Origin of the sequence: Arthrobacter sp. SIMBA_036 (assembly GCF_046535135.1) — a bacterium.
Taxonomy (GTDB): Bacteria; Actinomycetota; Actinomycetes; order Actinomycetales; family Micrococcaceae; genus Arthrobacter.
This window is the reverse complement of record NZ_JAWRXG010000010.1, coordinates 56,718-113,697: the sequence shown is the minus strand read 5'-3', so window position 1 is coordinate 113,697 and position 56,980 is coordinate 56,718. Positions and strand designations below refer to the sequence as shown.

Below are 56,980 nucleotides of genomic sequence, written 5' to 3'. Positions count from 1 at the left end.
TCCGCAGCCAAACGCACATTTTTAACGACCTGAATCACGAGACACGACCTTCTGGGGCCAGCGCATCCCGGTGGATCAACACCGAGATCGCCTCCATGTAGCGGACTGCCAAGTTGGGATAGTCAGCGTTCTCCCGTACCCATTCTCTTCCACTGGTGCTCGCGGCCAATCGGGACCGGTTTGCGGCCAACTCCCGCCACAAATGCGCGACGGCTTCAGGGTTCGCAGCCACCACATCTCCCCCACCGGCATCTAGGATGATGCGTTGGGCCTCACCCTTGACGATTGCTGTGACATGCCGGCCGATAGCGAGGACCTCGTATGTTTTGGACGGGACTGTCGTTTCGAACGACTTCCAATCGTCGCGCAGAGAAACTATGCAGGTGTCCGCCTCCCGGTATTTCTCAATGACCGCAGGACCTTGCAGAGGGGGAAGGAAGGTCACCGGTGCGTTGAGTTCCCGAGCGAGTTTGACCAACTGGGGGCGGCTTGACCCTTGGCCTACCAGCGTGAGATGGAAGCCGTCGCCCAGCAGGGCGCTAGCGCGGATTAACACATCCAGGCGCTGGCTCTTGCCGTGGTTTCCCAGATACAACGCATGGAAAACCTCCCTGTGTAGCGGCGGGGGTGGCAAGAATGGAATCGACTTCAGATCAAGGCCGTTGCTGATGGTCACGACGTTTTTGACGCCGCGTTCCCGCAAAGTCGTTGCGAAGCCCTCAGTAACGGTGACGACAAGGTCGGCACGGCGTTGCACGAATTCAACAACTCGTTCCACAACGCTTTTAACGCTGCCCTGCACTATCCGGGCGTCCCGCGCCAGGTCGGGCCAAGCGTCCCTCATTTCAACAATTAAGGGCACTCTGCGGATCCTCGACAGGGCAAAGCCTGTGGCGAGGGTAGGAAGGCTTGGGGCTGTTGCCAGTATTGCGTCCGGTCTCCGTCCCCGGAGGCCAACCGGGACAGACATGACAGCCGAAAAGAACTGATCAACGAAACGCGCCAAAGAGGACGTACCCAAGTGTCGCATGTACGGCACGCGGCGAATGGTTTCTCCATACGGGCCGCACTGGATCGAAAAAGCCACACCTGCCTCTCTACGGGGGAGGTTTCTTCGCCCGTTCGGATAGTGCGCCACGGGCGCCACAACATCGACTTCACAGCCTGCGCGGCGGAACTCCCTTGTGAGCGTCATCCACCTCCGTTGGGGTGGACTGTACTCAGGCCAGTAAGAATGCGTGAGAAGCATGACGCGCATGGGTGATGCAGGATTTGTGGCGGAGTTGTCCGTGGCGAGCGAATTGCCCATGCGTTTACTTGCCGTTAAGGCGGGGGCCGCGGACACCCTTGGTGCGCAGGGCTCGGAAGTACGCGACGCCTAACAGAATCAACACCAAGACGGTAATGATCTGCACCAAGGGACTATTCTCTGCTACAGGAGCCAAAGCAGCCTTTAGCGGACCGGTAATCGTCGCGCTCGCCACTGGAGGCTCGGCCGTCTTGGAAGCCTGCGGTGTGGGTGTTGGAGTGGGCTCGGCTGATGGTGTGGTCGAATCTTCCCCACCAGGTTGAGCAGGTTCCACATACGCAGAGCTGTCGTCTTGAGTGGGGACAACGTCCTGAATCGTCGGAAGCGCGGAAGGTACTGAGGGACCAACGGGGGCCGGCGAGTCCTGCCCGGGCGCGGCCGGTTCCGGGCTCGGAACTGTAACCGGAGGTTGAACGGGATCGGGAACGGGTACAGGTGTGGGGGCCGGGTCAACAGGAACCGGGGCGGGTTCGGTGGGAGCAACGACAGGAGTTTCGGAGGGTACGGGCTGCACAGGGAGCGGGTCGATAGGTAGTGGGTCGATTGTCCCCGGATCAGGCGACGCACTTTCGCCAGGCTGCTCGGACGTGGTAGGCGGGTTTGTGTCTGTTGCCAGAGCGGGTTGAACGCCAGAGAAACCTAGGAGGGACAGCAGTAGGACAGCACCTACCGACCCAGCGCGTGTGATCGCGGTTCTCATCAATTTATTCCCCCGTAGTACATCCGTGATTCCCCCACATCCGGATCCAGCGGCGCTCCTTGAACAGGAGGCCTCGGGACGTCCATCCGCAGAGGGCAACCCGAGTTAGTTTATCGTATGGACTAGAGTCAATTCTGCTGCCCCCGACATCAAGGAATAAATGACGCCCCCCAAGTTTTTCGGGCAAGTCGGGACCCGTCTGCGTGACGGCTCCCGAAACAAGCGATGGTTGATAACCCTTTTTGCGGCGCTCATGGTCGCGGCAGCAGTGGGGATCGGTCCAGGGCCGGTGACGAAGACGCTCACAGGCGCAGCCAAAGCCCAGGACCTGCCGCGCTATCCGATCAGCGGATATTTTATTTCTCCACCTGTTGATAGCTCAGATAGCAGAACTAAGTTGGCAGACATCAAAGCAGCCGGCGGTGACACCGTGATTACGTTTGGAACTCTACTAACCCCGGCTTCCGCAAACTCACTGCCGGCCGACTGTAGTGTCAGCGGCGAGAATTGCTCAGCCCCGGCTACCAAAGGCATTGTCGTCAATCGGTATTTCACTTATCTGGACGGCGACAGCTGGGGCCGGTCAGCCCTCAAGTGCCCCAGGGACCAGATTATTTCCAACAACGGCAGGTCCTTCGCGGTTTTTGTCTTGCCCACGACGGGCGACGGCTGCGACTCCCCGGACGGCAGGTACGACGTTGTGGTAGCGGGCGGCGGCCAGGCTCCGGGCACGGATACCACCGGTGGGTTGGCCGCTGCAGCAACGAAGTCAGGAATGCACTACTACGCCGGCCTCCCTGCTCCAGTAAAGCGGACGGACGTCGACTATCTCCCTGACCTTAGCTACATAGGAACGCTGTCCCTGTTCACTGAACGGTTCCTCCAGTATCAAGCCGCCGTCAATAACGTTGACGGGCTCGCAGGTTTCTACCACCACATTGAAATGCCGTTGAGCGATAGTGCGGTGTTCGATCCCATCTTGGAACTCTATAAAAGCCAAAACCAGTTGGTTCACAAATACCTACCTACGCGGTCCGCCATCATCAGTCCTTACCTGGACACGAGGGTTGACGCCGCTAATATCAGTCCTGACACGGTCCGGAGGGGTATCGAAAAAATAGCCGGGACATCCAGTGGGCTTGTTGTGAACATAGCGATTCAAGATGGGATGGGCACAGGTAAAGGCGGAGCTTATCTGCCCAGTGAAGCCAGCGCCCCGGTGGACTCGTACGCAGCAGCCGTGGTTGGAGATGGTTCATGGAAAAGCAAGTACGTGGCCCCGACCGGGGACTACTTCAGGGCTGCTGCATCAGGTATTGAAAGTACTGGCGCGGTCCTCTGGGCCAATCTTGAAGGCATGACGCCCACGGCAACGGGGAACACATGCGGCGCAGGACCCCGTGGGCAGACCTCCCTGCCACGTATGGACAGGCAACTCCAGCAGATGGGCGCGGCAAAGAAGGTTATATCTTTCATGTGGGACCCCTATTTCACGTGCAAGGGGACCGGCACCCCGTTGAAAAATCAGCTCATCTCCGGGTACGCCAAACCTGTGATTACGGAAAGCACCTTTTCTGCGGCCACCGGAGAAATCCATGTGACAGGTTTCAACCTCGAAGGAGGCTCGGCCCAGGTGACATGGGCCGACGTGAACGGGAGCACCCACACGAAAGTTTTCGAATTGACCGATGCCGATACGGCATACGGCCAACAGCAAGGCTTGAATCCGAAGCTGGAAGCGTTGACGCTTAGAGTTGGCGCGGCAGCTATACCCAGCGGAAACCGGTATTCAATAAGCCTGACCAATCGCTGGGGTGCCGCCCAGGAAATTCCGTACGCCGGCATTTCCTGAGCGGGAAGGACTCTCGCGGGACGCCGCATTCGTGATCTTGATCGGTACCCCTTGTTAGAATCGTCATTGCTGCCTACACCAAGGAACTCATGACGCTCCCGACCGATACCGAAAACGCGCCCGTAGGACCCCGTCCCCGGCGTGAAAAGAAGGCCAGGAAGACCACCCGAAACGTTCTCTTGGGTTTCGCGGCGGCTGTTCTCGTCGCAGCTTTGATCGGGGGCGGATACCTCTTCAATCTGGCTCAGACCTTTAACTCCGGCACCACCAAAATCGAGGCAGCTTTTCCGGACGAGTCAACCCGGCCCCAGAAAGCTGAGCCGGTCAATGGCACTGCAGCCGTAAACATTCTGGTCATGGGCAGTGACACCCGCGGCTCCAGCGGGCTTGATGTATCCACCCAAGCACCGACGGACCAGCGGGCGGACACCCTAATGCTGGTACACATTCCGGCAGACCGTAAGAACGTCTACGCCGTTTCCCTCATGCGGGACCTCTGGATCGACATTCCCGGCCATGGCCAAGCAAAAATCAACGCAGCGCTAGCCTTGGGCGGAGTTCCCCTCATGGTTCAAACCGTGGAATCCCTGCTCCAGCAGCGCATCGACCATGTAGCCATGATGGACTTTGAGGGTTTCAAGGGCCTCACAGATGCGCTTGGCGGCGTCGAAGTAGACGTGAAGATTCCGTTCGCTCCGGCGTCGGGCCCAATGAAGGGTCACTACTACGCAGCAGGCAAGCAGACGCTGAACGGCGACGAAGCCTTAGCTTTCGTTCGTGAACGCAAGTCGTTCAGCGACGGGGACTACCAACGCGTCCGCAATCAGCAGGCCTTCATGAAGGCCATCATCAGCAAAACAATTGCCCGCAACACCCTGACCAACCCCGTAACCGTCAGCAGCATGGTCAGCGCTGTCTCACCATTCATCAGCGTGGACAAAGGCTTTGACGCTGCTGCGCTGGGCGGCCTGGCCTTGGGCCTGAAGGACCTAAAAGCCAGCGACACGGTCATGTTCACACTGCCGACCCTTGGTACCGGCACCTCCCAGGACGGGCAGTCGATTGTTGTCGCAGACACAACGGCCATCTCCGACATCAGCTCGGCACTTTCGAAAGATCAATTGGGGACGTACGTCGCGGCACATGCGCTGCAAAAGGGGAACTAACTCAATGTACTTACGTACTGAACCCCTAAACCCCCCGTCGGGGAACGGTACCTGCCAGCAATTATGAGGTTTGGCCTGGTGGCCACTTCGAGTGGGATACGGTGGCACATTTCCTCGCCAGGTTGGCCAAAGGTCAGCGACATTCTGCCGCTCAGCACAGAGCTATATGATCTGACGTGTTCCGATCCGGACCTCGGGACATCCGTTCCCCCGTCATAACGATTGCGCTCGCGTCACCAGAATGAAAGGTTCCTTCTAAAACTCCCTCGGGGCTGTACGATCCCATGATATGCGCTGCTCAGAGCGCACTAATCGAACATGGGGACCCAGATGCCGAAGGCTCTTTCGTGGTTGGCGATTTTATCGCTGACCGCATCGGCGGCTGTCTTTTTGCCGCAATCCGCGAGCGCCTCGAATGAGGCCAGCGTTTCAACACTTTTTTCCACACTCACCATCGCACCCGAAACAAATGCCGGTTACACCCGGGACCAGTTCCAGTTATGGATCGATGCGGACCATAACGGCTGCGACACCCGATCAGAGGTGCTCCAGCGGGAGTCGCTGACCCCGGTCACCTTCGGCTCCGGCTGCACCGTGGCAACCGGTCAGTGGAACTCTTGGTATGACGGAGCAACGTGGACAAACGCGTCCGACGTCGACATCGACCACCTGGTGCCACTTGCCGAAGCATGGGGTTCCGGCGCGAGCGCCTGGACGCCAGATCAGCGGCGGGACTATGCCAACGACCTAGGCCTGGACGTGGCATTGGAAGCTGTTACGGACAATGTCAACCAGGCAAAAGGCGACCGAGACCCAGCGGAGTGGATGCCCCCGCTGGCAGGCACATCCTGCCGGTACGTGACGGACTGGGTACTCGTGAAGTACCGGTGGCATCTCACCGTGGATTCCGCGGAATCCACGGCGCTTTCCTCAGCCCTGCAAGGCAGTTGCGGGAACACTATGGTGGCGGTCCCGACGGTCGCCATCGATGCGCCTGTGGCGCAACCTATTTCCTTCACTGACGTGAACGGATCCACGCAATTCAATGCGGAGATTTCCTGGCTCGCATCGCAAGGAATCTCCACCGGATGGTTGGAGTCAAACGGGACCCGAACCTATCGTCCGCTCAGTGCCGTCAACCGCGATGCCATGGCAGCGTTCTTGTACCGCTTGGCGGGCAAGCCCGTGTTCACGCCCCCGGCCACATCGCCCTTTGCTGACGTCACGCCGTCGAGCCAGTTCTATAAGGAAATCACCTGGCTTGCCGCAAGGGGGATCTCAACCGGTTGGGCAGAATCGAACGGCACGACGACGTTCCGCCCGCTCACGCCGGTGAATCGTGATGCGATGGCCGCTTTCCTCTATCGATACGGAGGCAATCCGACGTTCTCGGCCCCGGGGACGTCGCCGTTCCAGGATGTTCCGGTCAGCAGCCAGTTCTACAAGCAAATCACCTGGCTCGCAGCACATGGTATTTCCACAGGCTGGGACATTGGCTACGGGTGCCGGGCCTACAACCCGCTGCAGCCGGTGGCCCGGGATGCCATGGCCGCCTTCATGTACCGGTCCGTGAACGGGGGCACCGGCGGTATTACGGGCAACAACTGCTCGCCGCCTCCCCCGCCGGTGGTCACGCCGCCGCCGGCGCCGCAGCCGCCCGTCACTCCCCCGCCACCACCCACGCCGCAGCCGCCGGCTAACCCGGGTGACAGTGTGAACTGCACCAGCTTCAGCAGTTGGTCAGCAGCCCAGGCATGGTTCAACAAGTACTACCCCTGGTACGGGGACGTTGCGCATTTGGATTCGGACAAGGACCTCATCGCCTGCGAAAGCCTGCCGGGCCACCCCTAGCGGAACGTACGACGCCGGGCCCTGCCTCGTGCGGCAGGGCCCGGCGGACGCGTGGGCCAGAGGATGCGCGGACCCAACTACCCCTTGAAAACCGGCGCGCGCTTCTCTTGGAACGCCCGGAAACCCTCGGCATAATCGTCGGTTTTGCACAGACGCGCCTGCTCGGTGTTCTCCTCGGCCATGGAGGCCCACAGTCCAAGGCGCTGATCCCGGATGTGGGCCACCAACTCCTTGGACGCAACAAAGGCACCCGTTGCGCCGGAAGCAACGCGAGCAACAATCGCCCTTGTCTCATCGAGCAACACGTCGGCCGGCATTGCGCGGCTGAACATACCCTGAGCCACTGCTTCGGTGCCCGAGATGAGATCGGCTGTGTAAATCAGGTCCAGGGTGCGGTGCATGCCCAGCCGCTCCGTGAAGTACCAGTGCCCACCCGAGTCCAGCGTGGCGCCCAGCTTGGCAAAGGGAGAGCCGAACTTGGCATTTTCCGCCACATAGACAACGTCCGTGGCCAGCAACAGCCCAAGACCAACGCCGAGGCACGCACCATGTGCGGCAGCGAAGGTGGCCGCCGGGAACGCAGCCATCTTTTTCAGCAACGGCTCCACGAGGCCGCCCAGGTAGGCCTGGGCATCATCGGTTTCAGGAGTGACTGCAGCTATGTCGCGGCCGGCGCAGAAAGCCCGGCCTTCCCCTCGGAGCAACAGGGCCCGCACCTCGCCGCGGGAGGCGGCGGCAGCGGCGTCGTCGTACGCTTTATCCAGTTCCCTTAGCGCGTCTTCGTTCAGCGAGTTCAGCTTTTCGGGGATGTTGAGGACTATTTCGGCAATGCCGCTGGCAATGGAGAGCTCGATCATGGGACTCCTTAGACGTCGAAGTTGACGGTCACTTCTTCGCTGGTGGGGTGGGACTGGCAGGTTAGGACGTACCCCTTATCCAGCTCGTCCTGTTCAAGGGCGTAGTTCTCATCCATGGTCACGGTCCCGGTGACCAGTTTGGCCCGGCAGGTCCCGCAGACGCCGCCGGCGCACGCGAATGGGACGTCCGGACGAACGCGCAGGGCAGCGTTGAGAATGGACTCGCGGGCATGGGTTGGGCTGGCGACGTCACCGGTGAGGCCGTCCAAGGTGAAGGTGATCTTGTACGTATCCTGCGACTCGTCGGCAAGAACGGGCCTGCCGGCGTTGCCCTCGGGGCGGTCCGGCCGGCCGGTGGTGAACAGTTCAAAGCGGATGTGCTCCGGCTCCACGCCACGTGCGGCCAGCGTGTCGCGGCACAACTGGACCAACTCGAACGGCCCGCACAGGAACCATTCGTCCACGTCCTCGGCGTGGATGGCACTGCTCAAAAGCGCCTGCAACTTCTCCGAATCGATGCGCCCCGTCATCAAGGGAGCGATGCGCTGTTCACGAGACAGCACATGGTGCAACGCCAAGCGCGTAGGGTACTTGTCCTTCAAGTCCGCGAGCTCCTCAAGGAACATCACGTCCATGGCGGCTTTGTTCGCGTACACCAAGTCAAAAGTGGTCTCGGGATTCGCTGCCAGGAGGGTCCGCGCGATCGCGATCACCGGAGTGATGCCGGACCCTGCGGCGATCGCCACAAAGTTCCCGGGCTCCCCCGCCAGTTCCTCGGGGTGGTTCATGGAATTCATGACGTTGTGCTGAACGGCGGAACCGTCCTTGCCGTGCCGTGAGATGAACGCACCCTGCGGGCTCATCACGTCCAACACGTCTCCGGCCTTGAGCTCAGCGTTGGCCCACGTGGAGAACAGCCCACCCAAGTCCTTCTTGATGGCCACACGAATCTCGCTGCTGCCGTCCGCAAAGCTGCGCGGCTCCGCGCAGATGGAGTAGCTGCGGCGGACCTCGTGAGGTTCGCCGCTCTCGTCAGGCAACGTGGTGCGCAACGCTACGTACTGGCCTGGAAGGTAGTCATACTGGCCAGCCAACTCGGCAGGAACACCGAACGTGACCTCAATGGCATCGTCCGTGAGGCGTCGGACGTCCGTGACGGTCAGGTTGTGGAAAGACGCACGACGGCGGCTGGCCGTCTGTGTTTCGGTGGTCATGGCTGCTTCCTTAGAGGACTTTGAAGTAGTCGAACGGTTCCTTGCAGTCCTGGCAGACAAACAGCGCCTTGCAGGACGTGGAACCAAAACGGGTGAGTTCCTTGGTGTTCAGCGAGTTGCACTGCGGGCATTTGACCGCGAGGCTCAGCCGGACGGGCCCGGAATGTCCGCCAGCGGCAGCCCGGCCGGAGGGCGGCGCGATCCCGTACTCCTGCAGCTTCGCCTTGCCGGACTCGGTCATCCAATCCGTGGTCCACGCCGGCGCGAGCACCAGGTTGATATCCACGCTTGCGTAGCCTTGCTGCTCGAAGGCCTTCCGGAGATCGTCACCAATGGCGTCCATCGCGGGACAGCCGGAATAGGTGGGCGTGATGGTGACCTCGACGGCGGTAGTTGCGGGGCCGCCGTCGTGCGAGTCAGCCTCCCCTACCGCAGGCGTGACGCGGATGCCCCGCAGGATGCCCAGGTCCTCGATGGTCAGGACCGGGATCTCCGGATCGCAGACAGTGGACGCGATGTCCCATGCCTGCTGCTCCACCGTGCTGAGCGCCCGTGCTGCCACGCTGGTCACCAGCTTGCGCCTGGGTGCTCGCGCGCCAGGACCTGCATCTCAGCAAGGACAAAACCAAGGTGCTCAGAGTGCCTACCGCGGCGGCCACCACCGGGTGCCTGCGGAACGGAGGGGATATCAAGTTCGGCTTCGGCCATGATTTCGCCCGTCAGCCGGTCGAATGCCGAGCGGAGGCTCGACGGTTGAACCACGACGCCGGCCTCGGCCAGGCGGGTGGTCAGCTCATCGTCTTCGAACAGTTCGTCCACGTACGGCCACAAGAGCTTGAAACCCTGGGTGATGCGCTTCCTGGATTCGTCAGTGCCGCCCGCTAGGCGCAGCACCCACTGGGCACTGTGATCGCGGTGGTAATCCACTTCCTTCACGGCCTTCGCGGAGATGGCGGCAATGGTGGGATCCGTGGACGCGGTCAACGCGGTGTAGAGCTCGTACTGATAGAAACTCACAATGAACTGGCGCGCGATGGTCACTGCGAAATCACCGTTGGGCTGTTCAAACAGGTGCGCTGAACGGAACTCGTGTTCGCGGCGGAAGTACGCCAAATCATCCTCGGATTTGCCCCAAGCAGCACCGGCATAGGTCAGGAACGAACGGGCGTGGCCCAGCTGATCCAAGGCGATGTTGCCGAGCGCGATGTCTTCCTCGAGCTCAGGAGCACGGGAAATCCAGTGGCCCAAGCGCTGGGCGAGGATCAGGCCGTCGTCGCCCACGCGCAGGGCGAACTCGGCGACGTCCTCGCTGGGCTTGATCTCTCCCCTGGTGATCTCAAGGGCAATGTCTTCCGGACGCAGTGCATTACCTGGCGTGATGCGGGTGGCGCTTGCAGAACCATCTCCGGACGCACCAGCGCCGTGGACTCCTACGGAAATGTCGCCGTGGCCCTCGATAGCGAAGTCGGATTCTTTGTTGCTCACAGGTGCTTCACGCCTTCGCTCTTGGTGTAGTAGGTGGCGTGGCGGTAATCCTTGCCCTGAGGGGACTCGAAAAATGCTCCCTTGGAATCCGGGTCGCTGGAGGAGATGGCCTCTGCCGGAACCACCCAGATGGAGACGCCCTCATTGCGCCGTGTGTACAGATCCCGGGCATTTCGCAAGGCCATAGCTGCATCGGGAGCGTGCAAGGAACCAGCGTGCACATGCGAGAGACCCCGGCTGGAGCGCACGAAGACTTCCCAGAGGGACCATGGCGCTTCACGATGCTGGTCCGCAGTAGTAGCGACCTTAGGTGCTTCGCGGTTAATCTCACTGGCGGCGCTGGCCGGTACTTCGGGGTTGCCGTGGGGATCCATTATGCTACGTTCACTTTCTCTGCTTGCTTGCGGGCGTAAGCCACTGCGGCTTCGCGAACCCAAGCACCGTTTTCGTGTGCCTCACGGCGGCGCTCGATGCGCTGCGAGTTGCACGGCCCGCGGCCCGCCAGGACTTCCTTGAACTCGTTCCAGTCCAGGGGCCCGTGCTCCCACTTCTTGGTTTCTTCGTTGAAACGTACGTCCTTGTCCGGGAGGGTCAAGCCAAGGACGCGGACCTGCTCCACCATCATCCCGACGAACCGGCTGCGGAGTTCATCGTTGCTGAAGCGCTTGATGTTCCATGCCATGGACTGCTTGGAGTTGGGCGAATCGTCATCCGGCGGACCAAACATCATCAACGACGGCGCGTACCAGCGGTTCACGGCGTCTTGGGCCATCTGCTTCTGTGCAGACGTGCCGTTGGAGAGCTCAAGCAGGATCTCGAAACCCTGGCGCTGGTGGAAGGACTCTTCCTTGCAGATGCGCACCATTGCGCGGCCGTAAGGACCGTAGGAGGCGCGGCACAGGGGCACTTGGTTGCAAATGGCGGCACCATCCACAAGCCAACCGATGGCTCCCATGTCCGCCCAGGAAATCGTGGGGTAGTTAAAGATGGACGAGTACCGGGCCTTGCCGGCGATCAAATCTTCCATCATCTGGTCCCTGCTCTGGCCCAGTGTCTCTGCTGCGGAGTACAGGTACAAGCCGTGACCAGCCTCGTCCTGGACTTTGGCCATCAAGATGGACTTCCGCTTCAGGCTCGGTGCCCTGGTAATCCAGTTGGCTTCCGGCTGCATCCCGATGATTTCCGAGTGGGCATGCTGGGAGATCTGCCGTAGCAGGGTCTTGCGGTATGCCGCCGGCATCCAGTCACGCGGTTCGATGCGCGAGTCCTCCGAGATGATGCGATCAAAGTACGCCTTACCCGCTTCCTCCCGCTCCTGCTCCTCCGGGGACAGCTCAGCGGGCACTGACTGCAGATTCTGCGATGCCATGGTTGCTCCTAATAAATTACCGACCGTTCGTTCAGAATATGCGGAGCGGACGATTTCAGTCAAGCTTTTAGGAGCGTCTACACGGACGGCACGTAATAGGTTTCGGGGTGCAAGGGAATCTTGCCGTCGGGGAACAACGCGTCGGCCTGGGTAGCGTATTGCCGGATCCGGCCAGGTTTGGCGTGGAGGCCCTCGGCCCAGGTCCACGGCACAAGTCCCATGCGGTCGATGTGCGTTTGGTCCGGTCCCGCCACCATGTCGTACGGGAAATCCGAGTACATCACCAAGCGATCCCGGTGATCCGCGCCCAGACCGCGGGTGATGAGGTGGTCCACGTGGTTACCCACCCCGGCCGGACAAAACAGCAGCTCAGCCTGCGTTTGGCTCATGAGCGCAGACACAACGTTCCTTAGCTCGCGGATCAGTGCCATGTCGCCTCTGGCAATCCGACCCATGGCGATATCAAACCGATAGCTGGGGTAGCGGTGGGTGAACTCCGGGAGGAGCCTGTCCCAGGCGCTGCTCCCCAGCAGGGGTGGCTTGCGCCGGCGTCGGAACAGCGCATCCACCTCGCCGAGATGGATGGATTGGATGCCCATGTCCGCCAGGACTGCCCGGTCCTCCGCCTTCCGGGCCTCGAATAGCTCTCCGGCGTCTGACATGGTGCATTGCCGCAAAAAGGACCGCGCAGCGCGAGTGTGTGGTGCAGGCGTTGCTTCGCTGAACACCGTGGCCACGATGATCCCGCGTCCCCGGGCTTGTGCGTCCATCAGCGCGCCGCAGGACAATACGGCGTCGTCGAGGTGGGGCGAGAGGAACAACCACGGAGCGTCGCCCGCCAGCGAGTGTTCGATTGTTGATTGACGTGGCATTTACGCCCCTTCCCGGCTGCTGGGGTGCACTGCTTCTGACCCGGCTGGCGCCAAAGCCATCAGCGAGTCCCGGTATGACTTAGCCTGCATGTCGGCGAGCGCGTCCCAGTTGTACCCGGCGGCGAATTCCCGTCCGATCGATGCCGCAGTCCGAAGCCCGGAGTCCATGTAACGCCGCGCCATCTCGTCGGCGAAGGCGTTGACGTCAAAGGCGTCCACCAGCCAACCCGCACCCCGTGGAACCACATCCCTGAGGCAGGGGATGTCGAACGCGATCACCGGGGTCCCCGTGGCCAGGGCGTCGATGGCCACCAACCCAAAGGTTTCATGCCTGGAAGGCACCACCACCAGCCGTGCATCACTGAGCGCTTGGAACTTCCTGTCCCCCGACAGCCAGCCAAGCATTCTGATCCGGCCCTCAAGACCGGACTTGCCGATGGCTTCGCGCAGCTTGGCTTCGTCATGCCCGGTCCCCGCGATTAGCAGGTTGGCGTCTATGCGCTCGCTGCACTGCGCCCACGCTTCCAAGAGCAGATCCAGCCCTTTGTGGCCGAACTCCAGACGGCCGAGGAAGAGGATGTCACGCCCGAGCTTGGGTTCCGGTTTCCACGCGGAGGGGTCGACTCCGTTTCCGATGACATCCACGTGGACGTTCGGGTTATATGCCCACAAGTTGTCAGCAATTCCCTGCGAAACGGAGATGAGCCGGCGATGTTTGCGAACGCCCCACCGTTCAAGCCAGTGCAGGGGCAACTTGTATTGCCGTGCTTTGTCACGGGCGTGGAGCCATTGAACGATTCCGATGGTGGGGCGCCAAGTCCAGAGCGGTGCGGCCATGGTGGCAAAGGGCGCGAAAAAGTCCTCTACAACAAGGTCTGCCGCCGAACGGCGTTTGCGTACTTCCCAGGGCAGGCGCACTACGTATCCGAGCAGCCTGGTCAACCTGCTTTTTCCGGTGCCGATGCCGATGGGGATATAGCGTACCCCGTCCTGGACGCGCGCCTCCCAACCGGGATACCGGGTGGTCAGTACGGTGACGTCAAACCCCTTCGCTGCGAGGCGGCTGTTGATTTCGTGGGTCCTGACTGACCCGCCGCCGGCTCCTGGCATACGGGGATCCTCAAATCCCAAGTGCAAAACTCGCATTATCATTTTTCCGTCCCGTAGTCCTTGGAGGGCACCCCGATGTTGGCCGCTGCCGCGGCTTCAAGATCGGCGGGATCTACGTACCAAACAGTGGTTTCACCGTTAGTAGGGCCTGAGGTGGTGATCATCGGGGTGCCATGGGTTTTCAACCAAACGAGCATGGTGGGGTTGGCATATCCGTAGCCCTGGCTGGTGGGCTTGGACTGGGTGAGGATGTAGCTGACGCCGTTTTGTTTCATCAGGGGCGCGGAAGGCCAAATCCCGAACCGCGGATCCGCCCTGTAGGCGAACTGCGCTGTGCTGTTGGTGACGCTGATCCGGGCGTCGGGTGGAAGTTCGGCTTGTATCCAGCCGTTGGCCCTGACGAAACCGTCATCCACGGCCAGTTCGGTACGGAGCCCCAACACCACGGTGACAACCACGTAGCAAACGCTGAGGACTGCCAGCGGTCGGCGTGCTTTGGGGCGTCTTTCCCGCAGCTCCACCACAACCAGGACCGAACAGATAGCCCCGGCCACCATGACGCCGTACCCGTATTGTTCCTCGAACGTGCCGAACACTGCACTGTAGGCGCCCGCCGCGCCGAGGCCCAAGCCGGCCAACCCGATCAGACGCCGACCGGCGTAATGGCTGAAGCACAGGAGGAGCCCAACCAACGGGCACAAGCCCAACAGCACATAACTTGTACCGAAGCTGCTCCCTTGCTCAATGAGCCGCGAGACCAGGCTCGGGGACCCCTCCGCCGTAAATCCCGAGGTCTTCACCGCCCCGGACATGCGCAATACGCCGTTGCTCTTGGCCCACACCCAACTGGGGAAATATCCATTGGCAGTCACAACCAGCAGGTACACCGCATAGGGGACCAACCCGAAGCCGACCACGGCCAGCCCTTGACGCCACGGGATCGTCTTCTTCCACACAGTGGCAACGAGGACGGGGGCAACGCTGCAAATAAAGAAGAAGTCTTTACACAGCACGGAAATCCCCAGCAGCAGACCGGCGGCAGCAATCCTCAGGAAAGATCGCCTGCTCTTCTGTGCGCGTCTATCCACGAGCAAGAGCAGGCCGATCAGAGCCGGCAGCATCGCCGAAGTTTCCAGGAACGCATGGCTGTTGTTCCTGAGGACGAACGGCTCGAACGCGAGAAGCGCAGCTGTGAGCCATGCCGCCGTCGTGCTTGCCAGCTTCCGCACCAAGAGGAAACCCAGCCCCACGGTCACGGCACCCAACGCGGCGTTGAGCCAGCGCAGGTGCAAAGTGACGTCGATGATGGGTCCGGAAATGTTGAAGAGTTTGATGGCGGCGGCTTCGAGCAGGAAGTAGCCGGGTGGGTGAAGGAAAAATGGCCCATCCGGCAGCGTGGGGAAGCGGCCGGTGCTGACGGATTCACCGAGTTGGACGTACAACAGCTCATCCACCCACAGTTCAAAACCCTGCTGAAGGCCCAAGGCCCGGACACCGAACGCCCCGGCAACCACGGCAATGAAGGCAACCGCTGCGTTCGTAAACACCCAACTGCCCAAGAACGCCACTCGGGCTGTTCGCCGCTCGCCATGCTTGGACGTGCGGCGGCGCCGGGCCCGCCGTCGCCGTCGAATTCTGAGGTCGTTCCAGTACGGCAGCATGCCGCGCTGGTGGGCCAGGACTGCCACCCCGCTGACACCGGACACCAGAAGCCACACCATCGGCTGCAGATGCCCGGCCACAGCGAGGACCACCAGCAAGGCCACGGCAAGGAGCGCAGACCGGCCGACTCTCGTCCCCGGCCCGGCAGCCATCAGGATGGGCCGCGCCAACACCACCAGCACGACGGCGGCCGCTACAGACCCGACGGCACAACCGACGCTCAAGCCGAAAACGCCGTCCACCTGCCATCCGCCCCACAGACCGCCAACAACCAGCAACGACGCGCACACGAGGCCAACCTGGCAACGACGGTAGGCCCGCATGGCCAACAGCACTGTGGAAAGTCCCATCAACACCGCGTAACCCAAGCCGGCTGCGGCAAGCCACGGCAGGAGTTCCAACGAGCCGTGATATTTCTGCGGAACAATCAAGCCGGCCAACGACGCAGGCGCGGTGGCGATGATGGCAAAGGCCACCACGGCGAGTTGCCCGAAAGAAGCGAAGGCATCCCTCAGGACGCCGCCGGCGTCCACCCCTGGGGTGCGCAGCAACGGGAAGGCCACCAGCGCGGTCCCTGCCGGCACGTAAACGGGACCCTTGGCGATCGTCGAGAGGGCCTGGAAACCTGCGGCGGCCACCGATCCGTCGTCCAGAAAGCCCACCAAGACCACATCAATGCCCACCAATACCGACACCACGCACAGAACCGATGCGATGTCGCTGGTTTCAGCCCACCGCCATTTTTGGCGCACCACATGCGGGCGCCAACGGAGGTCGCGATAGAACGAACGCGGCACCAACAGTCCTCCGGCTGCACCCACGGCGAAGCCCAGGACTGCGCCTCCCGCACCCCAAGCCAGGGCAACGACCAACAGGCTGAACATCAGCCTGACCACCACTTCGCCGACGGTCCGCAAGGCGTACCACTTAAAACGCAGTTCGCCTTGAAGCCAACCTTCTTGGGCCGTCGAGGCAAAAATGGCGAAAGAACCCAGTGCCACCGCGCCGGCCATGGACGGTTTGCCCAGCGCCAGCGTCAGACCGCCCGACACGAGGGCAGCCGCAGCGCCAGCCAGGCACGAAACAAAAACCGAGAAAGCAATCCCGTCACGCCTGCCTTCAGAGCCCGCGGGATAAGCAGCCACAACGTGTGAAAGCGGTAGGGGGACCAAAGCCGCAGCCACGATACCCACGATCCCGACCATCATCGCGGCCGAGGCGAACAACGTGTAGTCGGCGGTGCCCAGCGTGTTGGCCATCAAAAGGGTGCAGGCATAACTAACGAGGCCAACCGCTCCCGCGGAGACAGCCAGGACACCGCTGTTGCCGGCTACGTCCACCGTGCTGTCCGGTGTGTTGTCCCTGCCCTGCGCTGTTGCACGCCCACGCACAGCAGTGGTCATGACGTGATCTTTTACCTCCACCAACAAATTGGCGCTACTGACCGTCGACGGCGTCGACAGGAGAGAACGCGCTTCCAGGCCCGGCGAGGAGCGTGTTCGGGCCAGCGGGACGGAGCTGCACCCCTTCGCCGCCGATCCTTGTCACGGCAGCGAAGGCTTCGAATTCGTCGCGCCCCCTCATCAACACCGATACGTAGCTCCCCCCAATCACCGCAACCTCGTCCGTTGGGCGCAGGATGGTATCCAGATCCGCTTCGGCGGGCAGATCGAACTGCGCCAAGGTTGAGAGATCCGAGTGGCTGGCGCGTGGATCTCCACCCTCCCGCAACAATTTTTCTTCCTCGAGGAGCGCCCCCGTGAGCAGCCTTGCACTCCTGTCCCATGTGAAGCATCCGGCCCATTCGCGGCACTCGGCGGCCATCACGCTGGCCGTTCGCGGTGCAGCCAACGCCCACACGGCATCGATCATTGCGTTTGCGAATTCCCTGGGCGCATCGACAAGCCATCCGGTCCTGCCTTCAACAACTGAGTCCCTAATGCCGGGAACTCGCAAGGCCAAGCAAGGTACACCCCACGCGGCCGCCTCGATCACCGAACATCCCCATCCCTCCGAAGCCGAGGTGGACGCGGTCAACCATGCCCTGCCCAACAACGCATCCCGCACCGCGTCGGGTTGATAACCGTGGAACGTCACGGCGTCGTCGAGGCCCAGGTCCATGGCCAGCTGTTGCAGACGGGACCGCTCGGGACCGTCACCAACAAGGTCCAAACGCAGTTTCGGCACGGTCCGCACGGCGACGGCGAACTGCCCCAACAACAGGTCCAGCCGCTTATGCGGCACTAAACGGCTCACGACGGCGATGGTCGGCTCAGCCGCCCGTTCTGCCACCAAAGGAGGAATGTCGATGCTGCCGTTAGGCACCACGTGGATGGGTCCGGAAAATCCGAGCTTCCGCAATTCCAAGCGGGTTGACGGCGAAACGGCGACGATGGAGCGTTGGCCGTACACCGTCTTGGCGCCGGCGCTCTCCAGGAAACGTCCCACCGCAGCCATGGGTGGGGAGAATTTTGTCCGGAACTGTTCTTGGTGGACGTGATGGACCACTTGGACGATGGGCGTAGTGCGCGGCAGGAACAAGGGGGAGAAAAACGGGATCCCGTTTTGGCAGTCAACAACGGCATCGTAATTCGCTCCGCTGCGGAGCATCTTGAGCGCTGCCTGGCCGTAAATCGACAAGGGGCCTCCCCCGCGCAGTATCCGGATCCCGTCGATGACGTCCTCCGCAGCCTGGCCCGAGTCACGCCCGGTAAACCACGTAACTTGAACTCCGTTTTGCACCCATCTACGTGAGATCTGGTGCATGTACTGTTCGGCGCCACCAGCCTGGGAATGTTGGATGTCGCGCCAGTTGAGGACCAGCACATGTTTGCCGGCAAGCTGTGCCGGGGAGTTCATGTCCGTTGTGGCATAGGTCATGCTGATGCTTTCTGAAGTTGAATCACTGAGGCGAAACTGGCCACGCCATCCTGGAAGGGGCGGAAGGTTGACTTAGCTCCGTCAGTCCAGGCAACCGGGAGCTCCACGATGCGTGCCTCATTGTTCTGGAGGCGCAAAAGGAGCTCCACGTCAAAGGCGAAGCCGGTGCTGCGGCACTGCACCATTGCCGCGGTCAAGGCGTCCCGTTCAAAGAATTTGAAGCCACATTGGGTGTCTTGGATGCCCTTGACCTTTGCTTTGGTCAGCACGCGGAACGCCGTTCCGCCCACCCTGCGCCCGAGATGCTGTGGACGCACCACGGTAGAGCCCTCCGCATGGCGGGACGCAATCACCGCTGCCGCCCCGTCCTCGAGGAGGGACATCGTCTGGGTGAGGGTTTCCAAAGGAGTAGCGAGGTCTGCGTCAAAGAAGCCGGTAAACCTGGACGTTCCGCTCAGTAGGCCACGCCGGACAGCAGCTCCCTTTCCCTGCAGGGAGCAGCCCACCAAGGAGATAGGCACCATGGCACCCGCGTCACGGGAGATACGCCGCACAACCGCCGCCGTCTCGTCCACGCTGCCGTTGTCCACCACCACAATGCGTGAGGACCATGATTGGCTGGCGAGGAAGTCCACCGTTTGTACCAACGTATTCGGAATCCTCGTTGCCTCGTTGTACGCAGGAATCACAACTTCCAAATCCACCGGCGAGCGCCGCAACGTCTCCGGATGCTGCCGGGCTTGCAGGCGCACCCGTTTTCCAACGTGGACACTGGGTGATTGAAGCGGGACCATCTGAACCTCCAACTCTTCGGAACGGAAAGGGCACAAACCGTGCTCGCCTATACTGAGTGGCACCCCAGCGCAAGTCATGACGCGAGAGTGCTGGTTCCCTGCTAAGTCGTGGACAGCTATCGCTAGCGCTGGCCCCCGTCCGGCGCTCTGAGCGAAATTCCGGCTCGGTGTCAGGGGCCCTCTATAGAGTGGCCACATGAGCCAGACTTCCTCCGCACCTGCCGCTGATACGGAACCGTCCATCCAGCCTCCCGTCGCCAAGCGTGTTCCCACGCGCCGCGAACACCATGGAGATGTGTTCGTGGACAACTACGAGTGGCTGCGGGACAAGGAATCGGAGGAGGTCATCGCGCACCTCCGGGCTGAGAACGCTTACCAGGAAGCGCAGACGGCTCATCAGGAGCCGCTCCGTGAAGCCATGTTCCAGGAAATCAAGGGACGCACGCAGGAGACTGACCTGTCCGTGCCCAGCCGCAAGGATGGGTGGTGGTACTACAGCAGGTCCGTGGAAGGCATGGAGTACAGCATCCAGTGCCGCGTGCAAGCGCAAAACACCGGTGACCGCGTGGCTGACTGGACTCCCCCCACTGTGGAGGCGGGCTTGGAGCTTCCGGGTGAACAGATCATCCTGGACGGCAACCTCGAGGCTGAAGGCAAGCCCTTCTTCAGTGTCGGCGGCGCCGCCGTGACCGTGGACGGCAATCTCTACGCCTACGCAGTGGATAACGCAGGGGACGAGCGCTTCACGCTGCGCATCAAGGATCTGCGCACGGGCGAGCTCCTCCCCGACGTTATCGAGAACATTTTTTACGGCGTGGCCTTCTCCCCTGACGGCACCCGCATCTTCTACACCCTCGCCGACGATTCGTGGCGACCCTACCAAGTGAAGTCCCACGTTTTGGGCACGCCCGTTTCCGAGGACAAGGTTCTTTATCAAGAGGACGACGTCGCCATGTGGCTCGGTTTCGACCTCGCCTCGGATCGCCGTCACCTGGTGCTCAGCATCGGCTGCTCCGAGTTCAGCGAGACCCGCCTGTTGCGCTTCGACGATCCCGATGCCGGACTGACCACCGTTATCTCTCGTGATGAACGCATCCTTTACGACGCCGAACCCTTCCTGCTGGAGGGCCGCGAAACGCTGCTCCTGACCCACAATAAGGACGCCATCAACTCGATGGTCAGCCTCGTTGATCCAGCCGAGCTCACCAAGCCGCTCGCCGAGCAGCACTGGCGTACCGTCGTCGAGCACTCCGATGACGTCCGCGTCAACGGCGCGGGCCTCACCTCAACCCATCTGGTGCTGTCCGTCCGCAAGGACACCATTGAGCGCGTCCAGGTGCTGCCGCTTGCAGGGCTCGGAACCGAAGGGCAACAGGCACCGGTGGAGCCTTCGTTCGACGAAGAGCTGTACACGGCAGGGGTTTCCGGGTCTGACTACGACGCCCCGGTAATCCGCATGGGCTACACGTCCTACTTCACGCCGTCGCGCGTCTATGACTTCGTCCTGCCTACCCCCGACCAGCCCCAGGGCCAGTTGCTGCTCCGCAAGGAAAGCCCCGTTTTGGGCGGCTACTCGCCTGCGGACTATGTGGCCACCCGCGAATGGGCCACGGCCGACGACGGCACCCGCGTGCCGCTATCCGTGCTCCGGCACGCATCGGTACAGCAGGACGGCGCTTCTGCCGGCCTGGTGTATGGCTACGGCTCCTACGAAGTGAGCATGGACCCGGGTTTCGGGGTGGCCCGGTTGTCACTCTTGGACCGCGGGATCGTCATGGTGATCGCACACATCCGCGGCGGTGGCGAGTTGGGCCGCCATTGGTATGACCAAGGCAAGAAGCTCAGCAAGAAGAACACTTTCTCCGACTTCATCACCGCCACCGACTGGCTCGCGGGTTCAGGGTGGGTGGACCCTGCCCGCATAGCTGCGATGGGCGGCTCAGCCGGCGGCCTTCTGATGGGCGCCATCGCCAACATGGCGCCCGAAAAATACGCGGCGGTGGTGGCCCAAGTGCCCTTTGTGGATGCGCTGACCACCATCCTGGACCCGGACCTTCCGCTCTCCGCCTTGGAATGGGAGGAATGGGGTAACCCGATCACCGACCCCGAGGTGTACGCCTACATGAAGTCCTACACTCCGTACGAGAATGTGCGGGCCGTGGACTATCCCAAGATTGCCGCCGTCACCTCGTTCAACGACACCAGGGTGCTGTACGTAGAGCCGGCCAAATGGGTCCAGGAGCTACGTTCGGTGACCACCGGGGCGGAGCCGGTGGTCATGAAGATTGAGATGGACGGCGGCCACGGAGGGGCGTCCGGCAGGTACGTCCAGTGGCGGGAACGGGCATGGGACTACGCGTTCGTAGCGGATGCCTTGGGCGCCACCGCACTGTTGCCCGGCGCCGGGCTGAAGTAGGACCTGCTGAAGTAGGACTCAGGCCTGCTGGGCCCGCAGGACGGCGTAATACCCGGGGATCACGTCCGAGGAGTGGGGGTTGGTGAGGGGGCGGGTCTCGATATGGGCCTCGCCCTCCGCCAAGAGATCCCAGTTGGCCGCCGGGAAGGCTTTGGTTCGCTGCGGTGCACCGAAATGTCCGGGCATCGGCAACCCGCGGATGGCCCACTCCAGCGGCTCTGGAATGGAATTCCGGGTGGCGCCCAGGTGGCTGACGTAGTCCACGGGAGTGCCCCGGAAGTTGGTTTCTGCCAGGAATACGCTGCCCCGGGATCCGATGACGGGACGCAGGTTCTCGGCCAACGCAGCTCGCCCCTCGCGGTCCAGGACGTGCAGCACTCCCCGGATAAAGACGTTGGCTTCGCCCTTCCAGCCGGCGGCTTCGAGCGCCGTCGCTACGGTGCCCGCCGCGTCAGGTGCCGTCATGTCGCAGACCGCGAACGACGTCGTCGTCATTCCCGCGGACTCCTGACGGGCCCGTTCCACAGCGTTGGCGGAATAGTCGAGTCCCAGCGCGTGCGGGAAATGCCGGGCCAGGAGGCGGGTGAAGCTGCCATTGCCACACCCAACGTCCACCACGGGAAGCGCCGGGTCCAGTTGGGCCAGGATGGGGAGGTAGCCGTTGAGTTCATGGTCGCTGCCGGAGTCCCATAGGACATCCCCGCCGGCTCCGGTGGACCGTACGTCGCCCCAGTACTTATCCCAGGCAGTGGAGGCGTCTTTAGGCGCGGAAGAAGAGAGCCTGATGAGGCGAGGTACCAGCAGGTACTTCCGGAGAGCGGAGAACATGATCTAAATATAAGCGTCCTTACACGCCCAACAGCCACTCCAGGGCTTCTGTCTCGGACGTAAAGAACTTGGTGGGGCACGGCGCTTTCATGATGCCGAGGAAGAAATTGGCGATAACCCTGTCCACGGGTGAGGCGCCAAGCAGTGCGATCCGCGATGCCTGGCAGGGTTTGGCGAACACCGAACGGGCACCCCTGGTGACGTCGTCGGTGGTGGCCATATCCACGATCATCGGATGCCGGTTGGCGCCACAGAGTTCGTTAACCCGATCCATGGCCCTTTGGGCGTCCGGTTCCTTGATCTTGGCACCCCGGGGCCAGGTCAGGCGCAAATAGCCGGGGTCTTGGAGCTTGAGCTCAAACGCGACCTCTTGCTGGTTTGGTGTTGCTTCCGGCTTCACTATTCTCCTCGATTGCAGTCTGCCTCAAGGCTGACTAATCCGCAGGCCAAAGTAAAGACGCAGGTAAACACTCATGCGGCTTGTTCAGCGCCGAACCTCCGTACCGGCCTACCGCTGATAGTGTGTTGCCAAATCCGCAATTCGGGTGGGCAATATCGTCTTGGAGGTGGTTCTGTGGGCCCGACTGGCTCCAATGCGCAGCACGCTCCGCTTGCTGTCGTGGCAGATTCAGACCAGGACCGCCTGGGAGCAAGCACAACTGCGCTGACGTCAGCGGGTTTCGAGGTACTTGCGGCGTATGACCCGGCCTCGCTTGCGGCCTTGATCAACGCGCGGACGCCCTCGGTGATCGTCGTCGAAAACGCACTGGCCGACAGCCTCCACAATCCTGGCGCGCCCATCCTCCTGCTCGTTGGGCCGGAAGACTCCGTGGATCCGAAGACCGTGGAGGCATGGCGCCAGGCGGACTATATCTTCAGCCCGGTGCGCAATGACGAACTGGTCCAGCGGGTCAAAGCCCTGGTGGGCCGTGCAGCCGAACGTGTCCGGAACCGCAGCAAGGTCGAGGCCCTGCGCGAAAACCTCCGTAACGTTTCGGCGGCGATCCGGGAAACCAATGATCCACAAATCATCGCCAACCATGTTGTCTGCGGATTCGGCAGGGCCTTGGATGTGGACCACGTATGGTTCGCGACGTTCCGCGATGAACGGGTCCCCCTGATCCGCGCCCAATGTAACCGGCCCGGCCTTCCCCAGCTCCCAGCGAAGCTTGGCCCCAGTGAAGAGACCATCATCGAGGTATCCAATCGGTTGTGGGCCGAGGCGGAAGTCCTGGCCGTGACCGATCACCGGGAGGAACCCGATTCCCGGATCACCATGGCCCTGCACGAATGGGCTGAGGAGATCCACCCGATTTCCACAGTGTTGCTCCCCGTAGGCGAGGGCAGCTCCGCCCTGGGTGTCATCTTGCTCGCCACCGTGCAGGAGAGGCACCCGTGGACCAGTGCCGAAATCGCCCTCATGCAGCACGTGGCGGCGAACGTAGCCCATGGACTGATCCAAGGCCACCTCATTGGCGCCCAACAGCGCGTGCTTCACCAGTTGAGGCAATTGGACAAAGCCAAAACAGACTTCCTCGCCACCGTAAACCACGAACTCCGCACTCCGCTGACCTCCATCACGGCTTACTTGGACATGATTCGTGACGGCGCCGGCGGACCGGTTCCGGACGGCATCAGCAGCATGCTCGACGTCGTAACCCGCAACTCGGACAGGCTCCGCACGCTCATCGAGGACATGCTTACGGTGTCCATGCAGGACGCCAGCAACCTGGACCTTAAACCTGTGGACATCGCCAAACTGCTCCAAGTAGTGGTGGCAACTTTGCGCCCCCTGGCTGAATCCCGCCACATCTCGGTGTCCTTCTCGGAGGCGTCGGAGGACGTGGAGATCACAGCTGACGAAGCCAAGCTTGAACAGGTCTTCACCAACATCGTTGCCAACGCCATCAAGTTCACGCCCGTGGGCGGCCAGGTGGGGATCACCAGTTCAGTGACCGCCTCCAACGGTGGACGAACCTCTGCGGTGGTACGCATCGCCGACACTGGACTTGGTATCCCGGAGCACGACCTGCCGCACATTTTCACCCGCTTCTACCGGGCCTCCAACGCTACGTCGGCAGCCGTGCCCGGGAGTGGACTGGGGTTGGCGATCGCGCATGACATCATCAGCCGCCACATGGGCAAAATGGTGTTCGACTCCACGCTGGGTACCGGGACCACAGTATCCGTGGAGCTTCCCGTTGGTGGTCCCTAGGCACGCTTTCGCAACACAGCGCGCTGAGAAGAACGATTAAAACAACGATGCCCCGGGTAGTCACCCGGGGCATCGTGCTGTTTCATCAGCCTGTCAGGACAGGCCGTCCTATCCCCAATTAGTTCGGCCACCACCCAATCGTCGTGGTATTCGTCTTGGTGGTGGTCACGCTGTTAGGCCACCATCCGATTGCCGTGGTGTTGGTTTCCTGGGTTGGCGCGGCATTGGCCGGAGCAACGAATCCTGCTACCGCCAAAATGCCTGCCATGAGCAGGGTTACTGCAAATTTCTTCATCCGCTGTGCCCTTTCAAACTGATGCGAACTTCAGTATGTGATATGTAAAAACGTCACCCCGCAAACTATACGAGCTTTTGTCCATCTTTGACATGGATAATGAGCACATGCAGAGTCCGCAGTTAGCCCCCCACCTTGTCGCCGGGCTCACTGCGCGCGCCAAATGGAAAGAGCGGGACTTTGAGGACGCGTATCGCTTGGCCGGTGAAGCCGCACATCTTGCCCAGGCCGCCGGTGATCACCTTTTGTGGTGGAATATGCTCTACCTCCAAGCTGAGTGCCTGAGGGACCAGGGAAACATTGAGCAATACCTGAAGCTGGCTACGGATCTGAACAACCTCCAATTGACCGCCACCTCCCCGGAGCTCGGCGCGAAGGCCGGCACCCTCTTGGCCGTTGCTTTACAGGGCTCTGGCCGGCTTCCGGAAGCCGCGGAAGTGGCGTCCGCGGCTGCGCAACTGGCTGCCCAGGATCCCGAACTGCGTTATGTTCAAGTGCTGGCCCAGCGTGCTTTGATTGCGGCTTTGGCCGAAAGCAGACGCTTGGAGGACGCCTGGCGGGAGTGCCTCGTCCTGGAAACGCTCCTGACGGATGAAGTTGACGAGGATACAGCCGGAAAGGGCTACTGGGTCATCGGGAACGTAGCCTTCCTCACCGATCACGTCTCAGAGGGCGTTCGATATCACGATCAGGCTGCCGAATGGCTTTCGCCCTCCAAAGATGTCGATTTATGGGCCCGCTTCAATCGGGCATCGGCCGAAATGCGATTACAGGCAAAGCTCAACGACGCAGCAACGCTTCGATGCATTGAGCGTGCGGAACTGGCCACGGATATCGTGGGGGGATCCGAGCGGGACCATTTGGAAATGGCGCTGGTTAGGGCACACTGGAATTTCCTCATTCAAGACATCCCTGAGGCGTTGGCAATTCTTGAACCGCTGTGTGCCCGATCCTCCATCTTGGCCACCCAAACGGCGGCCGAAGCGCATTTCCTCTTGGCGCGGGCGTTGGTGGAAGCAGGAAGGCGCGACGACGCCGTGGCAACCTTCGAGGAAACGGCGCGGCTGTTCGACGAGGCCGCACTACCGGAGCGGAGCGCCGCAGTTCGTGAACACCTGCTGCATATCGATGACCGGCCGAACAGGTCCTATGGGGAGTGACCATGTCTGAGGAAACCGCGTACTCCGCGGACGATCCCCGCCTGGGCCTCCTCTTGGAGGGCATCGTCAGGTTGGCTGCGGGAGACCTGGAAACGAGGATCGAGGTCTCAGCTGCGCGCGATGAGATCGACGCTGTAATCATGGGAACCAACCTGTTGGCCGAAGACCTACAGATCATCTACGAGGAGCTCGAACAGCGGGTGGAAGCCCGCACCCAGCAGCTCAATGATGCCCGCTTGGCAATGCAACACATGGCCATGACCGATCCCTTGACCGGGTTGAGCAACCGATCTGCATTCTCTGCGGCGCTGGCGGAGGCCCAAGCGGCCGGCCTCGAAACGAGCACCAAGCCGGCGATTCTTCTCCTGGACATGGACGGGTTCAAGGCCATCAACGACTCTTTGGGCCACACCATCGGGGACAAAGTACTGGAGACCGTCGCCCGCCGGATCTCGGGGGCAGTCCGGGAACAAGACATGGTGGCCCGTATGGGCGGCGACGAGTTTGCTGTTCTTTTGCCGGACGTATCCCCTGCCATGGCGGCTTCAGTCGGAAACCGGATCCTGGCGGCTTTGGACGGCCTGATAGAGATCGAGGGACACCACCTTCGGTGTGGGGCCAGCATGGGCCTGCGCATGGCTGATCCAGGCGTCAGCGCTGATGACTTGATGATGGAAGTCGATATTGCCATGTACGAATCCAAAGCGGACGGGAGGGGCAAACTCAAGGCATTCGAGCCGTCCATGTTGCACGTACGGCAGATGCGCAACCAGCTGGTGGCCGAGCTCAAAGAGGCCATTGCAGGCTCCCAATTGGTGCTGTACTACCAGCCGATCATCCGCTTGGACACCCGGGAGATAGAGGGCGTCGAGGCGTTGGTCCGCTGGAACCACCCCACGCGTGGGATCGTCATGCCAGACGAGTTCATCCCTATCGCCGAAGAAACCGGGATGATCTCGCAATTGGGCGGCTGGGTGCTGCGTGCCGCCGTCGAGCAGTTGAAGCTATGGCGCAGCGACCCCCTGACGTCAAGCCATAACTTCTCTATGCGTATCAACGTTTCGGCTCCCGACCTGCAAAGGCTTGAGTTCGTGGAAGAGGTGCGGGAAGCCCTGTCGGCGTCCGGGCTGGACCCGGCCGCCCTTGTCCTTGAGCTGACCGAAAGCGCCGTTATCCAAGGGAACGCCCTGGACCGCTACACGCTGAGCAGCCTCCAGCGGCTCGGTGTGGGGCTGGAGATCGATGACTTCGGCACAGGTTACTCGTCCATCAGCTACCTCCGGCAGCTGCCCGTGGACGCCGTGAAGGTGGACAGGACCCTGCTTGCCGCCCTGGGGAGTGATCCCTCGCAACCAGCCCTTCTTGCCGCAGTGCTGCAACTGATCCGGGCGTGCGGACTGAATGCCGTGTGGGAGGGTATCGAAACAGAAGAACAAGCCGATTACCTCCTGAGCATCGGCTGCACCAGCGGCCAGGGGTATTACTTCAGCAGACCGCTGCCCGAAGCTGAGATGACTGAACAACTGAAACTCCACAAGTCATGGCCGATTGAGTCCTGAGTCCTGCCTGCCCCGCCATTCGGCGTCGAGGATCGCGTAGATATTCTCGGTTGCCCATTGGCCCTTGTAGTGCCAGTTATCCACCAGGGCGGCCTCCAAACGCATGCCCAGCCGTTGGCAAATTCCAGCTGAGCCTGTGTTGAGGGCATCGAGTTTCGCGTCGACGCGGTGGAAGGCGAGCTGGCCGAAGGCCAAATCCAGGACAGCTTCGGCGGCCTCGGTAGCGATCCCTTGGCCGCGGGCATCCGGATGCAGAATCCAGCCGATCTCACCTTGGCCTGTCCCCTCAAGCCACTTCAGGACAATCTCGCCCTGCAACCCGGGCCGGTCCTTCCGCTCAATCGCCAGGCAAACCCAGTCCCCCTCCCCTGTGAACTGGAAGTTTGCGTACCGCCCGAGGACTTCCATGGACCGGGTCCTGCTGAGCTCGTTGCGGAAGAGGAAGCGGGCAGTCTCCGGAAGCGACTGGTAGCCGTGGAACCGGTCCAGGTCTTCGGCTTCAAAGCGCCGCAGGACCAGCCGCTCCGTGGTGATGGGAAGTTCGATATCGGGCATGTCATAGAGGCTACTAGGCCGTCCCGGAACTTGGTCCAGTCTTGACAGTTCAAGCGATCTGGGATTACCTAATGAACATTCGGTAAATAAAGCTGGAGGCAATGACGCATGGTGGAAACAACCCTTTCCGGTGCATCGCACCACATCCTGGCCAACGACCCCGCGTCGGAATGGATGGGGATCGAGGTCCTCAAGATCGACGACGGCCACGCCACCATCCGCATGACGCTCCGCCACGAGATGCTCAACGGTTTCGGCATGGCGCACGGCGGAATGATCTTCGCCTTCGGTGACACGGCCTTCGCCTTGGCCTGCAACCCGGCGAACCCCACCCCCGAGGAATCCTCCACCATCACAGTGGCGTCCGGCGTCGACATTAACTTCATCAAGCCGGCGTTCCGAGGCCAAGCGATCACCGCCGTCGCCAATCGCCGCGCCAGTGCCGGCCGAAGCGGGCTTTACGACATCCAGATTTACGCCGCCACGCCCGGCACCACTCCAGACGGTACCCCCGGGGAACTCATCGCCGAGTTCCGTGGACGCAGCCGCACCATCTCCAAGAAGTAGGAACCCAGATGACCCAGAACACCGTGGCCGCACCTTCCGGCTCCACCTCCAAAGACAGTGCACCCGTCCTGGACCGCGAAGAAACCATCTCCCGCGACGAACTCGAGGCCCTCCAGCTGAGCCGGCTGCAGCACACAGTGGCCTACGCCTACGATCGCGTCCCGCTGTACAAGCGCAAATTCGACGACGCCGGTGTGCACCCCACCGACTTGAAGGAACTCAGCGACCTCGGCAAGTTCCCGTACACCACCAAGGAAGACCTCCGCCTGGAGTACCCCTTCGGCATGTTCGCCGTACCGCAGGACCAGGTTGCACGCATCCACGCCAGTTCCGGAACCACCGGCCGTCCCACAGTGGTTGGTTACACCAAGAACGACCTCGCTACCTGGGCAACCCTGGTGGCACGGTCCTTCCGTGCCTCGGGCGTCCGCCCCGGAATGAAGGTCCACAATGCCTACGGTTACGGGCTGTTCACCGGCGGCCTCGGCGCCCACGCCGGCGCTGAAGCACTCGGCTGCACGGTCATCCCGATCTCCGGCGGCCAAACCGAGCGCCAGATCCAACTCATCCAGGACTTCAAGCCGGACGCGATCCTGGCCACTCCGACCTACCTGCTAACCATCGCGGACGCCATGGCCCACCAAGGCATCGACCCCACGTCCACCTCGCTGAAATACGCAGTCCTCGGCGCCGAGCCGTGGACCGAGGAGATGCGGCACGAACTCGAAGTCACCATGAACATCAAGGCCTCGGACATTTACGGCCTTTCTGAGGTGATGGGCCCGGGCGTTGCCGGCGAAGCTGTTGAAACGCAGGACGGCTGCCACATTTGGGAGGACCACTTCCGCCCCGAAATCATCGACCCCTTCGACCCCTCGCGGGGCGAAAGCTCAGTCTTGGGCGACGGCGAACCCGGCGAACTCGTCTTCACGTCGTTGACGAAGGAAGCGCTGCCGATCATCCGCTACCGCACCAAGGACCTGACCCGCCTGCTCCCCGGCACTGCTCGTCCGGCACACCGCCGCATGGGCCGCATCACCGGCCGCAGCGATGACATGATCATCCTCCGCGGCGTGAACCTGTTCCCATCCCAGATCGAAGAAATCGCGCTCCGCATCCCGGAACTGAGCCCCCACTTCCAACTCGAGCTCACCCGCCCCGAGGGCAAGCGGATGGATTCACTCACGGTACGCATTGAACGCCGCGAGTCCGTGTCCGCTGAATCAAGCACGACGGCGGCCCGCACCTTGCGTGAGCAAATCAAGATCCATGTAGGGTCCTCTTGCGTGGTGGAAGTAGTGGATCCCGGTTCCCTCGAGCGTTCCAACGGCAAGCTGCGCCGCATCTACGACCTGCGCCCCAAGGGCTGAGCGGCTTCCGCTCGCTGAGATCATGAGAAAATGCCACCATGCCTACTGAGACCACCACCAAGCGCGGACGGCCCGGTTATGACCAGCAGTCGGTGCTCCGCATCGCCGTCGACGTCTTCAACCGCCACGGGTACGACGCGACGTCCATGGGCATCTTGGCCGAGAACCTCGGGATCTCCAAGTCAGCCATTTATCACCACGTTCCGTCCAAGGGCGATCTCCTCAAGCTCGCCTTGGACCACGCGCTGGGCGGCCTGGAAGCCATCCTGGAGGAGCCCTCTGCTACGTCGGGTCCTGCAGACGCCCGGCTCGAGTTCGTGCTTCGGCAAACAATCGCGGTGCTTGTGGACCGGCTGCCGTTCGTGACGTTGCTGCTTCGCCTGCGCGGCAACACGGAGATTGAGCGCGACGCCTTGGAACGCCGCCGCGCGTTCGACCACAAGGTCGCTGAGTTGATCTCGGCCGCGCGTGAGGACGGCTCGCTGCGCCAGGATATCGATCCCCGCACCGTGACCCGCCTGCTGTTTGGCACTATCAACTCGATCGTTGAGTGGTACAAGCCCGGCGGTTCCCTGTCCCCGGAGAAACTGGCGGACGACCTCATCACCATGGCCTTCGACGGGCTCCACACCGCCGTCTGATTCTCTCTTCGCCTGGCTGTAGACAAACTATTTCCAGCCGGAAGCGAAGATGGCACTAGTTGTAACATGTTCAAGTATGGGAGCATCCTTCACGGCCGCCGAGGCTACGTGGAACTTGGACGGGATCGCGATGCGCGGGACGCTACTGCGGCCCGCCGGCAGTGGCCCCTTTCCCGCGGTGGTTCTCGTCGCCGGCAGTGGTCCCACGGACCGGCAGTGGTCCCACGGACCGGGACTGGCGCTCCCCCCTGCTGCCAGGGGCGAACGGTAGCGGTCGCCTGCTGGCTGAAGCATTCGCCGAAGCTGGCATCGCCTCGTTGCGCTATGACAAACGCGTTTCTGGACCTCACGGTCTGGAGAACGCCGCCGCGCTGATCGGGCGACTCAGCATGCAATCTCATTTGGACGAACTGGTTGCCGCCGTGCAGGTACTCGCTGCGGAAGAGTTCGTTGACTCGTCTCGTATCGCCGGCCTAGGCAGTAGTGAAGGTGCGCTGCACATCCTCCACTACGTGACCAGTCCCCAGGCAATCCCCTTTGCCGGCATCGTGCTCGCTGCTCCGCCCGGACGCTCCGGAAGGGAAGTGTTGCTGTCGCAGCTGGCCCTCATGGCCGCCCAGGTCCCTAATGGGGACGAGCTTTTTGCTCTCGTGCGCGCCGCCGCAACTCGATATGAGGCCGGACAGCCGATGGATCTAGACCCTCGCCTGCCGGAAAACGTCCGGATGGTGCTGTCCAGCTTCGAGGCACCGGCAAATCTCCCACTCGCTCGCGAGCTATGGATGGAGAACGCCGCGGATTCTTTGTCGGCCGTTAAGGTGCCCACACTGGCCCTCATCGGCGGCCGGGACCTTCAGATAGATCAACACGCCGACGGCGACCCGTTGCGGGCGGCAGCAACGGGCATGGCGAACGTAACGTTTGCGTTCCCACAGAACGCAAACCATGTCTTCAAGGAAGATCACCGGTCCCCGGCTGAAGTGGCCTCCACGCCCGGCAACGGCTACAACGATGAGAACACCCATCTCGATCCCGAGTCCCTACAGATCACTCTTCGATGGCTCAGCGATCTTTTCCTGAGATAGCAGACCACCACGTCCCACCGTCGTGAGATCCCTCCAAAGTCGCCACAAACACGAAACGCTTCCCCACCATGTGGAGAAGCGTTTCGTCGTTACGGGGATCAGTTCCTGGGATCAGTTCAGCGGAGGCTACTTCTCCACGAGGGTCAGGACGTCGTACGTCGCCACGATTTCGTCGTTCTGGTTAGTCAGGACGGCATCCCAGGCCACTTCGCCGTACTCATCCGTTTCGCGGGGGGTGATCTTCTTGGCCGTCAGCGTCACGCGGATGGAGTCGCCGGCCGCAACAGGGGTGATGAACCGCAGGTTCTCCAGGCCGTAATTGGCCAGCACGGGGCCCGGCGCCGGCTCAACGAACAGCCCGGCCGCCCAGCTCAGCAGGAGGTAGCCGTGGGCCACAATCCCAGGGAAGAACGGGTTGGCCTCGGCGGCTTCCTGGTTGGTGTGCGCGTAGAACGTGTCCCCCGTGGAATTCGCGAAGGCTGTGATGTCCTCAAGCTTGACCTCGCGCAGCTCTGAACGGACTGCGTCACCGATGCGGAGCGTGGAAAGGTGCTTCCGGAACGGGTGCTCCCCTTCTGTCTCCACAGTGAAGTTGCGGTCGGCCCCGGTGTGCCAGACGCCGGTTACGGCCGTCAACATGTTGGGGGAACCCTGGATGGCGGTTCGTTGCATGTGGTGCAGGACCGAGCGGATTCCGCCCAGCTCCTCGCCGCCACCTGCCCGGCCGGGGCCGCCGTGGACCAGGTGCGGAACGGGAGAACCGTGCCCCGTTGAGGACCGGGCGTCCTCGCGGTTGAGCATGTGGACACGGCCGTGGTGAGCCGCGATTCCCAGCACCAACTCCCGGGCTACGGCAGGATCGTTTGTGCATACCGAGGCCACGAGTGACCCTGATCCGCGGGCTGCTAGGCGGATGGCATCAGCAAGGTCCGAGTACCCGATCACGGAGGAAACCGGCCCGAAAGCCTCGAGTGAGTGCACTTCTTCGGCCTCGGCATCCGACCAGCTCAGGAGTACCGGCGACATGAACGCGCCATCTTCCACGACGCCCACCGCGCCTCCGACCGAGGTGACCGACGGCGAATCGAGGGACCCGTACGCGAGCTCGCCACCGGCGTCGAGCATTGACTGCACGGCAGCGCGGACGTCGGCCAGCTGGTCCAGGGATGCCAGGGCACCCATGGTGACGCCCTCGGCCCGCGGGTCGCCGAGGACAACGCGCTCGTTGATGCGGGCGCCGACGGCGGCGGCGACGTCAGCGGTCAACGCCTGCGGGACGATGACGCGGCGGATGGCTGTGCACTTTTGGCCGGCCTTGACGGTCATCTCAGTGACCACGGCCTTGATGAAAGCGTCGAACTCCGGGGTACCGGGGATAGCATCGGGTCCGAGGATGGCAGCGTTGAGCGAATCGGTTTCCGAGGTGAACCGGACACCCCCCTGGACTACGTTCGGGTGCGACTTGAGCGACTTGGCTGTTGAGGCAGAACCCGTGAAGGAAACGAGGTCGCGGTAGTCCAGCTCATCCAGCAACGTCCGGGCGGAGCCGGAAATCAGCTGGAGGGAACCGGCGGGGAGGATCCCGGATTCGATGATCGCCTTAACGGCCGCGGCTGCGACATATCCCGTGGGCGTGGCCGGCTTCACGATGGTAGGGACGCCTGCCAGGAACGACGGCGCGAACTTCTCGAGCATGCCCCAGACGGGGAAGTTGAAAGCGTTAATCTGCACAGCGACGCCGGGAATGCGGGTGTAAATGTGCTCAGCTACGAACGAGCCATCCTTGGACAGCGTCTCCATGGGGCCGTCCACCACAACCTGCGAGTTCGGCAGCTCGCGGCGGCCCTTGGAGCCGAACGTGAACAAAACGCCGATACCGCCGTCGATGTCGATCATGTTGTCGATCTTGGTGGCACCCGACTGGGAGGAGGACGCGTACAGTTCCTCGCGGCGCCCGTTCAGGTACATGGCCAGCTCTTTGAGCTTGAGCGCCCGTTGATGGAACGTCAGCTTCCCAAGTTCAGTGTGGCCGGTGGTGCGTCCGTAATGCACGACGGCGGCAAGGTCCAGCCCATCGGTGCTGACGTTTGCCAGGACTTGTCCGGTGCTCGCATCGCGAACCGGGACGGTCTTGACGCCGGGTTCGGGGGTCCACCAAGCGTCCTGGACGTAACTGGGGACGGTTGCAACGGCTGTGGTTTCCGGGGCGACTGCGGTAGTGGTCATCGTCGACGGGTCCTTCCAAGGCACATGAAAGCGGCACGGTCATTGCTGACGAGCGCCAACATTACTGACCGGCCGTTCGGTAATATAGACAGCCTACATGAATGCCGGGAGGAGTACAGCAGGAATTTTTCGCAGCGGCGGGAGGTGGAAGCGCAACCGGCTAGTGCTCGAGCTGCTAGTGCTCGACCTGCTAGTCCCGGGGCTGCTGGTTCCGCTTCCCCAGCTTCCTTGCCAGCAGCATGGGCTTCCTCAGGAATTCGCCCACGCTGGTTCGTGTCAGCACGGTCTGGTTCAGCGCCTCCAGCCGATCCAGCAGGTGGTCAAGCTTCGCAGTGGCTTCGTCGAGACGCCGCTGCTGGGCCATGATGAGTTCCTCCTGGGTGGCCAGCACCCGGGTCAGGTAAAGCGTGGCGCCTAGGCCGTTCCGGGCCACTCCTTCACGGAGGTACTCATCGCGCACCACGGCGTCGTAGCGGGCGTGATCGGCCGCCTTGGAGAAGAGGCTGTTGCCGTCGTGTCCCCCTGCTTCCGGCCGCTGCGACCAGAAGGCGAGCGGTTCGCCGTCGAGGAATCCAACATGGGCGTGGCTGAGGACGCGAAGATGGAACTCCCAGTCCCCCACCACGGGAAGGTCTTCGTTGTAATATCCCACGGCGTCATGCAGGCTGCGCCGGTACAGGAACGAGATGGGGACGGCCCGGTTGATCTTGAGCATGTCGGAAAGCGTGATCTGCCGCATGTCAGCCCAGAAGATCTCGCGGCGGACCTCTTCGATCGCCTCACCCACAAGTTCTTCGATGACGATTTCCGTCCGAACCATGACCCCGACATCGGAGGCATGCCCATCCAGGTAAGCGACGGTGCGCTCGAGGAAAGTGGGAGCCCAGAAATCGTCGTCATCGTGGATCACGATGAACTCGCCGGTTCCCGCCTTGAGGCCAGCATTCGATGCCGCTTCCATGCCCACCGACTCGGTGTGATGCAAGGTGGTGATCCGCTCACGTTCGGCGTCGGACCGGGCGGACATGACGCGTTCGACGTCGCCGGGGTCGCCGCCGTCGTTAACCACCACGACTTCGAAATCCTGAAAAGTCTGCCCAAAGATGTCTTCCAGCGCGCGTGCGAGGAAGACGGGCCGATTCTTTGTTCGGGTCACGATGGTGATGCGGGCGCCTGCGGTCATGGCTGGTCCTCCAATGGGGAACTGTGATCAGTTCTGCATATTAGCAGTGCGGGTAGTGAGCTTACCTCTGATCGCTTGCACTTCCGCGGCTGAGACCCCGTTGGCTTCGAGGAACCCTGTGGCATCGAACGAGCCCAAAAATGCCCGCAGGCTGGCCCGCCGCTGCGTCAATAACGCGCCCAGGTCGGCATCCGACAGATAGGGATCATGGGCGTGCGGGGCACCGTGCGTGCGGTGGCGTTCATTGATTCCCCGTGCCGCGAACTCGTAGCCATGGACCATTTCCTCGTCGCTGAAGCCCGCCAAGCGCTGCAGGATCAGGGCTATCACGCCGCTTCGATCCCGCCCGGCAGAACAATGGACAACCACCTTGCCCGGCGAGGCGGCAATGGCCCGGAACACCGCCGCAACTTTGCCTCCGAACAGGTTGAGGTAATCGGCGTACTGCTCCGGATCCTTCAGGTAGGGGCCGAACAACTCGCTGAAGCGGCTATGGTCCGGATCTTCCGTGGGGCAATGGACGACGTCGATGCGGGCCTTCACATCGGCGGGGACCTGGGGATCGGTATCGCGCGAGCGCCTCTCGCGGGAGGTGCGGAGATCGATGACTGTCCGGACGCCGTCGTCGTACATTTGCGACCAACCGGCCTCGGTCACCCACTCGCTGCGCCCCATTCTGTACACATCACCGGCAATCCGCCACGCGTTGACGGCACCGTCCCAGTGGACGCTTTCAGGCGAAGGGCTTGTCCCTTCCATGGGAGTCATACCAGCAGCTAAGCACATGCGGGCGGCTTCGCCGAGGGGTTAGCTCTCGCGACTATGACGCGCACTTACCGCCGAGATCCCGCCCCTCGGCGAGAGCTTAGCCGCAACTCCAAGCCGTTGCGCACCGCGGGCCACTCGTGTTCAAGGATCGAGAAAACCACCGTGTCGCGCAGTGCGCCATCGGCACTCCGGGAGTGGTTACGCAATACGCCATCCTGCTTGGCCCCGAGCCGGGCGATAGCCTCGCGCGACTGATGGTTCAACCAGTGTGTGCGGAATTCCACGGCCGGGCAGCCGAGCACTTCAAAGGCGTGCTGCAGGAGCAACAGCTTCGAGTCCGGATTCGTTCCTGTGCCGTGGGCCGATGCCGCGTTCCACGTGGAGCCAATTTCCACGCGGGGTGTGACGGCGTCGATGTTCATGTAGGTGGTCATGCCGATGAGCTTGCCCGTTGCGTTGGAGCGGGTGGCGAACGGCAGCATGGAGCCTACTGCCTGCAGTCCCAGCCTGCGATCGATCTCGGCGCCCATCCCCTCCGGCGTCGGCACTGAGGTGTACCACAGCTTCCAGAGTTCGCCGTCGCGGGCGGCCTCTACGAGGTCATCATGATGCTCCTGGCTCAAAGGCTCCAGCGTCACGAATTTTCCGGTCAAGGTGATGGGTTCGAAGGAAGTCACCCGGCAAGCCTAACCGGCACGGGCATCAATCCGTCCAGTCGAAAAACCCCTTGCCGGTCTTGCGCCCCAGCTCCCCGCGTGCCACCTTGTCCCGAAGGATCTGTGGCGGCGCGAAACGGTCGCCCAAAGTGGACTGCAGGTACTCGGCGATGCCCAGGCGCACGTCCAGCCCTACTATGTCGGTGGTCTTGAGGGGTCCGGTGGGGTGTTTGTATCCGAGGACCATCGCGGCGTCGATGTCTTCAGCGGACGCGACGCCCTCTTCCACCATCCGCATCGCTTCAAGCGCGATAGCCACGCCCAGCCTTGATGAGGCGAAGCCCGGTGCGTCATTGACGACGACGGCGGTCTTGCCAAGTGCCTCGGTCCAGCTTTTCGCCGCTTCAGCGAGTTCGGGAGACGTCTCTTTGGCAAGCACCACTTCGATGAGGGTGGACGCGGGGACGGGGTTGAAGAAGTGCAGACCAACAAAATTGGCCGGACGTTGCAGTTCGTTCGCGAGCCCCGTCACAGAGAGGGAGGATGTGTTCGAGGCCAGGTAAGCATCGGCGGGAAGGTGCGTCTCAACGGCTTTGAGGGCCGTGACCTTCAGTTCATAATCCTCCGGTACTGCCTCCACCACGAGCCCGCAATGGACAAACGAGGCGTAGTCGGTGGACGTGCTGAAACGTGCCATCGCCTCTTCGGGTGCCTCGTTCAAGGTGCCGCGGGCAGCGGATTTCGCGACGGCGTCGGCCACCCTTGCCTGCGCTCCGGCGGCGGCCTCGTGATCGCGTTCGACCACCATCACCGTGGCACCTTTGGTCAGGAACGCGTGGGCGATCCCGGCACCCATCCGGCCACCGCCGAGGACTCCGACGACGTGCGGGATACTGTGAGTGGCTGTCATTTCTCGGTCCTGTCCTGGGTGGGCATGTCCTGGGCGGGCACGTCCGGCATCTTTGCCGATTTCTTATCGTTTCGTTTGTCGAGGAAAGCCTGCATGCGGTCGAACTTCGCCTGCGACTCAAAGAGGATGCCTTGGGCCAGGGTATCGATCAGTGGGTGGGATTCGGCCGGGGCGTGGAATACGGACTTGGTGATCCGGACTGCCAGTGGATCCTGCCGGCCAATCCGGTCTGCCAACCTGTGCGCTGCATCCATCAGCTCTGCCGCCTCGTGGATTTCGGTGACCAGGTGGATGGCGAGTGCTTCATCAGCCCGCAACACAGCACCGGCCAGGAGGATCTCCTTGGCCTTCGGCTCCCCCACCAATTCCTTGAGCCGCCAACTGGCGCCGGCCGCGGCGAGGATGCCCAGGCCGGTTTCAGGGTTACCGATGCGCACGTTCGGGGTGCCGATCCGGAAATCTGCGGCATAGGCAAGCTCGGCGCCCCCACCGAGGCAGTAACCATCCAAGGCGGCGATGACAGGCATGGGCAGCTTGGCGATACGGACGAAGATCGTGGAGTTGATGCCCTGCAAGGCGTCGTTCCGGCGTCGTTCCCGCAGCTGTCCGATGTCGGCTCCCGAGGCGAAGACGCCGTCGGTACCCGCGATAATAAGTACCTTCGGGTTGCGTTCGAGTTCGGCGCACACCATATGCAACTCATCCACCATGGTTTGGTCTATCGCGTTGCGCACTTCGGGGCGGTTCAGGAGGACCGTCAGCCGGTCCTCCCTGTCGTCAAGGACAAGGGTGGTGAAGTCCTCCGGATCCAGTGCCATTACACGCCTTCCAGCAACATCGCGGTACCTTGTCCCACGCCGATACACATGGTGGCCAGTCCCAGTTTCGGTCCCGTTGCGGAGCCGAGTTCGCGCTCCATCCGGCCCAGCAGCGTAATGGCAATGCGTGATCCGCTGGAACCGAGGGGATGGCCCAAACTGATGGCGCCGCCGTCGTTATTCACAATGTCCGGGTCCAGGCCCAAGCGACGCATACTCGCCAGCGACTGCGTGGCGAAAGCTTCGTTGAGCTCCACGGCGCCGAGCTGCTCCACGGTGAGACCGGCGCGGGCAAGGACTTTCTGCGTTGCCGGAACTGGCCCAATGCCCATGATTTCCGGCTCACATCCGGCCGAGGCGCCGTCGATGATGCGGGCGCGGGGTGTCAGGCCGAATTTCTTGATCGCAGCTTCGGACGCGACGATGATGGCTGAGGCGCCGTCGTTGAGGGTCGAGGAGTTGCCGGCCGTGACCACGGAGCCACCGGGAACCACGGGACGCAGCCCGGCCAGGACGTCCATGGTGGTGCCCTCTCGGGGTCCTTCATCGGTGTCCACCACGGTCTCGGACTTGCGGGTCTTGACCGTGACAGGAACCATTTCGTCCTTGAAACGCCCTCCCGCGATGGCCGCAAGGGCGAGCTCATGAGATCTGACGGCAAACGCGTCGGCATCTTCGCGGGAAATGTTGTCCACGCGAGCCACTTCCTCGGCAGTCTCCGGCATGGAATACGTCATCTTGCCGTCGCGCGAGAGCTCGCCTTTGGTGAAGAGCGGGTTGGCGAAGCGCCAGCCGATGGAGGTATCGAAGATCTGTCCGGGCTTGGCGAACGCCGTGGTCGGCTTCTCCTGGACCCACGGTGCCCGGCTCATCGACTCAACCCCGCCGGCCACCACGATGTCCGCAGCACCGGACTTGATCATGTGGCTGGCCATGATGATGGCGCTCAGCCCGGAGGCACAGAGGCGGTTCACGGTGATCCCGGGGATGTGTAGGGGAAGTCCGGCCAGGATGGTAGCCATCCGGGCGACGTTCCGGTTCTCCTCACCTGCGCCGTTGGCGTTGCCGAGGATCACCTCGTCGATGGCGTCAGGGTCGACGCCGGCACGCGCCACGGCTTCCCGGACCACCAAAGCTGCAAGATCGTCGGGGCGGACAGCGGACAGCGCCCCACCGTATCGACCTACAGGCGTGCGTGCGCCGCCAACCAGAAAAGCCTCGACCATGGGAACATCCTTCGCAGAAGAAAGGGTCGGCACGGAATAATATACCGACCGTTCGTTCTATAAAGATTACACGGCCAGGCGGAGGGGTCAACAGGTGAAGCCGTACAGGCTTCCCCGCGAGCCCGGGGCACGCTACGGGCTCGCGGGAGAAGTAGCTGCCGGCGCCGGTGCTGCCGGCGCTGCGGTGGCGGGTGGGGGGCTCGCCGCTGGTGCAGGAGCAACGGGGGCCGCGGGCTCGGGGGTCACCGCTTGCTGGGTCGGCCCGGTCGGCTGGATTGGCGCCTGACCGGGTGCCTGACCGGGTGCGTGGTCTGCCGGAGGCGCGGGACTGGGAACGCTGGAGGGGTTGGACCCAGGCGTCGGCTGCTGAACGGGCGCTGACGGATCGGTGCGTGCAACCTCAGGGGCTTGGGTAGCCCCCGGCGAGGTATTTGCCGGTGGTGTGGGTCCGGTGGTTCCAGCAGGGGAGGCGCCGGGCTCCGCACGGATGATAGCGATGATCTGTTCCTTGAACCCTTGCAGTTTGCCCTGGATCTCCGAAAGCGGGACATTTTGCAGGTTCCGCCCGTACTCAGCGATTTGCTGCCATAGCGCAGTGAGCTTGGACATCCCCTCCGAGCTCAACGGACCGTCAAGGGTAAGTACGAGCTGGCTGGCCAAGGCGTACGTCAGGCAGCGGACGCAATTGTAGTTAGCCGCCGTCGAGAGGTTTTGAGGGACGATCACGTTCGCCTGCCCAACGATCAGCACAACCTGGAATCCGACGGCGACCGCGGCACAGTCTTTGCAGCTGGCGAAAGCGTAGGCACCGTTGGTGTTGAGCACGTCATGGCCATCGTCCGCCCAGACCAATGCGAATGCGACGTCGTAGACCACTGAGCCGTCCGTGGTGTTGACGGCGAGGGCCTGATTGTCCCCATCCGCCGGTGGAGCCGGTTTGTCGAAGGGAAACACCCAGGAAGGCGCCACTGTGCCGGGCGTGCCGCCACTTTGGGCAGACTGGCCTGTCTTGGCTGAAGCTTCCCTCGGCACCAACACCATGCTCAGCTGGGGATTGTCACGGGTGGGTTTGCGGGCACCGGCTGGCCAGAGCACAACCGTCTGGCCGGTTTGGCCTTCGTGCATACCTTGGACGGCAGCGGCAGGGAGCATCGCGGTTGCGGCATCAAGGAGGGTGCCGCGCTCGTAAGACTGGATCGGGCGGTAGGTATCGGCGCCTGGCCACCAAGCCCACGCCAAGCCGGCCACGACAGCAAGGATTGCCATCATTGCCACACCCCGCTGCAATGACTTGCCCTTGGTCCTTCGCCAAAGTCCGGTGAGGAACTGGCGTCCGGAGCGGAGCAGGATGTAAAAGATGCCCAGAATCGGCAGGGCGATGCACAGGATCGCGACGATTCGCACAGCGACGTCGGCAAAGTCCCCCGTGGAGGCGCTGTGGGAGAGCATGGCCTGCTGTTTCCAACCGTTGTCCCAGGCAGTGGCCAGCACGCGAGGAAGGGTGAGCAGCATGGTGGCCATGCTGAATATCAGCAGGGGAACGGTCACCAAGACCCAGATGGTCACGACGGCGCGCGCCCAGGGCTTGAGCAGCTGGGCCTCTGGATCGGTTTTTCGCCATGGGAGAAGTCCCAGCAGGGTGGGTTTGATCCGCTGGAAGAGGTCCGGAACGCCGGTGGCGTCGGCAAGGATGTGGTAGCCGTCGAAGCGAACCATGGGCATCAACTGCCGAACCATCTGCAGGATTTGGGTGACCACTACCAGCAACAGGGCGTCGTAACCGGTGACCCACCAGGTCCCCATGATGGCGACAGCCACGATGGCATTGAAGTACAGCCCACCCAGGTCGGTCCGGATTCGGCCACCTCGGCCCAACCGGTAGGAATCCGTGACGTCGGTGTAGAACGCGGGCCACATCAAGTACAGGCCTGTGCCCATTGCCCCGGGCGTGGCGCCGCCACGCCGGGCCGCAGCGGCATGGCCGAATTCGTGGAAGCCGGCCGAGACCACCGTGACCACCAAAATGAGAAGGACCAGGCCCGGGTTGGCGAACGCTTCGTGGGTAGCCGACGCGAGGCCCTTGACCATCAGGAGCCACCAACATGAGGCCAGGAAGGCGATCGTGATAACCGCCACGATTACCGGGTTGAAAAGCCTCGCAAACGGGGCAGTAAGTTTCCGTGTTCGCTCCGGATCGGTGACGGAGTAGCGGAACCGCATGCCAAGAAGCGGGTTCGATTTCCTCACTTCGGGCTGGGAGCCGTCCGCGAGCTGCAGCAGGCCCATCGGCAGGAGCTGGGACGTTATCAGCGTCCGGACATTGTCCGGGCTCACCAGTTTTCCGAAGCCGTCGCTGGCATGCTCTGCGATGGAGTCGACGTCCCGGCGGCCGTCAATTGCCTCAAGGATCAGGTACAGCAGCCGCGTGAGCTGGATGGTCTGGCCGTCGGCACGTCGGACCAGGGATGGGGCTTCTTTGTAACCCGAGCCCTTCGTTTCGCCGATGAGCTGAACGCCGTCGGCCCGGACAGGGACGGTCAGGCTGCCATGTGCCGCAGGCGCTACCGGAGGGCCGTCCTGCCCGGACGGCCCTCCGTTCACAAGACTCATCCGGCTGCTACTGCTTCATGGTGGACTGCTGATCCGCCGACGACGTCGCATTGCCGTGGATGTCTTGGTTGATAATGGCATCCTGATGGGAAACGGCCACTGCTTGGCTGTCGATAGACCCGATGTTCGCACCAACCGCCGCATCAATCGGGGCTGCGACATTGGCGTTAGCGGCCACGGCTCCGTTGATCGGCGCCGCAATGCCGGCATTGGCGTCCAAGTTCACGTCGACGTTGAGCAGGTTGCCATTCAGTGCGCCAGCGGCGCCAGCGGCAGCTGTTCCAGCATCCGCTACTGTCCCGGCAGGCACTGCGCCGGCACCGGGCACGACTCCAGCGCCGGGCAGCGCCTCGGTACCAGTGGTTGCTGCAGGTACAGCGGTCCCGTCGCTGGTCGGCACCGGCGACTCTGGAGCCGGGGAGGCCGTAGGGGCGGTGCCCGAACCCTGGTCGATTCCGCTGTCCTGCACTGAATGCGCGGTGGCATCCCCGGTAATGCCCTGGTCGATAAGAGCACCCTGCTGTGCCAAGGCCTGTGATTCTGACCCGAACGACAGGACGTTGGCGGACGCACCGGCATCAATGGGTGCTGCGACGTTCGCGTTGGCGGCAACGCCAAGATCGATGGGAGCGGCCGCGCTGATCCCCAGGTTCAGGTCCGCGTTCAAGTCCAGTACGGACGCCACTTCCTTATCCGGGAGGGCCGTTGCCCCTTGGGACATGAGTTCTTCCTCCGAAAGTTCGGGCATTTCCCGCTCAACGCTCATAAGAATCTCCCTATCCGGCACCCTGATGCCTGGTCACAGCCCTCGTCATCCAGCCCTCAACGGACGGATACAGCTCGAGGTACCTAAGTAGCTGAGTACCTCAGTACCAACAGATAGTAAGCATAATGATCATTATTTCGGAAGCGGTGAGCGAGCGTGCCGTCACATCCCAGCCCCAGGTCAGAGCACTCGTATCCCCAGGTGCCCGGCCAGCAACGGTGCCATGAGGCTCAGCTGGTAATCATCGATCACAACGCCTGCCAGGCCCGCCAAGCCATTCACGGCGCGGAATTCGGTGGTCCGAAGGTCCACGTCCTTGAACTTGGCGCCGGTGACATCAAGGGTGCCGATGGTGCAGTTCTTCAGCGCAATCCGTGTCCCTGTGCAGCCTCCCAGATCCAATTCGCTGATGATGCAATCGGAAATCCGGACGTCCATGAGTTTGGAACCACGGAGATTCACGTAGTCCAGCTTGCCGCCGTCGATCCGGACGGAGCGCCAGTTGCCCTCGTAAAGTTCGGCCGAACCCCACCTCGGGTTGCTTATCTCAACGTCCTGCCAGGACGTGCGCGCAGCGGCGAAAACAGGGGCATACGGCTCGGAAAGGACACACTCACGGAAGGTGGCACCGCGCAACTGGGCCTCATTGAAGGAGACGCCGTTGAACTCGCACTCGATGAAATCGGCCCCGCTCAACTCCTCCCCGTCCGCGGAGGCTCGGGTGAAGCGAACACCGTCATACCGTTCGCCACGCTGGAAGTCCGGGGCGTCGTCGTCGTGCAATTCTTCCAAGCGCACCGGGGAGATCTTGGGCGCCGCGACCTTTGTGTAATCCATGCATCGACCCTATCCCCGGGCACCGACACCCCCAACTCACGCATGTGGGGCCCGCTCTACACGCCAAACACCTGGTTTAGTGCGTAGAGCGGGCCCCACAACGCGAAAGTTAGCTGAACAGCTCGCTCTTAGGCTCGTTGTTCTTGACCTTCTGCCAGCCCAGCCACAACACGAGGGCAAAGAAGGGGATGGTGGCCAGCGTCCAGAGACCCAACAGGAAGACCTCGCCGGAAGCCTTGTCCGTCATGGTGTCGAAACCGATGAGCACCGTGATGGCGAGCAGCGCCACGAGGCCCACCCAGCTTGTCCACGGCGAACCGGGCATCGGAAGGGTGGAGACATTGCCGCGCTTCTTCCGGAGCGCGATCTGGCTCGCAAAGATGGAGCCCCACGTGAAGATGACCCCAATGGAAGCGGTGTTCAATGCAAGGTCGAACGCGTGCGAGCCGCCGAGCCAGATGTTTAGCAGGATGCCCACGAGGTAAACGGCACCGATCGCGAGGATGGCCGCGTACGGGACGTGGCGCGTGGACATCTTGGTGAGCCACTTGGGAGCGTGGCCGTTATTGGCCATGGTCCGGAAGATGCGCCCGATCGAGTAAAGCCCGGAGTTGCATGAGGACAGCGCGGCGGTGATGACGATCATGTTCATCACGTCGCCCATCCAGCCGAGGCCCATCTGGCCGAACACGGTAACAAACGGCGACGTCCCAGCGTGGTACTGGTCAGAAGGCAGCAGCATCGCCAGGAGCATCACCGAACCGACGTAGAAGATCACGATACGAACGACGACGGCGCGGATCGCCTTGGGCACTTCGCGCTCCGGGTTCTCCATTTCGCCTGCGGTGATGCCCACCAGTTCGATGGCGTTGTAAGCGAAGATCACGGCGTTGAGGACCAGGATCATGACCAGTCCACCCTTGGGGAACATGCCGCCGTCGCCCTGGAAGAGGTTGCCCACCGAGGCGTGTCCGGCGCCGACATGGGCGTTGGTGACAACCATGAACGTACCCACCACAAGGAAGATCAGGATGGCGGCAACCTTGAGGCAGGACGCCCAGAATTCGAACTCGCCGAACGCCTTGACGCTGAACAGGTTCACTGCCACCAGCAGCACCAGCGCGGCAATGGCAGAGAGTTCAACGGGCACGTTCGGGAAGAAGAACTGGAAGTACAGTCCGATCGCGATGAGTTCGGCGATGCCGGTCATGGCCCAGTTGATGAAGTACATCCAACCCGAAAGGTAGGCACCCTTCTTGCCGAACATTTCGCCCGCGTAGCTCACGAAGGAGCCTGAGGTCTGGCGGTACATGATGAGCTCACCCAGGGCGCGCATCAGGAGGTACGCGATGACGCCCGCGATGGCGTAGGAAAAGATCAGGGCCGGGCCGGTGGAGGCCAAGCGGCCACCGGCACCCATGAAGAGTCCGACGCCGATTGCGCCACCCATGGCGATCATGGTGACGTGGCGGCGGCCCAGCGTCTTCTGATATCCCTCGGCACTGAGGGTGGAACCGGCGGCCGGGGATGCGACCGGGGCGTTCTTGAGATCTGTGGGAGTACTTTGCGGCACAGCTGTTCCTTGCGGGTCGGGGTGTTGCTGTTAAGGGCGGCCAACGTGACGGAAAACACGCGGCTTTGGCTCACATAATTCGAGGTTTTCCACTTTGGAAACCCCGTTGAAGGCCGAAAGCAGCGGAACACCGAACGTTCGCGCAACGCGTCTATCTTACGGGACGGCTAGGGATGGTCCGTGACGCAGGCAACAGAAGGGCCATGCGTGGGGCTGCCAAGCAAAGCTACGCTGGTCCTATGGGCACCATTTCGACCAACGCGCGGCCAACCAAGGCGCATCTGTACAAATTCAATGCCTTCGATGCCGTTGCCGTGGCCGCCTACGTGGGCTTCACGGTCTATTTCACGCTGGCAGGCGAGTCGCTGAGACCGCTGATGCTGCACGTGTTCCCGGACCCGGCCACAGCGGCATATGCGGTCAATGCGGTGTTCTATGCCGTCGTCGGGCTCTTCGCCATCATCTCTGCTTGGCGCGTGGTGGGCCGCGACTTCAGGATCCTGGGCACGCGGCCGTGGTTCACGCTGGGGATGGTGCCATTAGCCATTGTTGTGATGCTCATTCTCACGGCTTTCCTGATGGCAGCATTCGGCTCGGCACAAAGCTCGGAAAACCAGTTGGGGATCCAGGGCCTGCTGCAGCACGTGCCTGCGTGGCTGATGGTTCCGCTGCTGGTGGTGCTGGGGCCGTTCGTGGAGGAGTACCTTTTCCGGCACCTTGTGATCGGTAAGCTGTCGCGACACGTCAATATCTGGATCTGCTGCGCGCTCTCCGTGTTCCTCTTTGCCTCGATCCATGTTGTGGGCAGGGAGGGGTTGGTACTTTCAGCCCTGGCTCCGTACCTGGGCATGGGCATCATCCTGGTGGCGGTCTACGTGTGGACAGGAAAGAATCTGATGTTCTCGTACTTTGTCCACGCCACAAAAAACCTCTTGGCGGTAATCCTGATCTACGCCGTCCCCGCGCAACTCCTCCCCCACTGAGCCCGGAGGCCTACCCAGCCGCCCACCCGCACGCTTAGCCTCATAAGCATGGCACTGAACATCCAAGTAGTAGTCGATTGCAAGGACCCCCACGCCCTCGCCGATTGGTGGGCGGAGACCCTTCAATGGCAGGTAGAGCCGCAGTCCGAGTCCACCATCCGGTCCATGATCGAGCAAGGCTTCGCAACTGAAGATCAGGCCACCACCCACAAGGGAAAACTCGTGTGGGCCGATGGCTGCGCGATCGTGCCCGCTGGGGAGCTGGGCCAGAAGGAGGGCCGGCGGATCCTGTTCCAAGTGGATGCCGCCGAAAAGTCCGTCAAGAACCGGGTGCACTGGGACGTCCGGCTCGATGGCCGGGACAAGGACGCGGTCCGCAAACAGCTTGAGGACCGGGGCGCCACCTACCTCTGGACGGCCAGGCAGGGGCCGCATGAGTGGCACACCATGGCGGACCCTGAAGGCAACGAGTTCTGCATCAGCTGAGGCCATTACTAGACTCGGACTGTGAACAACGATCTGCCTGCCAAGGTTTCTGACATCTTTGACCCCGTCCGCTGGCGCACAGTGTCCGGCTTTGACGACTTCAAGGACATGACCTACCACCGGCAGGTGGAACGTGATGCGGCGGGAGCGATCGTCAAGGACCTGCCGACGGTCCGGATCGCGTTCAACCGGCCGGAAGTTCGGAACGCCTTCCGTCCCGGCACGGTGGACGAGCTTTACCGCGCCATGGACCACGCCCGCATGACGCCCGACGTCGCGACGGTCCTGCTCACGGGCAACGGCCCGTCCGGGAAGGACGGCGGCCACTCGTTCTGTTCCGGTGGGGATCAGCGCATCCGTGGCCGGGATGGATACCGCTACCAGGTAGAGGGCGCCGCAGGTGATTCCGCAGAATTTATCGACCCTGCCCGCGCCGGCCGGCTCCACATCCTGGAAGTCCAGCGCCTCATGCGCACCATGCCCAAGGTAGTCATCGCCGTGGTGAACGGCTGGGCAGCTGGTGGCGGCCATTCCCTGCACGTGGTCAGCGACCTCACCATTGCGTCGCGCCAGCACGGCAAGTTCAAGCAGACCGACGCCACCGTGGGAAGTTTCGACGCCGGATACGGCTCGGCGCTGCTGGCCCGGCAAATCGGGCAGAAGGCAGCGCGGGAGATCTTCTTCCTTGCACGCGAGTACTCCGCCGAGGACATGGTCCGCATGGGCGCAGTCAACGAGACTGTAGACCACGAGCGCCTCGAAGAGGTGGCGCTGGAGTACGCGGCCGACATTGCCCGCCAGTCCCCGCAGGCCATCCGCATGCTCAAATTCGCGTTCAACCTTGCAGACGACGGACTGGCCGGGCAGCAGGTCTTCGCCGGCGAAGCCACCCGCTTGGCATATATGACGGACGAGGCCGTGGAAGGCAAGGAAGCATTCCTCCAGAAGCGCGACCCCGACTGGTCCAGCTTCCCCTACTACTTCTAGGACGCCTCGTGGACATCGAGCCCGTACTCAAAGCACTCGCAGCCGCCCTTGAGGGCGAGGGCCCCGCCGTCGAAATAATTGTTAGCGCAAACGGCCAGCCGACGGCGGTCCCGGTAAATACGGGAGTCGAGGATGCCGCCGTCGTGGTCCGCACCTCCGGATCCACAGGGACTCCGAAGGCAACCATTCTGACTGTGGACGCCCTTGTGGCGTCATCCGTGGCCACCGCCATGGCGCTCCGCGGCGAAGGGCAGTGGCTGCTGGCCTTGCCCCTGCAGTTCGTGGCCGGAATCCAAGTGCTGGTCAGGTCGCTCTACGCCGGAACCCGCCCGTGGGTGATGGACCAGTCGAACGGCTTCACTCCTGAGGCTTTCACGGCCGCGGCAGAGGAACTCACGGATAAGATCCGCTTCACGTCCTTGGTGCCGACGCAGTTGCAACGGCTCCTCGATTCTCCCGCGCCAGCAACCCTGGCCGTCCTGCGACGCTTCAACGCAATCCTCCTGGGCGGCGCACCTGCCACCCCCGCGCTCCGTGCCGCTGCCCGGGACGCAGGCCTGACGGTGGTGACCACCTACGGCTCGGCCGAAACCTGCGGCGGTTGCGTCTACGACGGCACGCCGCTGGACGGCGTCGAGGTGCGCATTGGGGCCGGTGAGTTGGCGGGCCGTGTCCTGCTCGGCGGAGACACCGTGGCTGCGGGCTACCTCGATGCCGAGGCCTCAGCCCAAGCGTTCTTCGAAGAAGACGGTATCCGCTGGTACGTGACCGGCGACCTCGGCGAATTGTCCGACGACGGCAAGCTCACGGTCTTGGGCCGCGCGGACGACGTCATCATCACGGGCGGCGTCAAAGGCTCCGCCGCGTACATCCAAAGCAAGCTGGAAACGCTCGACGGCGTCAAAGCGGCTTTCGTTGCCGGCGTCCCCTCCCGGCAGTGGGGGCAAGCCGTGGCAGCATACTTAGCCCTGGACGACCCCAGCGAAGATGGACTGCAGCGTGTCATGTCACAGCGGGAGCACTTGCTGGGCGTCCTGGCGCCCAAGACCGCGTGCGTGGACAGGGAATTGCTGATGCTGCCCAATGGGAAACCCGACCGGCTAACCATGATTGAACGGCTTTCCGCCCTCCATCGGGGACAATAGACACGTTCTTCCCTCACGAACTCCACCCGACGATCAATCGCGAAATACACGAGGTACTGCACGTGGCGACAGCTGCACAATGGATTCAAGGGGCCCGGCTCCGCACACTGCCCGCGGCTATCGCGCCCGTCCTGATCGGTTCGGCGGCAGCGTATGAGCTCCATGCGTTCCGGCTACTGAACGCGATCCTGGCGGCACTTGTTGCGCTCCTGCTCCAGGTGGGCGTGAACTACGCCAACGATTATTCGGACGGAATCCGTGGCACGGACGAAGACCGCGTTGGGCCCCTGCGCTTGGTTGGCTCCGGTGCAGCAAAGCCCGAGCACGTGAAGTGGGCGGCATTTGGCTTGTTCGGGGCGGCGATGATCTGCGGACTGATCTTGGTGATCATTACCCAATCGTGGTGGCTGATCCTGGTGGGCATCGGCTGCGTCCTGGCCGCATGGGGTTACACCGGCGGCAAGAACCCCTACGGCTACATGGGGCTGGGGGACGTTTTCGTCTTCGTGTTCTTTGGGCTCGTGGCCACCCTTGGCACCACGTACACGCAGGCCGGACAGATCAGCGTCGCCGCCGTGGTGGGCGCGATCGGTACCGGGCTGATCGCTTGCGCGCTGTTGATGGCCAATAACGTCAGGGATATTCCCACGGACGCCGCGGCCGGAAAACGGACGCTCGCCGTGCGCTTGGGAGACCGGCACGCCCGCGAAAGCTATGTGCTGATGCTCGCCGTCGCGATCTTGCTGGTGATCGTCCTGGCACCCACCAAGCCATGGATGCTGATTGTGCTGCTGCTGATCCCGGCCTGCCTGTTGCCGGCGTGGCTCATGATCAACGGGAAGAAGCGCAAGAGCCTCATCCCGGTGCTGAAACAGACCGGCCTGATCAACCTCGGTTACAGCGTTCTCTTCTCAATCGGCTTGATCTTGAGCCGCGGCTTCTAAGGCCTGCGGCCTCGCTGGTAATGCCTTAGGCGTTGCCCGGCCGTTTGTCGTTGTTCACTGCGATTTCGGGGTTCTGCTCCACCAGGTTGTCTTCAACCGCCGCATCTTCGACTTCACCGGCAGTCCGGAGGGGCTTTGCCCGGCCGGAAAGCCGCTCGCGCATTGCGGAGGTGGCCGCATCCCGCTGCTTTTGGAAGAAAAGGTAGCTGAGGGCGAAAGCCACCAGTCCGGCAAACACCGCCGCTGCCACCAAGCCCACCTGCAGGAAAGCGAACAGCACGAACAACGGCACAAACAGCGCCAAACGGATGAGGGAATACTTCAGGAAAGCCACCCTGCAAGTTTACCCGTTCAACTGGGAGCAGCCTGATGGCGTCAAAATCCGCCCCCGGTGAAGGGCATTGGAAGACTAGACTTGGTGCATGGTCCGGGTAGTTGGCGTCGTCGTCGTTCTTGTTTTCTTTGTCTACGCCTTGGTGGACGCGATCCGGACGGACAAACGGGCCACACGCGGTCTTCCCAAGCTCGCCTGGATCGTGGTCATGATCGTGCTCCCCTTGCTTGGCGCGGTTCTGTGGTTCATCTTTGGCCGGCCGTACGGCAAGCCCGAAGCCCAAGTCACCCGCCACTACCCCGCAGCGCCCGATGACGACCCCGAGTTCTTGCGGAACCTCGAGATCCGCCGCCGCAACCAGGCCGAAGAGCAGCGCCTGCGGCAACTCAAAGCCAAAAGGGACAAGGAGAAGCGTGCGCGCGGCCAGGAACCGCAAGACACCGACGGGTTGAATTAAGCGCCCGTAGTTCTAGGGCCCGGTAAGTCCTACAGCCCCGAGTACGAGTGCAAACCGTTGAGGACTGTGTTTACCAGCGTGAAGTTGACGATGACACAGGCGTAGCCGATGATCGACAACCATGCGGCTCGGGTTCCGGTCCAGCCACGGGTTGCACGGGCGTGAAGGTAACCGGCATACACAACCCAGATCACGAACGTCCATACTTCCTTGGGGTCCCAGCCCCAGAAGCGGCCCCACGCCTTTTCTGCCCAGATGGCACCGAACATCAACGTGAACGTCCAGCCCACAAAAGCGACGGCGTTGATCCGGTAGGACAGGTTCTCCAAGCTCAGCGCGTTCGGTACCAAGCGCATGAAGCCAAGCTTGTCCGGTCGCCCCGCGGCAAGGCTCTTCTGACGGTGCGACTGCACCAACTGAAGCGCTGACATCGCGAACGTCAAGGTGAACAAGGCCGAGGACAGCACCGCGATGGAAACGTGGATGATCAGCCAGTAACTCTGCAAGGCAGGAACAAGGTGGCCAACAGGAGTCCAGAAAGCAATTGACGCCGCCACCAGCATGATGATGGCCAGACCCACCACGAACGTTCCGAGGAACCGGAGGTCACGCCGGATGAGGACCACCAGAAATACGGCGATGGCCACGAAGGCTCCCGTGGTGAGGAACTCGTACATGTTTCCCCACGGCACGCGGCCGGCGCCAAACGCACGCGTCAGTACACCCGCTGCGTGGATGAGGGCCCCCAACACGGTCAGCGCTACGGCCACACGGGCGGGGACGCGGCGCGCGGCGGTGTACCTCATGTCCCCCGCCGCTGTGCCACCCTCAACGGTGACGCCCGACGTCGGACGCTCGGCACGACCGGCCGGCCCACCGGCGTCGGGTCCTGCCAAAGCGGCACGGCCAGCGGCCACGGGCACCCTCTCAGCCTCGGCGGTTGCCGCTGCCTTGAGGTCGATCGCGCGCAATGCCTTGCTGCTCTTGGCCAGGTCCCAGGCGAACGCGATGAAAGCCACGGTGTACGTGCCGGCGGCCAACAGCATGAAGAGCTCGCTGTACTGGCCCAGGGTTTCGTTGATGACAGGCATTACTGGTCCTTCGTGGTTGAGGAAGAGACGGCGTTCGGGGCGTCCGGGTTAGCCGGGCTCGTGGTGTCGGGCTCACCGGCAACATTCCATTCCCGGGCAAAAAGTTCACGCAAGGCTGCGGCTTCGCCCGCGAGGCGATGGTCCTCACCGCGTGCGAGCAGTCCGTACTCCACCATAGTGCGGCCATCTTCATGCGTTCCGGTGCGCACCCACACCCGCCGACGATTGACGTACAGGGACGTCACCAGGCCTGCAACGGCAAGCAACCCGAAGATCAGCGCATACAGCTGGCCGGGGTTGTTGTGGACGTCCAGGCCCACGTACTTCCTGACGCCGTCGAAAGTGATACTGCCCTTGCCGTCCGGCAAAGTAACGGTGTGGCCGGGAGTAAGGGTGATGGCCTTGTTCGGGAGGTTACGGCCGTTGAGCGGCTTGAGGTTTCCGACGTTCAGCTCGAACACGTTTTGGGGTACGCCCTTGTCCAGGCCCAGATCGCCGTAGAACGAGTTCAGGTTCAGCTGCGGGTTGAGGAGTTCCGGATCCCCGCTGAAGGAAACCCCGTCCTGAGTGGCGAAGGCCGTGGGCAGGAAGAAACCAACAAAGCCGAGTTGGTCGGGCTTGGCGTCGGGCACCTTGATGACCACCGAGGAATAGTAGTTGGCCCCTTGCACCTTGGCCACTACCGGACCCTGCAGGGCGATGTTGCCCTGCCCGTCGCGGACAGTGACCATGGGGGCGTAACCGTTGCCTGTGAGGTAGATGTTGGTTCCGCCCAAGGAGAGGGGATCGTTAACTTTCAGGACCTGCTTCTGGGCGGGCGCATCGGGTGATTCCTTCGTGGTCACCTCAGCCGTGTAATCGATGGGCTGGCCAAACTTACCCGGCGTCTCGTGATCGAAGGTGGCTTGGAAGCTGTTCAGCTGAACAGAGTACGGCTGCAGCCAGCCGCTTTGGAAGTTGGAGCCGGGCGTGAACTGGTCGTAGCCCACCAGGGTGTTGACGAAGGTGTCACCTTCCACCAGGATCCGCTGGCCGCTGTATCCAAAGAGCCCACCCACAGCAACCGAGACAAGCACCCCGATCAGCGCGGTGTGGAAAACCAGGTTTCCCACTTCCTTGATGAGGCCACGCTCGGCACCTACGGAAGGCAGCGCGCCGTCGGCGTCCCTGATGTCCACGCGGTAACCGCGCTTCTTGAGCAGCCCGGCGGCATCGGTGATGGCTTTCGACGCCGGAATCCCGGCGTCGGCGGGCAGCACCAGGGTGCCATACTCCGGCAGGCGCGAAAGGCGCTTGGGGGTCCGCGGCGGCTTGGACCTCAGCGCCTTGTAGTGAGCGATCGCCCGGGGAGTGACACAGCCGATCAAGGAAATGAAGAGCAGGATGTAGATTGCCGAGAACCACGCTGAAGAGTAGACGTCGAACAGCTGCACCGCATCCATGATCGGCCCAATGGTGGGGCGGTCCTTGATGTATTGGGTAACGATTGCAGCGTTGGCCGCCCGCTGGGGAAACAGGGAACCGGGGACCGCGCCCACCGCCAGCATCAGCAGCAGGAACAACGCCGTGCGCATGCTGGTCAACTGGGTCCAGGACCACCGGAGCATTCCCTTGATACCGAGCGCGGGCAGGGCGGCCTCCGACTTGGCTCGATCTACCGCGGAGCTGCCGGTCTCTTCGGGCGCTTCCGGCGTGTTACCGGCGGTGGAATTCTTCTTGGCTTTCACAGACTCGCTCATCAGATCGGCAACTTCACATCAGTTTGGAACCAGTACTGCAACTGGGTCACCCAGCTCCCCCACACTCCTGTGGCCATCAGGACGCCAAGCAAAATCAAGATGCCTCCGCCGATCCGCTGGATGGCCAGCCGGCGTTTGCGGAAGAAGGACATGACGCCCATTCCCCGGCGCACGGCCAAGGCAATCACCAGGAACGGAATCCCCAAGCCGAGGCTGTACGCGAAGGCGAGCAGGGCGCCTTTAGCGGCGGACGAACCACCGGACAGGCTCAGTAACTGTACCGCGGAGTACGTCGGTCCGATGCAGGGCGCCCATCCCAGTCCGAAGGTCAACCCCAGGAGCGGAGCGCCCCACAGGCCTGCCGGTGGCTTCGCGTGGATCTTGGCGTCCCGCTGCAGCCAGCCGAAACCGCCCATGAACACAACGCCCATGACGATCACCAGCACACCCAGCAGCTGTGTGATCCACGCGTTCTGCCTTCCGGTCAGCAACGTTCCGAGCTGCCCGAAGGCACCGCCGAGGAGAACGAAGATCACGGAGAAACCCAAAACAAACAGGCCGATTCCCGCCAACATGCGGCCTCGCCGCTGCTTCTGAAGGTCGACGCCGGTCAGGCCGGTGACGTAGCCCAAGTAGCCAGGAACCAGGGGAAGCACGCAGGGTGAAAGGAACGAGACAAGTCCTGCCAGCAACGCCACGGGCACGGCCAGCAACAGCGAGCCGTTCAGGATCGTTTCAGCGAAAGGACTGTTCATGGGCCTACTCAGCCACTGCTGAGGTGATGAGTGCCTTAAGCGTGCCCTTTTCGATTCCGCCGAGGACGCGCGATGCCACCCTGCCATCCTTGTCCAGGACGAGCGTGGTGGGCACTGCACCCGGAGGGACGATTCCGGACACCGAGAGAAGCACGGCACCGTCTTTGTCATCGAAACTCGGGTAGGTGAGGCTGAAAGTCTTATCGAAGGCGTCCGCCGTTGCCTTCTCGTCCCTCAGGTTGACACCGAAGAACTGGACGCCTTGGCCCTTGAATTCCTGGTGGAGGGCTTCAAGCTGTGGCGCTTCCACACGGCAGGGAGCACACGCTGCGAACCAGAAGTTCAGTACGGTGACTTTGCCTTTGAGCACCCCGGGTTCGACGGCGGTACCGTCGAAGAGGGTGCCCTTGAGGGCAACCGGGGCCGTGCGATCGGCCTTGGCGAACTCGGTCACTGATCCGTCGCCGGCGACGTAGTTCTTGTTGTCGCCTTTTTTGGCTTGTTCAGCCAAGGAGTCCGGCTGCGCGCAGGCCGAAAGTCCCACCGCCAAGCCGGTGAGTAGGACTCCCCCGGCGGCCAGGACACCGCGGCGCGAAAACGTGTTGTCCATGGCTATGCTCCCGGGGTGCTGGCTGCACCGGGAAGAAGAACGGCTGCAGGTTCGCTGTAGTCAACGCGGATGATCTTGCCGGCGTCGTCGAACACGAGGGACGTCAAGGACGCGAGCGTGCACTCCCGCTTGCGGGGGTCGTGGGCCAAACTGCGCCCCTCCGCGGTCAACCTCGTAGCCCAGATAGGCAACTGGTGGCTGACCAGGATTGCTTCGGCGCCATCTCCAGCCAAGTGGATGGCCGCAGTCCGGGCGTCCTGCACTGCCGCAAGGACGCGGGCTGCTTGCTGTTTGTATGGTTCGCCCCAGGAAGGCTGAAGCGGGTTCCGGAAGTACCACCAGTGCTTGGGTTTAAGGAACTCGGCTTTGGTGGGGTGGAGTCCCTGAAAGTGGTTTTCAGCTTCAATGATGCGCGGTTCCGTATGAATCTCCAGGCCCAGTGCCTCGGACGTAGGCATCGCCGTCTCTTGGGCGCGCGTCAGCGGAGACGCAGCCAAATACGAGATCTTGGCGCCTGCGGTGGCGCGCGCAACGAAGTGCTCGGCCAGCATCCGTGCCATGTCCCGGCCGCGTTCGGAGAGATGGAATTCCGGCAGCCGGCCATAGAGGACGCCATCGGGGTTGTGGACCTCGCCATGGCGAAGCAGATGGACAGTTGCTTGGGGCATGTTTACCAGTTTCTCAAAGAAGCGGGGCGATCCGAAATCTTCTACATCTAGTAGAACTCAGAAATTTCCCGAAATGTTCCGTGGAGTTGGAATAAAAGATGCATATGCATGTTTATACTGGGTACGAAGCTCGGTTGATCTTTCAAGTAAACAGGAAACATCGCAAGCGTCGAGCAAGCAGTACCTACCACTACCCATAGGAGCAACACCATGATGACCCTTCCCGCTGACGTCACCACCGGCACCTGGACCCTTGACGCCTCGCACAGCGAAATCGGCTTCACCGTTCGCCACGCAGGTATCAGCAAGGTACGCGGCCAGTTCAAGGATGCCGAAGCAACCTTGGAACTCGGTGAGACCCTGACCGATTCCAAGGTCACCGCGACCATTCGGACCGCCAGCTTCGACTCGGGCGACGTCAACCGCGACGGACACGTCAAGGGCGAGGACTTCTTCGATGTGGAGAAGTTCCCGGAAATCACGTTCGTTTCCCGCCACGTCAAGTCCAACGGCAACAGCTTTGACCTCGTGGGCGATCTCACCATCAAGGGTGTGACCAAGGAAGTTTCCATCGAAACCGAATTCAACGGCGTCGCCGTCGATCCCTTCGGTAACACCCGCGCCGGCGTCTCCGGCGAAACCACCATCAGCCGCAAGGACTTCGGCCTCACCTGGAACGCCGTCCTCGAAGCCGGTGGCGTGCTGGTCAGCGACAAGGTAGTCATCAACCTGGAACTCGCGTTCATCGCACCGGCAGCCGCATAAGCAGCCGCATTTTCGACGACGCCCCCGCGCAGCCAACGGCTGGTGGGGGCGTCGTTTCTCATTTCCCAAGAGCACTTGCCGATTGTTCGGCAAACAGCCTGTAGTTACCTGCGAATTGGCTCAAAATTGCCTATGCAACCCTCAACCCGCGGTCTACAGTGATGCCATGAGTACCCCAGATGAAGCACCCCAGCCACAGCAGCCCGGCTCCGAGCCTCCGCAGCCAGGCAATGTTCCTCCTGCGGGTTACCAGCCTCCGCAGGGCTACCAACCGCCCCCGGGTTACCAGCCACCGCCGGGCTACGAGCCTCCGCAGCAGCCCGGAATGGGCCAGCCCGCACCGGGACAGCAGTACTCGCAGCCTGCGCCGGGACAGCAAGGGCAGTCAGGCGGTTTCCGCTTTGAAATGCCCACCGACCGTCCCCGCAACTTCAACGATGTCCTGCCTGCCGGGGGACTTTCGGGAATGTTCAAGACGCAGGGCCTCCCAACAGAACTCAAAGTGTCCTACTTCATTTGGGTGATTTGGGGCCTCTTGGCACTCCTGTTCGGACTGATCGGGTTCTTCGCGATCATTGCCGCGTTTGCGTTCATCCCGGGCTTAGCCGCCGTCCTCCTCGTTCTTTTGCTC

At 62.3% G+C, this 56,980-nt stretch carries 54 protein-coding genes (2 of these 54 only partly in view); 20 read left to right on the top strand and 34 right to left on the bottom strand.

Annotated features, from left to right (window positions below):
• Positions 1–17, bottom strand: the 5' end (the start) of a protein-coding gene (locus SB659_RS14590) for a glycosyltransferase family 4 protein (RefSeq protein WP_410550920.1). It extends 1,720 nt beyond the left edge of the window; 17 of the gene's 1,737 nt are visible here — the first part of the coding sequence; the start codon lies at positions 15–17; the stop codon falls past the left edge of the window.
• 17 nt (positions 18–34) lie between these two features.
• Positions 35–1,195: a glycosyltransferase family 4 protein gene (locus SB659_RS14585; RefSeq protein WP_410550867.1), complete on the bottom strand. Its 1,161-nt coding sequence runs from the start codon at positions 1,193–1,195 to the stop codon at positions 35–37.
• 1,211 nt (positions 1,196–2,406) lie between these two features.
• On the opposite strand from SB659_RS14585, the gene SB659_RS14580 reads away from it, so the two are divergent.
• The 3 genes from SB659_RS14580 (at position 2,407) to SB659_RS14570 (ending at position 6,878) form a co-directional block, all read left to right on the top strand.
• Positions 2,407–3,861 carry a hypothetical protein gene (locus SB659_RS14580; protein ID WP_410550866.1) on the top strand — a complete coding sequence of 485 codons (1,455 nt, stop codon included), beginning with the start codon at positions 2,407–2,409 and terminating at the stop codon, positions 3,859–3,861.
• Positions 3,862–3,950: 89 nt separating this feature from the next.
• Positions 3,951–5,027, top strand: a complete 1,077-nt coding sequence (locus SB659_RS14575) for an LCP family protein (RefSeq protein ID WP_410550865.1) — start codon at positions 3,951–3,953, stop codon at positions 5,025–5,027.
• A 330-nt stretch (positions 5,028–5,357) separates the two neighbouring features.
• Complete coding sequence (locus tag SB659_RS14570; protein ID WP_410550864.1) at positions 5,358–6,878, top strand: S-layer homology domain-containing protein; 1,521 nt, start codon at positions 5,358–5,360, stop codon at positions 6,876–6,878.
• Between the two features lie 77 nt (positions 6,879–6,955).
• On the opposite strand, the gene SB659_RS14565 is transcribed toward SB659_RS14570, so the two are convergent.
• From SB659_RS14565 to SB659_RS14515, 11 genes are all read right to left on the bottom strand, one after another.
• Positions 6,956–7,735, bottom strand: coding sequence for an enoyl-CoA hydratase/isomerase family protein (locus tag SB659_RS14565; protein WP_410550863.1), 780 nt, complete (start codon positions 7,733–7,735; stop codon positions 6,956–6,958).
• Between the two features lie 8 nt (positions 7,736–7,743).
• The gene (gene paaE, locus SB659_RS14560) at positions 7,744–8,949 is read right to left on the bottom strand and encodes a 1,2-phenylacetyl-CoA epoxidase subunit PaaE (RefSeq protein WP_284980184.1); all 1,206 of its coding nucleotides are present in this window, start codon (positions 8,947–8,949) and stop codon (positions 7,744–7,746) included.
• A 10-nt stretch (positions 8,950–8,959) separates the two neighbouring features.
• The gene (gene paaD, locus SB659_RS14555; protein WP_284980183.1) at positions 8,960–9,520 is read right to left on the bottom strand and encodes a 1,2-phenylacetyl-CoA epoxidase subunit PaaD; all 561 of its coding nucleotides are present in this window, start codon (positions 9,518–9,520) and stop codon (positions 8,960–8,962) included.
• Positions 9,517–10,434 carry a 1,2-phenylacetyl-CoA epoxidase subunit PaaC gene (gene paaC, locus SB659_RS14550; protein WP_410550862.1) on the bottom strand — a complete coding sequence of 306 codons (918 nt, stop codon included), beginning with the start codon at positions 10,432–10,434 and terminating at the stop codon, positions 9,517–9,519. The genes paaD and paaC overlap by 4 nt, the downstream gene beginning before the upstream one ends.
• On the bottom strand, positions 10,431–10,808 hold the full coding sequence (gene paaB / locus SB659_RS14545; protein WP_410550861.1) for a 1,2-phenylacetyl-CoA epoxidase subunit PaaB: 378 nt from the start codon (positions 10,806–10,808) through the stop codon (positions 10,431–10,433). Before paaB ends, paaC begins: the two co-directional genes overlap by 4 nt.
• On the bottom strand, positions 10,808–11,803 hold the full coding sequence (gene paaA / locus SB659_RS14540; protein WP_410550860.1) for a 1,2-phenylacetyl-CoA epoxidase subunit PaaA: 996 nt from the start codon (positions 11,801–11,803) through the stop codon (positions 10,808–10,810). Before paaA ends, paaB begins: the two co-directional genes overlap by 1 nt.
• Positions 11,804–11,880: 77 nt before the next feature.
• Entirely contained in the window at positions 11,881–12,675 is a 795-nt protein-coding gene (locus SB659_RS14535; RefSeq protein ID WP_410550859.1) for a PIG-L deacetylase family protein, read from the bottom strand.
• Positions 12,676–13,785, bottom strand: coding sequence for a glycosyltransferase family 4 protein (locus SB659_RS14530; RefSeq protein WP_410550858.1), 1,110 nt, complete (start codon positions 13,783–13,785; stop codon positions 12,676–12,678).
• Positions 13,786–13,823: 38 nt separating this feature from the next.
• The gene (locus SB659_RS14525) at positions 13,824–16,850 is read right to left on the bottom strand and encodes a hypothetical protein (RefSeq protein WP_410550857.1); all 3,027 of its coding nucleotides are present in this window, start codon (positions 16,848–16,850) and stop codon (positions 13,824–13,826) included.
• A 34-nt stretch (positions 16,851–16,884) separates the two neighbouring features.
• A complete protein-coding gene (locus tag SB659_RS14520; RefSeq protein WP_410550856.1) occupies positions 16,885–18,327 on the bottom strand; it encodes a glycosyltransferase family 4 protein in 1,443 nt (480 codons plus the stop codon).
• A complete protein-coding gene (locus SB659_RS14515; protein ID WP_410550855.1) occupies positions 18,324–19,121 on the bottom strand; it encodes a glycosyltransferase in 798 nt (265 codons plus the stop codon). Before SB659_RS14515 ends, SB659_RS14520 begins: the two co-directional genes overlap by 4 nt.
• 196 nt (positions 19,122–19,317) lie before the next feature.
• Here SB659_RS14515 and SB659_RS14510 point away from each other — a divergent pair, with 196 nt between their 5' ends.
• Complete coding sequence (locus SB659_RS14510) at positions 19,318–21,537, top strand: S9 family peptidase (RefSeq protein WP_410550854.1); 2,220 nt, start codon at positions 19,318–19,320, stop codon at positions 21,535–21,537.
• A gap of 18 nt (positions 21,538–21,555) precedes the next feature.
• Here the strand turns inward: SB659_RS14510 and SB659_RS14505 are convergent, their stop codons facing one another.
• Both SB659_RS14505 and SB659_RS14500 read right to left on the bottom strand, forming a co-directional pair.
• Positions 21,556–22,365 carry a class I SAM-dependent methyltransferase gene (locus SB659_RS14505; protein WP_284980175.1) on the bottom strand — a complete coding sequence of 270 codons (810 nt, stop codon included), beginning with the start codon at positions 22,363–22,365 and terminating at the stop codon, positions 21,556–21,558.
• Positions 22,366–22,384: 19 nt separating this feature from the next.
• On the bottom strand, positions 22,385–22,765 hold the full coding sequence (locus tag SB659_RS14500) for an STAS/SEC14 domain-containing protein (protein ID WP_410550853.1): 381 nt from the start codon (positions 22,763–22,765) through the stop codon (positions 22,385–22,387).
• Positions 22,766–22,984: 219 nt separating this feature from the next.
• Between SB659_RS14500 and SB659_RS14495 the strand changes: the two genes are divergently transcribed.
• Positions 22,985–24,580, top strand: coding sequence for an ATP-binding protein (locus SB659_RS14495; protein WP_410550852.1), 1,596 nt, complete (start codon positions 22,985–22,987; stop codon positions 24,578–24,580).
• A gap of 118 nt (positions 24,581–24,698) precedes the next feature.
• Here SB659_RS14495 and SB659_RS14490 read toward each other — a convergent pair whose 3' ends face one another.
• Positions 24,699–24,875, bottom strand: a complete 177-nt coding sequence (locus tag SB659_RS14490) for a hypothetical protein (RefSeq protein ID WP_284980172.1) — start codon at positions 24,873–24,875, stop codon at positions 24,699–24,701.
• A gap of 107 nt (positions 24,876–24,982) precedes the next feature.
• Here SB659_RS14490 and SB659_RS14485 point away from each other — a divergent pair, with 107 nt between their 5' ends.
• The gene (locus tag SB659_RS14485; RefSeq protein WP_284980171.1) at positions 24,983–26,035 is read left to right on the top strand and encodes a hypothetical protein; all 1,053 of its coding nucleotides are present in this window, start codon (positions 24,983–24,985) and stop codon (positions 26,033–26,035) included.
• A 2-nt stretch (positions 26,036–26,037) separates the two neighbouring features.
• Positions 26,038–27,594 carry a putative bifunctional diguanylate cyclase/phosphodiesterase gene (locus SB659_RS14480; protein WP_410550851.1) on the top strand — a complete coding sequence of 519 codons (1,557 nt, stop codon included), beginning with the start codon at positions 26,038–26,040 and terminating at the stop codon, positions 27,592–27,594.
• On the opposite strand, the gene SB659_RS14475 is transcribed toward SB659_RS14480, so the two are convergent.
• Complete coding sequence (locus SB659_RS14475; protein WP_284975514.1) at positions 27,574–28,149, bottom strand: GNAT family N-acetyltransferase; 576 nt, start codon at positions 28,147–28,149, stop codon at positions 27,574–27,576. The two genes, SB659_RS14480 and SB659_RS14475, sit on opposite strands and share 21 nt — an antisense overlap.
• Before the next feature lie 108 nt (positions 28,150–28,257).
• Between SB659_RS14475 and SB659_RS14470 the strand changes: the two genes are divergently transcribed.
• The 5 genes from SB659_RS14470 to SB659_RS14450 all read left to right on the top strand — a co-directional run bounded on the left by SB659_RS14470 (position 28,258) and on the right by SB659_RS14450 (position 31,812).
• Positions 28,258–28,716 (top strand): hotdog fold thioesterase, encoded by a 459-nt coding sequence (locus tag SB659_RS14470; protein WP_284975515.1) that lies wholly within the window; start codon positions 28,258–28,260, stop codon positions 28,714–28,716.
• Between the two features lie 8 nt (positions 28,717–28,724).
• On the top strand, positions 28,725–30,086 hold the full coding sequence (gene paaK / locus SB659_RS14465) for a phenylacetate--CoA ligase PaaK (protein WP_284980167.1): 1,362 nt from the start codon (positions 28,725–28,727) through the stop codon (positions 30,084–30,086).
• 38 nt (positions 30,087–30,124) lie between these two features.
• Entirely contained in the window at positions 30,125–30,727 is a 603-nt protein-coding gene (locus SB659_RS14460; RefSeq protein WP_410550850.1) for a TetR/AcrR family transcriptional regulator, read from the top strand.
• Between the two features lie 76 nt (positions 30,728–30,803).
• Positions 30,804–30,998, top strand: a complete 195-nt coding sequence (locus tag SB659_RS14455) for a hypothetical protein (protein WP_410550925.1) — start codon at positions 30,804–30,806, stop codon at positions 30,996–30,998.
• Positions 30,925–31,812, top strand: coding sequence for an alpha/beta hydrolase (locus SB659_RS14450; protein ID WP_410550849.1), 888 nt, complete (start codon positions 30,925–30,927; stop codon positions 31,810–31,812). The genes SB659_RS14455 and SB659_RS14450 overlap by 74 nt, the downstream gene beginning before the upstream one ends.
• A 126-nt stretch (positions 31,813–31,938) precedes the next feature.
• On the opposite strand, the gene paaZ is transcribed toward SB659_RS14450, so the two are convergent.
• The 11 genes from paaZ to SB659_RS14395 form a co-directional block, all read right to left on the bottom strand.
• On the bottom strand, positions 31,939–34,038 hold the full coding sequence (paaZ, locus tag SB659_RS14445; RefSeq protein ID WP_410550848.1) for a phenylacetic acid degradation bifunctional protein PaaZ: 2,100 nt from the start codon (positions 34,036–34,038) through the stop codon (positions 31,939–31,941).
• Positions 34,039–34,228: 190 nt separating this feature from the next.
• A complete protein-coding gene (locus SB659_RS14440; RefSeq protein ID WP_284980163.1) occupies positions 34,229–35,221 on the bottom strand; it encodes a glycosyltransferase family 2 protein in 993 nt (330 codons plus the stop codon).
• A 27-nt stretch (positions 35,222–35,248) separates the two neighbouring features.
• Entirely contained in the window at positions 35,249–35,980 is a 732-nt protein-coding gene (locus tag SB659_RS14435; protein ID WP_410550919.1) for a tyrosine-protein phosphatase, read from the bottom strand.
• A 74-nt stretch (positions 35,981–36,054) separates the two neighbouring features.
• Positions 36,055–36,666: a GNAT family N-acetyltransferase gene (locus SB659_RS14430; protein WP_410550847.1), complete on the bottom strand. Its 612-nt coding sequence runs from the start codon at positions 36,664–36,666 to the stop codon at positions 36,055–36,057.
• A gap of 25 nt (positions 36,667–36,691) precedes the next feature.
• Positions 36,692–37,555 carry a 3-hydroxyacyl-CoA dehydrogenase family protein gene (locus SB659_RS14425; protein ID WP_410550846.1) on the bottom strand — a complete coding sequence of 288 codons (864 nt, stop codon included), beginning with the start codon at positions 37,553–37,555 and terminating at the stop codon, positions 36,692–36,694.
• A complete protein-coding gene (locus SB659_RS14420) occupies positions 37,552–38,373 on the bottom strand; it encodes an enoyl-CoA hydratase/isomerase family protein (RefSeq protein WP_410550845.1) in 822 nt (273 codons plus the stop codon). Before SB659_RS14420 ends, SB659_RS14425 begins: the two co-directional genes overlap by 4 nt.
• A complete protein-coding gene (locus tag SB659_RS14415) occupies positions 38,373–39,599 on the bottom strand; it encodes a thiolase family protein (protein WP_410550844.1) in 1,227 nt (408 codons plus the stop codon). Before SB659_RS14415 ends, SB659_RS14420 begins: the two co-directional genes overlap by 1 nt.
• A gap of 132 nt (positions 39,600–39,731) precedes the next feature.
• Positions 39,732–42,209, bottom strand: coding sequence for a hypothetical protein (locus SB659_RS14410; protein ID WP_410550843.1), 2,478 nt, complete (start codon positions 42,207–42,209; stop codon positions 39,732–39,734).
• A gap of 7 nt (positions 42,210–42,216) precedes the next feature.
• Positions 42,217–42,975 (bottom strand): peptidoglycan-binding protein, encoded by a 759-nt coding sequence (locus SB659_RS14405; RefSeq protein ID WP_284980157.1) that lies wholly within the window; start codon positions 42,973–42,975, stop codon positions 42,217–42,219.
• Positions 42,976–43,155: 180 nt separating this feature from the next.
• Complete coding sequence (locus tag SB659_RS14400) at positions 43,156–43,812, bottom strand: pentapeptide repeat-containing protein (RefSeq protein ID WP_410550842.1); 657 nt, start codon at positions 43,810–43,812, stop codon at positions 43,156–43,158.
• A 109-nt stretch (positions 43,813–43,921) separates the two neighbouring features.
• Positions 43,922–45,385, bottom strand: a complete 1,464-nt coding sequence (locus SB659_RS14395; RefSeq protein WP_284980155.1) for an amino acid permease — start codon at positions 45,383–45,385, stop codon at positions 43,922–43,924.
• A 239-nt stretch (positions 45,386–45,624) separates the two neighbouring features.
• On the opposite strand from SB659_RS14395, the gene SB659_RS14390 reads away from it, so the two are divergent.
• From SB659_RS14390 to SB659_RS14370, 5 genes are all read left to right on the top strand, one after another.
• A complete protein-coding gene (locus SB659_RS14390; RefSeq protein WP_284980154.1) occupies positions 45,625–46,368 on the top strand; it encodes a CPBP family intramembrane glutamic endopeptidase in 744 nt (247 codons plus the stop codon).
• Between the two features lie 48 nt (positions 46,369–46,416).
• On the top strand, positions 46,417–46,854 hold the full coding sequence (locus SB659_RS14385; protein ID WP_284980153.1) for a VOC family protein: 438 nt from the start codon (positions 46,417–46,419) through the stop codon (positions 46,852–46,854).
• Between the two features lie 21 nt (positions 46,855–46,875).
• Entirely contained in the window at positions 46,876–47,841 is a 966-nt protein-coding gene (locus tag SB659_RS14380; protein WP_410550841.1) for a 1,4-dihydroxy-2-naphthoyl-CoA synthase, read from the top strand.
• Between the two features lie 8 nt (positions 47,842–47,849).
• A complete protein-coding gene (locus SB659_RS14375) occupies positions 47,850–48,986 on the top strand; it encodes an AMP-binding protein (protein ID WP_410550840.1) in 1,137 nt (378 codons plus the stop codon).
• 62 nt (positions 48,987–49,048) lie between these two features.
• Positions 49,049–49,930: a 1,4-dihydroxy-2-naphthoate polyprenyltransferase gene (locus SB659_RS14370; protein WP_284980150.1), complete on the top strand. Its 882-nt coding sequence runs from the start codon at positions 49,049–49,051 to the stop codon at positions 49,928–49,930.
• Positions 49,931–49,955: 25 nt separating this feature from the next.
• On the opposite strand, the gene SB659_RS14365 is transcribed toward SB659_RS14370, so the two are convergent.
• Positions 49,956–50,264 (bottom strand): DUF4229 domain-containing protein, encoded by a 309-nt coding sequence (locus tag SB659_RS14365; protein WP_284980149.1) that lies wholly within the window; start codon positions 50,262–50,264, stop codon positions 49,956–49,958.
• A gap of 88 nt (positions 50,265–50,352) precedes the next feature.
• Here SB659_RS14365 and SB659_RS14360 point away from each other — a divergent pair, with 88 nt between their 5' ends.
• Entirely contained in the window at positions 50,353–50,721 is a 369-nt protein-coding gene (locus SB659_RS14360; RefSeq protein WP_284975535.1) for a PLD nuclease N-terminal domain-containing protein, read from the top strand.
• 29 nt (positions 50,722–50,750) lie between these two features.
• Here SB659_RS14360 and ccsB read toward each other — a convergent pair whose 3' ends face one another.
• Genes ccsB through SB659_RS14335 form a run of 5 tightly spaced genes read right to left on the bottom strand, consistent with a single transcriptional unit; the run spans position 50,751 to position 55,584 of the window.
• The gene (gene ccsB, locus SB659_RS14355) at positions 50,751–51,812 is read right to left on the bottom strand and encodes a c-type cytochrome biogenesis protein CcsB (protein ID WP_410550839.1); all 1,062 of its coding nucleotides are present in this window, start codon (positions 51,810–51,812) and stop codon (positions 50,751–50,753) included.
• Positions 51,812–53,551: a cytochrome c biogenesis protein ResB gene (locus SB659_RS14350; protein WP_410550838.1), complete on the bottom strand. Its 1,740-nt coding sequence runs from the start codon at positions 53,549–53,551 to the stop codon at positions 51,812–51,814. Before SB659_RS14350 ends, ccsB begins: the two co-directional genes overlap by 1 nt.
• A complete protein-coding gene (locus SB659_RS14345; RefSeq protein ID WP_284980145.1) occupies positions 53,551–54,306 on the bottom strand; it encodes a cytochrome c biogenesis CcdA family protein in 756 nt (251 codons plus the stop codon). The genes SB659_RS14350 and SB659_RS14345 overlap by 1 nt, the downstream gene beginning before the upstream one ends.
• A 4-nt stretch (positions 54,307–54,310) precedes the next feature.
• A complete protein-coding gene (locus tag SB659_RS14340; protein ID WP_284980144.1) occupies positions 54,311–54,916 on the bottom strand; it encodes a TlpA family protein disulfide reductase in 606 nt (201 codons plus the stop codon).
• A gap of 2 nt (positions 54,917–54,918) precedes the next feature.
• Positions 54,919–55,584, bottom strand: a complete 666-nt coding sequence (locus tag SB659_RS14335) for a histidine phosphatase family protein (protein WP_410550837.1) — start codon at positions 55,582–55,584, stop codon at positions 54,919–54,921.
• A gap of 213 nt (positions 55,585–55,797) precedes the next feature.
• Here SB659_RS14335 and SB659_RS14330 point away from each other — a divergent pair, with 213 nt between their 5' ends.
• Entirely contained in the window at positions 55,798–56,349 is a 552-nt protein-coding gene (locus tag SB659_RS14330; protein ID WP_284980305.1) for a YceI family protein, read from the top strand.
• Positions 56,350–56,515: 166 nt separating this feature from the next.
• Positions 56,516–56,980, top strand: the 5' portion of a protein-coding gene (locus SB659_RS14325) for a hypothetical protein (protein WP_410550836.1). It continues 261 nt past the right edge of the window; the window shows 465 of its 726 coding nt (coding positions 1–465); the start codon lies at positions 56,516–56,518; the stop codon falls past the right edge of the window.

Excerpts from the sequence above, each read along its gene's own strand:
- SB659_RS14585 (WP_410550867.1), bottom strand. The coding sequence starts at position 1,195 with ATGACGCTCACAAGGGAGTTCCGCCGCGCAGGCTGTGAAGTCGATGTT.
- SB659_RS14575 (WP_410550865.1), top strand. The coding sequence starts at position 3,951 with ATGACGCTCCCGACCGATACCGAAAACGCGCCCGTAGGACCCCGTCCC.
- SB659_RS14570 (WP_410550864.1), top strand. The coding sequence starts at position 5,358 with ATGCCGAAGGCTCTTTCGTGGTTGGCGATTTTATCGCTGACCGCATCG.
- SB659_RS14565 (WP_410550863.1), bottom strand. The coding sequence starts at position 7,735 with ATGATCGAGCTCTCCATTGCCAGCGGCATTGCCGAAATAGTCCTCAAC.
- paaE (WP_284980184.1), bottom strand. The coding sequence starts at position 8,949 with ATGACCACCGAAACACAGACGGCCAGCCGCCGTCGTGCGTCTTTCCAC.
- paaB (WP_410550861.1), bottom strand. The coding sequence starts at position 10,808 with ATGGATCCCCACGGCAACCCCGAAGTACCGGCCAGCGCCGCCAGTGAG.
- paaA (WP_410550860.1), bottom strand. The coding sequence starts at position 11,803 with ATGGCATCGCAGAATCTGCAGTCAGTGCCCGCTGAGCTGTCCCCGGAG.
- SB659_RS14535 (WP_410550859.1), bottom strand. The coding sequence starts at position 12,675 with ATGCCACGTCAATCAACAATCGAACACTCGCTGGCGGGCGACGCTCCG.
- SB659_RS14530 (WP_410550858.1), bottom strand. The coding sequence starts at position 13,785 with ATGCCAGGAGCCGGCGGCGGGTCAGTCAGGACCCACGAAATCAACAGC.
- SB659_RS14525 (WP_410550857.1), bottom strand. The coding sequence starts at position 16,850 with ATGACCACTGCTGTGCGTGGGCGTGCAACAGCGCAGGGCAGGGACAAC.
- SB659_RS14520 (WP_410550856.1), bottom strand. The coding sequence starts at position 18,327 with ATGACCTATGCCACAACGGACATGAACTCCCCGGCACAGCTTGCCGGC.
- SB659_RS14515 (WP_410550855.1), bottom strand. The coding sequence starts at position 19,121 with ATGGTCCCGCTTCAATCACCCAGTGTCCACGTTGGAAAACGGGTGCGC.
- SB659_RS14510 (WP_410550854.1), top strand. The coding sequence starts at position 19,318 with ATGAGCCAGACTTCCTCCGCACCTGCCGCTGATACGGAACCGTCCATC.
- SB659_RS14505 (WP_284980175.1), bottom strand. The coding sequence starts at position 22,365 with ATGTTCTCCGCTCTCCGGAAGTACCTGCTGGTACCTCGCCTCATCAGG.
- SB659_RS14490 (WP_284980172.1), bottom strand. The coding sequence starts at position 24,875 with ATGAAGAAATTTGCAGTAACCCTGCTCATGGCAGGCATTTTGGCGGTA.
- SB659_RS14485 (WP_284980171.1), top strand. The coding sequence starts at position 24,983 with ATGCAGAGTCCGCAGTTAGCCCCCCACCTTGTCGCCGGGCTCACTGCG.
- SB659_RS14480 (WP_410550851.1), top strand. The coding sequence starts at position 26,038 with ATGTCTGAGGAAACCGCGTACTCCGCGGACGATCCCCGCCTGGGCCTC.
- SB659_RS14475 (WP_284975514.1), bottom strand. The coding sequence starts at position 28,149 with ATGCCCGATATCGAACTTCCCATCACCACGGAGCGGCTGGTCCTGCGG.
- SB659_RS14470 (WP_284975515.1), top strand. The coding sequence starts at position 28,258 with ATGGTGGAAACAACCCTTTCCGGTGCATCGCACCACATCCTGGCCAAC.
- paaK (WP_284980167.1), top strand. The coding sequence starts at position 28,725 with ATGACCCAGAACACCGTGGCCGCACCTTCCGGCTCCACCTCCAAAGAC.
- SB659_RS14460 (WP_410550850.1), top strand. The coding sequence starts at position 30,125 with ATGCCTACTGAGACCACCACCAAGCGCGGACGGCCCGGTTATGACCAG.
- SB659_RS14455 (WP_410550925.1), top strand. The coding sequence starts at position 30,804 with ATGGGAGCATCCTTCACGGCCGCCGAGGCTACGTGGAACTTGGACGGG.
- paaZ (WP_410550848.1), bottom strand. The coding sequence starts at position 34,038 with ATGACCACTACCGCAGTCGCCCCGGAAACCACAGCCGTTGCAACCGTC.
- SB659_RS14440 (WP_284980163.1), bottom strand. The coding sequence starts at position 35,221 with ATGACCGCAGGCGCCCGCATCACCATCGTGACCCGAACAAAGAATCGG.
- SB659_RS14435 (WP_410550919.1), bottom strand. The coding sequence starts at position 35,980 with ATGGAAGGGACAAGCCCTTCGCCTGAAAGCGTCCACTGGGACGGTGCC.
- SB659_RS14425 (WP_410550846.1), bottom strand. The coding sequence starts at position 37,555 with ATGACAGCCACTCACAGTATCCCGCACGTCGTCGGAGTCCTCGGCGGT.
- SB659_RS14420 (WP_410550845.1), bottom strand. The coding sequence starts at position 38,373 with ATGGCACTGGATCCGGAGGACTTCACCACCCTTGTCCTTGACGACAGG.
- SB659_RS14415 (WP_410550844.1), bottom strand. The coding sequence starts at position 39,599 with ATGGTCGAGGCTTTTCTGGTTGGCGGCGCACGCACGCCTGTAGGTCGA.
- SB659_RS14410 (WP_410550843.1), bottom strand. The coding sequence starts at position 42,209 with ATGAGTCTTGTGAACGGAGGGCCGTCCGGGCAGGACGGCCCTCCGGTA.
- SB659_RS14405 (WP_284980157.1), bottom strand. The coding sequence starts at position 42,975 with ATGAGCGTTGAGCGGGAAATGCCCGAACTTTCGGAGGAAGAACTCATG.
- SB659_RS14400 (WP_410550842.1), bottom strand. The coding sequence starts at position 43,812 with ATGGATTACACAAAGGTCGCGGCGCCCAAGATCTCCCCGGTGCGCTTG.
- SB659_RS14390 (WP_284980154.1), top strand. The coding sequence starts at position 45,625 with ATGGGCACCATTTCGACCAACGCGCGGCCAACCAAGGCGCATCTGTAC.
- SB659_RS14385 (WP_284980153.1), top strand. The coding sequence starts at position 46,417 with ATGGCACTGAACATCCAAGTAGTAGTCGATTGCAAGGACCCCCACGCC.
- SB659_RS14360 (WP_284975535.1), top strand. The coding sequence starts at position 50,353 with ATGGTCCGGGTAGTTGGCGTCGTCGTCGTTCTTGTTTTCTTTGTCTAC.
- ccsB (WP_410550839.1), bottom strand. The coding sequence starts at position 51,812 with ATGCCTGTCATCAACGAAACCCTGGGCCAGTACAGCGAGCTCTTCATG.
- SB659_RS14350 (WP_410550838.1), bottom strand. The coding sequence starts at position 53,551 with ATGAGCGAGTCTGTGAAAGCCAAGAAGAATTCCACCGCCGGTAACACG.
- SB659_RS14345 (WP_284980145.1), bottom strand. The coding sequence starts at position 54,306 with ATGAACAGTCCTTTCGCTGAAACGATCCTGAACGGCTCGCTGTTGCTG.
- SB659_RS14340 (WP_284980144.1), bottom strand. The coding sequence starts at position 54,916 with ATGGACAACACGTTTTCGCGCCGCGGTGTCCTGGCCGCCGGGGGAGTC.
- SB659_RS14335 (WP_410550837.1), bottom strand. The coding sequence starts at position 55,584 with ATGCCCCAAGCAACTGTCCATCTGCTTCGCCATGGCGAGGTCCACAAC.
- SB659_RS14330 (WP_284980305.1), top strand. The coding sequence starts at position 55,798 with ATGACCCTTCCCGCTGACGTCACCACCGGCACCTGGACCCTTGACGCC.